Raw genomic sequence first — 56670 nt, 5'->3', positions numbered from 1 at the left:
AGAACTTCGCCAAGTACATCGAGCCGCTCGCCGACAAGCTCGGCGCCGGCGTCGGCGCCTCGCGCGCCGCGGTCGATGCCGGCTATGCGCCGAACGACTGGCAGGTCGGCCAGACCGGCAAGGTGGTGGCCCCGGAACTCTATGTCGCGGTCGGCATCTCCGGCGCGATCCAGCATCTGGCCGGCATGAAGGACTCCAAGGTGATCGTCGCCATCAACAAGGATGAGGACGCACCGATCTTCCAGGTCGCCGATTACGGCCTGGTCGCCGACCTCTACCAGGCGGTTCCGGAGCTGACCGAAGCGCTCGGCAAGCTCGGAAAGTAAGCGACAAGACACCGGCCGGGTGGGTAAGCTCCGGCCGGTGTTGTTATTCTTGGGGCAACGATCCGGAAACGGTTTTCCGGAAGGATCGTGTCCGGCAGGGAAGACGGATCGGGTGCGATTACGTTGTAATCACATCATGGTCCCGGGAAAGGTTTTCCGGCGGATTGGGCAACCCGGAAGGCTTCACTTCGGGTATCGTTGGAATTGGGCAGGCGCGACATGCGCGCCGTTCCGGTGGATGACAAGATGACGACGGTGGCAATCAAAAAGGTCGGCGTGATCGGTTCGGGCCAGATGGGCAATGGCATTGCTCATGTGGCGGCGCTGGCCGGTTTCGACGTGGTGCTCAATGACGTCTCCGCCGACCGGCTGAAGTCGGCGCTGGCGACCATCAACGGCAATCTGACCCGCCAGGTCGCCAAGAAGGCGATCGGCGAAAGCGAGCGCAAGCAGGCGCTCGACCGCATCGCCTCCGCCGAGACCCTCGATGCGCTGGCCGATTGCGATCTCGTCATCGAGACCGCTGTCGAGAAGGAAGAGACCAAGCGCAAGATCTTCCACGACGTCTGTGCGGTGCTGAAGCCGGAAGCGATCGTCGCGACCAACTCGTCGTCGATCTCGATCACACGGCTCGCGGCCTCGACCGACCGCCCGGAGAAATTCATCGGCATTCATTTCATGAATCCGGTGCCGGCGATGGAGCTGGTTGAGCTGATCCGCGGCATCGCCACCGACGACACGACCTTCGACACCGCCAAGGCGTTCGTCGCCAAGCTCGGCAAGCAGGTCGCGGTGTCGGAAGATTTCCCCGCCTTCATCGTCAACCGCATTCTGTTGCCGATGATCAACGAGGCGATCTACACCCTGTATGAGGGCGTCGGTAACGTCGAGGCGATCGATGCCGCGATGAAGCTCGGCGCGCACCATCCGATGGGCCCGCTCGAGCTCGCCGATTTCATCGGCCTCGACACCTGCCTGTCGATCATGCAGGTGCTGCACGAGGGGCTGGCCGATTCCAAGTACCGGCCGTGCCCGCTGCTGGTGAAATACGTCGAGGCCGGCTGGCTCGGACGCAAGTCCCAGCGCGGCTTCTACGACTACCGCGGCGACAAACCGGTCCCGACACGGTAATCACCGCTCTCGTCAGATCAGTGCCCGCAGCAGCGCCAGCGTCGCGGGCACGAGACCGACGATAACAGTCATCCCCGTTCCAAGTCCGAGCAGATGCGCTGTCAGCGCGAGGCGCTGACGCTGCCCGTGCGCCGTCATTGCAATGCCTCGCAGGCGCGCTTCAGCCGCGTTGCGGCTTGCTCGATGACTGGTGACGGATTGGCGAAGCTGAGGCGGATATAGGGCGATAGCCCGAGATCCTCGCCAGGGAACACCACCAGATCGGCTTGCTCAAGCAGGTAGGTCGCAAAATCGCGGTCGGTCGCGATCAGCTTGCCGTCGGGAGCGCGCTTGCCGATCACGCCGGCGCAACCGACCAGCAGATAGAACGTGCCTTCGGGCGGCGCGCAGGAGAGCCCGGCGCATCCGTTCACGAGTTCGAAAAAGCGGTCACGTCTCGCGTGAAGGATGGCGGCGCGCTCGGCCAGCACATCCTGCGCGCCATCGAGCGCGGCCACCGCGGCGGCCTGGCTGATCGACGAGGCGCCGGACGTGGTCTGCGACTGGGTCGTGATCATTGCGCGGATCAGCGCCGATGGTCCGGCGGCGTAGCCGATGCGCCAGCCCATCATGGCGTAGGTCTTGGCGAGGCCGCTGACGGTGAGCGTCCGCGGCTTCAGGCGCGGCTCGATCTGCGCAAGCGTCGGCGCAGGTCGGCCATCGAACACGATGTGCTCGTAGAGCCCGTCGGCAAGCACCCAGATGTCGGGATGCTGCAAGAGGACCGCCGCGAGCTCGGCCAGATCCTCCGGGGAATAGACTGCACCGGAAGGATTGACCGGATTGTTGATCACGATCCAGCGCGTCCGCGCCGATATCGCCACCTGCAAATCCTCCGCACGCAGCTTGAAGCCGTTGTTCTGCGCGCACGGCACGACAACCGGCGTCGCGCCCGCCAGCCGCACCTGATCGAGATAGGGCGCCCAATAGGGCGCGGGGATGATCACCTCGTCTTCAGGCGCAAGCGTCGCGAGCAGCGCGTTGAACAGCGCCTGCGTCGAGCCGTTGGTGATGACGATCTCGTCCAGCCGATAGTCGAGATGATGGTCGCGCAGCAGCGCGGCCCGCACCGCGCGCTTCAGCTCCGGCGTGCCGTCGACATCGGTGTAGCGGGTCTCGCCGCGCAATGCCGCGTCGTGCGCCGCCGCGATCACATGATCCGGCGTCGGGAAGTCGAGATTGCCCGACGACAATTCGATGATGTCGCGTCCGGCGGCGCGCAGTTCGCGGGCGCGACGGCGCAGCACCGATGCGGGCGAAGCCTTGATGCCGCTCATGCGCGGCGCGAGGATCGGTGTCGCAGTCATCGGACGTACTGCGCCTCACCGTTGCCGAACGACCAGTTTTCCGGAAGCACCTCGACGAGGTTGATGAAGATGTCTTCAGTGCGCAGGCCGGGACTCTCGGTTAGCAGTTCGGCGATGCGTCGATAGAGCTTCTGCTTCTGCACCACCGGGCGGGTGTTGCTGACCGTGATCTGGATGATGACCAGATCGTCGCCGCGCCTGATGCCGAGATAGTCCGCGCCATAGGCGAAATCGTCGCCGTCGTGCTCGGAGATCGTCATGAAGCGATCGCCCTCCGGTACATCGAAGGTTTCGCGCATGGCGCGATAGAGGCTCTCGAGAATGGCCTTGCGGTAGGCGGCGGGCTTGCCCCGCCGCAGTGAGACGCGGGTCAGCGGCATGATGTTGTCTCCTGGTGGCAATCGTTGACTGCGCCGATCCTAGGAGTTCGTTGATCATTGAAAAACGGTATGGTAATGTATTTCAATGATTTCATTTTTAAATGACTGATCATGAAAGCGCTCGACGTCGAGGCGGTGCAGGCGTTCGTCCTGGTCGCAGACCTCAGCAGCTTCACGCGGGCGGCGCAGGTCATGGAGACCACGCAGTCGGCGGTCAGCCTGAAGATCAGGCGGCTGGAAGACGGGCTCGGCCGGCGGCTGCTGGAGCGGACGCCGCGGCTGGTTCGGTTGTCGGCTGAAGGGGCCGCCTTCCTCGGCGCGGCGCGCAATCTGGTGGCCGCGCATCAATCGGCGATCGGGTCGTTTGCGGTCGAACACCGTCGGCTCGTCGTCGGCATCAGCCACCACATCGTCGGATCGGAGTTGGCCTCGCTGTTGAAGCGGATGTACGCCACCGATCCGGGCCTGGTGATCCAGCTGCACGTCGATACGTCGCGTTCGGTGCTCGGCGCATTCGACGACGGCAGGCTCGATGCCGCGATCGTGCTGCGCCACGATGCCAAGCGCCGCGACGGCGACGTGCTGTTCGAAGAACCTTTCGGCTGGATGGCCGCGCCGGATTTTCACCATCGGCCGGGTGAGCCGCTGCGCCTTGCGACGCAAGCCGAGCCTTGCAGCGTGCGCGCCATGGCGGTTGAAACGCTCGACGCTGCCGGCATCGCCTGGACCGAGGCGTTCGTCGGTGGCGGGCTTTCGACGATCGGGGCCGCGATATCCGCAGGGCTAGCCGTCGCCGCGCTGGCGCGCCGGGTGGCGCCGCCGGCCGACACCGTCGACCTCGGGCCGCGGCTTGGCCTGCCGCCATTGCCGTCGCGCGACGTCATGCTTCACTCAAAGCTGTCGGACGCGCGGACCCGGCAGGCGCTGCGCACCCTCGGCGCGGCGTTTGCCGCGAACGCCGCCTGACCTCGCAGGCATTGGCCGCTGCTCATTCTGTCAGGCGGCATCCCGCGCGCTTGAGCATGTCGCGGATGATCAGCGGCGTGGCCGGTGTCTCGGTCGCGGCCGTGGCGCTTGCGATCGCGTCGCGAGCCTGCTGCGCGTCGAGCGTCAGCCGCCGCGCGCAGGGCGACAGGCCCCGCGCGGCATCGAGCAGCCAGCCGGCGGTTTCGCCGGTACCGGCCAGATAGGCCGTCAGCGTCTGGCGCGCGGTCGGATTGGTCGCGGCCTGATCCAGCATGGCCCTGACCTGCGCGACCGAGATCTGTCCGCGCGAAGTCGAGGGCTGCGCGTGAGCTGTTGTCGTCAATAGAAGGACAGCACAGATGGCGTGAGCAGGGCGAACGAGCATAACTTCATCTCCTGGGGCATGTTGACTCGCAGATACTAATTATCGTAAAACAATAATATTAGATCAACAATCCCGAGGTTGAGCCATGTCCGCGTCCCTCTCGTCAGAGCTTTCTCCATCCGCGCAGCCGGCCCGCCTCGAACGCATCCGCGCGGTCAGTCGCGTGCTCGCCTTTGCGTGCACCGGCATATCGTTCGTGCTCGCCGTCGGATTGCTGGCCTATTGGCTGGCGAGCCCGGATGAGGCGATCCTGCGCGATGCAGGGCTGACCGGCATCGCGTTCCATCCGATCGGCTGGCTCGTCCGCCTGATGGGTCTCCTGGTCTCGGCGTTGCCGCTCGCTTGTCTGATCTGGGGCTTGTCGCGCGTGCGCCGCGCTTTCATGTCGTTCGCGGCAGGGCGCTTCTTCACGGCGGCAAACGTCGCGGGGCTGCGCGACCTTGCGATTGCGATGCTGCTCTCGACCTTGCTGAAGCCGGTGATCGGCGCGCTGCTCTCGATTCTGCTGAGCTGGCAGACCTACGCGCAGGGCAAGTCCGTCGTCATCGCGCTCGGCTCCGACACGCTGCTGGCGCTGCTGTTCGCGGGTCTGGTTGCGGTGACGGCCTGGGTGATGGCCGAAGCCAATGCGATCGCCGACGAACACGCGCAATTCGTCTGAGGCTGTTGCGATGCCGATCCGGGTCAGGCTCAACGTGATGCTCGCCGAGCGCAACGTGAAATCGAAGGAGCTCGCCGAATATGTCGGGATCACCGAGGCCAATCTGTCGCTGCTCAAGCAGGGCAAGGTCAAGGGCGTCAGGTTCGATACGCTGGAGCGGATCTGCACCTATCTGAAATGCCAGCCTGGCGACCTGCTGCGCCATGAGGACGACGATGCGTCAGCCTGACGCGGCCATCCGTTACCCAAGCATTAACTTTCGCGCGCTACGCAAGAGCAAGTTTGGGAGTGCCGCGTATGGACATGATGAGCATGGTGTCGAGCATCCTGTCGATGCAGCAGGGCAACCTGCAGGGTCAGATCGCGACCCGCGTGACCAAGCAGAACCTCGATGCGGAAAAGTTCGCGGTTCAGACCCTGCTCGGCACGCCATCGACCGCCAATCTCGGTCCCGGCGTCGGCGGCAACCTCAACGCCATCGCCTGACGTCATCCCTCTGCGATCCGCGTCATTGCGAGCGAAGCGAAGCAATCCATCGCGCCGCAAGCGGAGACATGGATTGCTTCGTCGCTACGCTCCTCGCAATGACGGAGTATTGCGCCTGACCGGTCCCAAGGGCTCAGAGATTCCTAGAATCCCGCCGCGGCGGGGGCTAGCGCCGCCTTCACCAGCTTGATCGCATCGTCGCTCGCCCATTCGGCGGGACCGGCGATATTGGCGATTTCGCAGCCCTTGCCGTCGACCAGCACCGAGGTCGGCATGCCCAGCGCCTTGCCTATGTTCTTAAGATCCTGAAAGACCTTGGCTTTCTGGTCGCTGAAATAGCCGAGATTGGTCAGATTGGCTTCCTTCAGGAAGTTCTTCGGCTTGTCCGGATCGCGGGTGTCGATGTTGATCGCGACCACCTCGAAATCCTTGCCGCCGAGCTTGGTCTGCAGGCTGTCGAGCGCCGGCATTTCCTTGCGGCAGGGCACGCACCAGGTCGCCCACAGATTGACCAGCACGGTCTTGCCGCGCCAATCCGAGAGTTTCTTCGGCTGGCCGTTGGCGTCCTCGAAGGTCAGGTCGGGAAGCCTCAAGGGGGTGGTCGCCATGGTCAGCGCCGCGACCTCGCCATGGGCGAGCGGGGCGATCTTCTTCGCCAGATCCACCGCGCTGTTGCAGGCGATGTCGCCGCCGGCGGGATGCCTGAGGCCGGAGACGCCGACATAGCCGATCACGGCCCCGACCAGCACGGCGCCGATCACCAGCGGGATGCGCCATTTGGCCGTCGGCTTGGCGGTCGGTTCGGATGGGGTCGTCTCGGGCATATCGTTTGTCATCCTGGGTCAGATATGGCTATGCAGTGCCGGGAATACGTCCGGAACCGCCATGCTGTTTCGCCGCTACGGCCAAAGAAACAGCAGGGCCTGAAATACAAATTCGTGAGCGAGATGTCATGAGCAACAAGATGTGGGGCGGCCGGTTCTCGGAGCGTCCCGACGCCATCATGGAGGAAATCAACGTCTCCATCGACGTCGACCGTCACCTTTACGCCCAGGACATTGCCGCGTCCAAGGCCCACGCCGCGATGCTCGCTGCGCAGGGCATCATCACCTCAGCTGATGCGAAAAATATCGGCAAAGGTCTAGACACGATTTTGTCAGAAATCGGCAAGGGCGATTTCGATTTCAAGCGCGCGCTCGAGGACATCCATATGAATGTCGAGTCGCGGCTGTCCGAATTGATCGGGCCCGCGGCGGGCCGGCTGCACACCGCGCGCTCGCGCAACGACCAGGTCGCGACCGATTTCCGGCTCTATGTCCGCGACACCATCGATGAGACCGAAGCGGCGCTGGCCGCGTTCCAGCAGGCGCTGGTCACCCGCGCGCTGGAGCATGCCGGAACCGTCATGCCGGGCTTCACCCATCTGCAGACCGCGCAGCCCGTGACCTTCGGCCATCATCTCCTGGCCTATGTCGAGATGGCCGGCCGCGACCGTGGCCGCTTTGCCGACGCGCGCAAGCGGCTGAACGAATCGCCGCTGGGCGCCGCCGCGCTGGCCGGCACCTCGTTTCCGATCGACCGCACTGCTACCGCCAGGGCGCTCGGCTTCGACCGGCCGATGGCCAATTCGCTCGACGCGGTGTCCGACCGCGATTTCGTGCTGGAAACGCTGTCGGCGGCCGCGATCTGCGCGGTGCACATGTCGCGCTTCGCCGAAGAGATCGTGATCTGGACCTCGCCGCTGGTCGGTCTCGTCAAGCTCAGCGACAAGTTCACGACCGGCTCGTCGATCATGCCGCAGAAGCGCAACCCGGACGCGGCGGAACTCGTGCGCGCCAAGACCGGCCGCGTGATCGGCGCGCTCACCGCGCTGCTGATCGTGATGAAGGGCCTGCCGCTCGCCTATCAAAAGGACATGCAGGAGGACAAGCAGGGCGCCATGGAGGCGTTCGAGGCGCTGTCGCTCGCGATCCGCGCCATGACCGGCATGGTCGAGGATCTGGTGCCGGACGAGGCGAAGATGAAGGCCGCGGCCGGCGAGGGCTATGCCACCGCGACCGACCTTGCCGACTGGCTGGTGCGCACCCTGAAAATGCCGTTCCGCGACGCCCACCACGTGACCGGGCGGATCGTCGGCCTGGCCTCGGCGCAGGGCGTGGCGCTGCACGAGCTGCCGCTGAAGGCTATGCAGGAGGTCGAGCCGAAGATTACGGCAGAGGCGCTGAAGGTGCTCAGCGTCGAATCCTCGGTCAAGAGCCGCACCTCGTTTGGCGGCACGGCGCCGAAGAATGTGATGGCGCAGGCCAAAGCCTGGGCCAAGCGGCTGGAAAAAGAGCGAAAATTGGGCTGATCAGGAAAATTTGGTCGTGATTTCATGGCGCTCCGCCTCTCGCCAGAGCACGCCAATGTTTGTATGGTGCCGCCCGAATTGGGGAATTCGTCGTGATTAGCAAGAACCGCCTGACCCCCTCGGGATGGGCCATCATTGTGCTGAGCGCTGCAACGCTTGCGCTCGGCGGCTGCGGCCGCAAGGGACCGCTCGACCTGCCGCCGACCGCGAACGCCGCGCCGGCCGCAGCACCGGGCGACACCGAGAGCGAGCGCGCGGCGCAGCCCAGCGTGTTCAATCCGACCTATGGCTCGGATGCCGCGCCGGCAGCGTCGAAAGGCAATAAACGGTCTTTCGTGCTCGATCCGCTGCTCGGCAACTAATATCTGGAGCATGATCCGGAAAAGTGGAAACCGGTTTTCCCTCGCGACAAACGCGGAACGCGTTTGCGCGGAGATCATCCTCAAACAATCAAGCGTGTCATGAACCATTTCGACTATCGCAACGGCGTGCTGCATGCCGAGGCGGTCAATCTCATTGAGCTGGCGGAGGCCGTCGGCACGCCGTTCTATTGCTATTCGACCGCGACACTGGAGCGCCACTACCGCGTCTTCACCGAGGCCTTTGCCGGCGAGAAGGCGCTGGTCTGCTACGCGATGAAGGCCAACTCCAACCAGTCGGTGCTGCGCACGCTGGCCAAGCTCGGCGCCGGCGCCGACGTGGTGTCCGGCGGTGAGTTGAAGCGGGCGCTCGCGGCCGGCATCCCGCCGTCGAAAATCCTGTTCTCCGGCGTCGGCAAGACCGAGGGCGAGCTGCGCGCCGCGCTCGCCGCCGACATCCTCTGCATCAATATCGAGTCCGAGCCGGAGCTCGAGATGCTGTCGCGCCTGGCGGTCGAGATGAAGACGACCGCGCGCATCTCGGTGCGGGTCAATCCCGACGTCGATGCCGGCACCCACGCCAAGATCTCGACCGGCAAGTCGGAGAACAAGTTCGGCATTCCGATCGCGCGCGCCCGCGAGGTCTATGCGCGCGCGGCGAAGCTGCCGGGCATCAAGGTCACCGGCACCGACGTGCATATCGGCAGCCAGATCACCGATCTCGGTCCGCTGGAGGCGGCGTTCCGGCTGCTCGCCGAATTCGTGCAGACGCTGCGCGCCGACGGCCATAACATCTCGCACATCGATTTCGGCGGCGGCCTCGGCATCCCCTATTACATGGATCGCGCCGCGCCGCCGGCGCCGGCCGCCTATGCCGCGATGGTCAAGCGCGTCACGCATAATCTCGGCTGCACGCTGATGTTCGAGCCAGGCCGCCTGATCGTCGGTAATGCCGGTATCCTCGTCACCCGCGTGATCCATGTGAAGCCGGGCGATGCCAAGAACTTCGTGATCATCGACGCCGCGATGAACGACCTGATCCGGCCGACGCTGTATGAAGCGCATCACGACATCTTAGCCGTGCGCCAGCCTGCGCAGGGCACGCCGACCATGGTCGCCGACGTGGTCGGCCCGGTCTGCGAGACCGGCGACTATCTCGCGCTCGACCGTTCGCTGCCGCAGCCGAAGGCCGGCGATCTCTTGGCGATCATGACCGCCGGCGCCTATGGCGCGGTGCAGGCCGGCACCTACAACACGCGGCCCTTGGTGCCGGAAGTGCTGGTCAAGGACGACCAGTACGCCGTGGTCCGCCCGCGCATCGACGTCGACGCCCTGATCGCGATGGACAAGCCCGCGCCCTGGCTGTGAGCCGCGCTGACGCCTCATTCTCGGTGTCGTCCCTGCGAAAGCAGGGACCCATAACCACCGCTTGTTGTTGTTGCGGCAAGCTGTGGCCCCAGCTCCTCGAACCACAAACGCCTATGGTTATGGGTCCCGGGTCGCGCGGAGCCTGTCATCGGGCGGCGCTTCGCGCCGACCCGTTGGCTTGACCGGGACGACAGCGCTATTTTGTCAACGGCGTTACTTCGCGGCGTGACTGCCGCCCTTGCCGCCGCCGACGATCACGCCCGCGGCCTTTTCGATCGGCTTGATCGCCGCGGTGAAATCCGACTCCGGTCCCTCGTCGCGAATGATGACTTCCCAGAGCCGGCCGACCGCTTCGGCGACTTCCATCGACAGCCCGAGCGAGCGCATCTCCTCGACCGCAAGCCGCACGTCCTTCACCATCAGCCCGGTGGCGAAGCCGAAGTCGAAGCTGCGCGGCAAGACCGAGCGCGGAAACTTGTCGCGGCTCGCGGTGTTCAGTCCGGAGCCTGCGTTGATCACGTCGATCATCACGGCCGGATCGAGCCCGGACTTGACGCCCATCACCACCGCTTCCGAGGTCGCGACCATCGCGGTCGCCGACAGGAAGTTGTTGGCGAGCTTCATGGTCTGGCCGGAGCCCGGCTTGGTGCCGATGAAGAACACCTTGCCGATCACATCGAGCGCGCTCTTCACCAGCTCGAAATCGGCGCGCGGGCCCGACACCATCACCGCCAGCGTGCCCTTCTCGGCGCCGGAGACGCCGCCGGAGACCGGGCTGTCGATCTGCACGATGTTCTTCTTGGCCAGCAGGTCGTGGATCTTCACCGCCATCTGCGAGCCGACGGTGGAGAGATCGATGAAGCGCTTGACGCGCGTGCCCTCGATCACGCCGCCGGTGCCGGTCGCGACCTCAAGCGAGGCCTGCAGCGAGGGCAGGCTCGCCATCACGGTCTCGACGCGGTCGGCGACATCCTTGGGCGACGTCGCAGCCGCAGCGCCGAGCGCAGCCAGCCTATCGAGCGCGTCCTTGCTGGTGTCGAACACGGTGAGCTTGTGGCCGGCCTCGATCAGCCGGCGCGCCATCGGGAAGCCCATCTTCCCGAGGCCGATGAATCCGATTTCCATGAGTCGTTTCCTTTATGTCGTTATGCGCCGAGCTGCGCGCCCCACATTCGGTGTCGTCCCTGCGAAAGCAGGGACCCATAACCACCGCGCTTGATTGCTGTGCTCAGCTGGAGCCCCAGCGTGTTCTCACCACGAAGGCCTGTGGCTATGGGTCCCGGCCTTCGCCGGGACGACGATGCGGAGGCGGCGTGCGCCTCACGCCTTGTTGTCGAGTTCGGCGAACACTTCGCGCGCGATGCGGAAGCTGTCGACGCCGGCGGGAATGCCGGCGTAGATCGAGACCTGCATGAAGATCTCGCGGATCTCGTCGCGCGACACGCCGTTGGTCAGCGCGCCCTTGATGTGCGCCTTCAGCTCGTGCGGCCGGTTCAGGATCGAGATCATGGCGAGGTTGAGCATGCTGCGCGTCTTGCGCGGCAGCTCCTCGCGGCCCCAGACCGCGCCCCAGCAATATTCCGTGACGAGTTCCTGGAACGGCTTGTTGAAGCTGTCCGAATTCTTCAGCGCATTGTTGACATAGGCCTCGCCGAGCACCGCCTTGCGGATATCGAGCCCCTTGTCGTGCGTCTTCTGGTCCATGTCGTTTCCTCATGCGTTAAGGCGTTGGTTCGGCCGGGACGTTACGGGGTCGAACCGCCGCAGTCACGCCTTCGTGTTATGCGTATTTCCCGGTGTGGGTTACGTCCCGGAACGGGTGCCTCAAAGCCGCCGCTGTGCTAGGCTGACCTGCCGGCTACCCCGGAGATTTTTTTGAGCGGAGCCAACATCGACCCGTCTGACACCCCGTCACGCGCCGCCCGCGACAGCGATACGGACGCGCGGCTGAAGCTGACGCAATTGAAGCTGACCGAGGCTCTGCACCGGGCGAAATTCGCGATTGCGTGGGAACGGGCCTGGCCGCATCTGGCGCGGGTCCTGACGGTCGCCGGTCTGTTCCTGGTCGCGTCGTGGGCCGGGCTGTGGCTGGTGCTGCCGTTTGCCGCACGCGTGGCCGGCGCCGGCCTGTTCGGCATAGCTGCGGTCGCGGCGCTGTTGCCGCTGCTGCGCTTCCGCTGGCCGAGCCGCGAGGAGGGGTTGAGTCGGCTCGACCGCGGCGCCGGCGTCCGCCATCGCCCGGCGACCACGCTCTCCGACACCCTCACCAACAAGGATCCGTTCGCGCTGGCGCTGTGGCAGGCGCAGCGCGAGCGCACGCTGGCCTCGCTCAAGCGCATCCGCGCCGGCCTGCCGCGGCCGCGCGTCTCGCTGCACGACCCCTGGGCGCTGCGCGCGCTGGTCATCGTGATGCTGGTCGCGACCTATGTCGCCGCCGGCGACGAGCGCGGCCTGCGGGTCGCCTCCGCGTTCGACTGGAACGGCATCATGGCGCCGGCCAATGTCCGGGTCGACGCCTGGGTGACGCCGCCGAACTACACCGGCAAGCCGCCGATCATCCTGTCCAACGCCAACAAGGACGCCAACGCGGCCGACGCCACCCCGCTCGCGGTTCCCTCGGGCAGCACGCTGCTGGTGCGCTCCAGCGGCGGCACCATCGACGTCGTGGTCGGCGGCGGCGTCGCCGAGGTCGCGCCGGAGGGGCAGGCGCCCAAGGGCACCAATGAGCGGCATTTCAAGATCACCGGCGACGGCACCGCGCATGTCCGCGCCCCGGCCGGGCAGCCGCAGTGGAAATTCACCGCGACGCCGGACCGGCCGCCGTCGATCGCGCTCGCCAAGGATCCGGAGCGGCAGGCGCGCGGCGCGTTGCAGATGTCCTACAGGCTCGAGGACGATTACGGCGTGACCGAAGCGCGCGCGCAGTTCGCGGCGCGGCCGGCCGATGCGCCGAAAGATGCCGACGGCAAGGCCGCGCAACCGCGACCGCTGTTCGAGCCGCCGCAATTTCCGCTGGTGCTGCCGAATGCGCGCACCCGCAACGGCGTCGGCCAGACCGTCAAGGACCTCAGCGAGGACCCTTACGCCGGCGCCGACGTGACGCTGACGCTGACCGCGAAGGACGAGGCCGGCAATGAGGGCAAGAGCGAGCCGTTCAACATGCGCCTGCCCGAGCGGCTGTTCACCAAGCCGCTGGCGCGGGCGCTGATCGAGCAGCGCCGCATCCTGGCGCTCGATGCCAACCAGAACGGCCAAGTCTACACCGCGCTCGACGCGCTGATGATCGCGCCGGAAATGTTCATGCCGGAGACCGGCTATTATCTCGGCCTCCACACCGTGAGCCGCCAGCTCGAGGCGGCGCGCACCGACGACCAGCTGCGCGAGGTCGTCGCCAGCCTGTGGGCGCTCGCCGTCACCATCGAGGACGGCAACATCAGTGACGTCGACAAGGCGCTGCGCGCGGCGCAGGACGCGCTCAAGCAGGCGCTGGAGCGCGGCGCGAGCGATGAGGAGATCAAGAAGCTCACCGACAATCTGCGCGCGGCGCTGGACAATTTCCTGCGCCAGATGGTCGAGCAGTTCCGCAACAATCCGCAGCAGCTCGCGCGCCCGCTCGATCCCAATGCCAAGGTGCTGAGCCAGCAGGATCTCAAGAACATGCTCGATCGCATGGAGCGGCTGTCGCGCTCCGGCGACAAGGATGCGGCGCGGCAGTTGCTGGAACAGATGCAGCAGATGCTGGAAAACCTGCAGATGGCGCAGCCCAATCAGGGCGACGACGACATGCAGCAGTCGCTCAACGAGCTCGGCGACATGATCCGCAAGCAGCAGCAGTTGCGCGACAAGACCTTCAAGCAGGGCCAGGATTCCCGGCGCGATCGCATGCGCGGCAAGCAGGGCGACCAGAGCATGGGCGACCTGCAGCAGGACCAGCAGGGTCTGCGCGACCGGCTCAAGAAGCTGCAGCAGGAACTGGCCAAGCGCGGCATGGGCCCGGGACAGCGTGGCGACAAGGGCCAGCAGGGGCAGGATGGCCAGCAGAGCGGCGAACAGGGTGACGGCCAGGGCGGCGATCAGGGTGATGACGACGGCGACGGGCTCGACCAGGCCGATTCCGCGATGGGCGATGCCTCCGGGCGGCTCGGCGAGGGCAATGCCGACGGCGCGGTGGATTCGCAAGGCCGCGCGCTGGATGCACTGCGCAAGGGCGCGCAGAGCCTTGCCGATGCGATGCAGCAGGGCGATGGCGACCAGCAGGGTGACGGCCCCGGCAACCGCGCCGGCCGCCAGCAGAGCGGCGGCAACCAGACCGATCCGCTCGGCCGCCCGCTGCATGGCCGCGAATTCGGCGACGACTACACGGTGAAGATCCCCGGCGAGATCGACGTCCAGCGCGTCCGCCGCATCCTCGAAGAGCTGCGCCGCCGCCTCGCCGATCCGTCACGGCCGCAGCTCGAGCTCGACTACATCGAGCGGCTGCTGAAGGACTACTGAGGCTCTTCGTCATTGCGAGGAGCGCAGCGACGAAGCAATCCATGCTTCCGCCCGCGTTGAACCATGGATTGCTTCGCTTCGCTCGCAATGACGGAGGCGAAGGCCCCGCGCCCTCTACTGTCATCGCCCGGCTCGACCGGGCGATCCAGTATTCCAGAGACGCCAGCGATGGAATCGAGAAGCCGCGGCGTACTGGATGCCCCGCTGGAGCCTGTCATCGGGCGCGCGTTCGCGCGACCCGGTGGCGGGGCATGACACCAAATGTGAAGCGAGTTGCTTCGCTTGCAATGACGACGCGGAAAGCACCGCGCACCACCCTCGTCATGCGCGGGCTTGACCCGCGCATCCATCGAGCTTCGCGAGAGTTGTTCTTCGGCCATGGATTGCCGGGTCAAGCCCGGCAATGACGAGCTATTGCGCCTTCCTTGCCGCCAGCGCATCCGCCACCGCAGTGCGGATATCGGCCACCGAGAACGGCTTGGTCACCACGTCATGCACGATCGCCTCGAGGCCGGAGGCGCGCTCGCGCTGGTGGGCGAAGCCGGTCATCAGCAGGATCTTCAGCGCCGGGAAATCGCGCGCCGCGGTCAGCGCCAGCGCGATGCCGTCCATGACAGGCATCTGGATGTCGGTGAGCAGCAGGTCGAACGCGCCTTCATCGCGCGTCAGCATCTCCAGCGCCTCGGCGCCGTCCTGCGCGGTCACGGTCTCGTGGCCGTCCATGGCGATGGCGCGCGCCACCAGCGAGCGCATCGAGTCTTCGTCGTCGGCGATCAGAACACGCGTCATGGTGATGGTCGGTTTCCGAAAGTGGTGGCCCCAGCCTCAGGCGCGGCCGCCGGTGAGATCATGCTTGTTGAAGAAGCGTACGTCGATATTGCGGCCTTCAGGCGGCGGCGAGGCGAGGCGCGACTTGAAGAAGGCGCGCTCGCCGGGATTGAGCACCGGCTGCTCCAGCACCGCGTTCCAGGCATAGATCTCCGCGCCCTGCGCGTCGCGGACCGAGAAGCGCAGCCGCGGCAATTCGACCGGCTTCCGGGTCTGGCCGACGATCATGCCTTCGATCACCAGCACCGGCTTGCCGTCCACGGTCTCGTTGGTGATCTTGAGGTCCTTGAAGGCAAGGCCGCGCAAATTCACGTCGAGCCCGACCATCTTGTAGAACAGCGCGGTCTGCGGCAGCAGCCGCACCACGTCGTTGCGCCAGACGAACAGCGCAATGATCAGCGCGCCCATCGCGGCGCAGGTGGTCGGCAGGGCGCCGATCACGGGCATGAAGGGAATCCGGGGGAGCGACGGCAGGCGGAACAGGCGGGGAAACTGCGGCAGACGGAAGCGGCGCTGTCCGGCCTCCCGGGGGCCGGCATGGGCCGCGGCATCCGCCTCGGCTACCGCCGGCCATTCCGTGGCGGCGTCCCCGTCGGCGGGTAAATCGGCCGAAATCGAGGGGCTCTCGACCATCGGGGTCGCGTCAGCCTCCTCGCGGCCCATCGCGTCCCATTCGGCGGCGAGATTGGAGCCCGCGGCCTCGTAGGCCAAAGTGGGTGCGGTCGCCCCGATTGCGTCTTCCGGCCGGGCCAGCCAGACCTCGCGGCAGCGGGAACAACGGACCGTGCGTCCGGCCTCACCCAGGGTGGCCGGATTGATGGCGTAGGATGTTGTACAATGCGGGCAAACGATATGCATATGGAGCCGAATCTCCACCGTGTGGTATGCCCGGATGCTACTGAACGACCGTTAACGAATCGGAAACCATAACCGACGCACAAGCGTTCTGTGCGGTTCGCGGCCGCTCGGCGGGGGTTCGGGCCGCGAAAGCGTTTTCGAGCGAAGTGGGTACCGGTTCGCGTGAAGAAAACGCGTCCAAACAAGAATCCAGAGCCCCGTTCCGATTTCATCGGAACGGAAAAGGCCCTGGAGCGGGGTATTGGGCCACAGGCCCTCTCGAACGGAGCTAGCGCATTGGTTCGGTTCGAAAATGTCGGTCTGCGCTACGGGCTCGGCCCGGAGATTTTGCGCGACCTCTCCTTCATGATCCCGGCGCATTCGTTCCAGTTCCTCACCGGGCCGTCCGGCGCCGGCAAGACCTCGCTGCTGCGGCTGCTGTTCCTGTCGCTGCGGCCGACCCGCGGGCTGGTCAATCTGTTCGGCAAGGACGTCTCCCTGCTGAGCAAGGACCAGGTCGCCGACCTGCGCAAGCGGATCGGCATCGTGCTGCAGGATTTCCGTCTGCTCGACCACATGACGACCTATGAGAACGTCGCGCTGCCGTTCCGCGTGATGGGCCGCGAGGAGTCGACCTATCGCCGCGAGGTGATCGACCTCTTGAAATGGGTCGGCCTCGGCGAGCGCATGGATGCGCTGCCGCCGATCCTGTCGGGCGGCGAGAAGCAGCGCGCAGCGATCGCGCGCGCGGTGATCTCGCGGCCGCAATTGCTGCTGGCGGACGAGCCGACCGGCAGCGTCGATCCGACGCTCGGGCGCCGCCTGTTGCGGCTGTTCATCGAGCTCAACAAATCGGGCACCGCGGTTATCATCGCGACCCACGACATTACATTGATGGATCAATACGAGGCGCGGCGGCTGGTGCTGCATCAGGGACGGCTGCACATCTATGAGTAGGAGCGGCGACGAGAAAGTGTCGTTGGTCGATCTCGGGCGCGAACGCCCGCAGGTCCCGGCCACCGCGCGCAACATGTCGCCGATCGTGCCGCGCGCCTCGATTTCCGGCCGCGCGCTGGTCGCAGTGGTCGCGATCATGACCTTCCTGGCCTCGCTGACCACAGGCACCGTGCTGCTGGTCAGCGCATCGGCGGCCGAGTGGCAATCGGAAGTGTCGAGCGAGATCACCATCCAGGTGCGCCCCTCGCCGGGGCGCGACCTTGACCGCGATGCGCAGGCCGCGGTGGAGGCGATGCGGGCGCAGTCCGGCATTCTCGAGGTGCGTCCGTTCAGCAAGGAGGAATCCGCCAAGCTGCTGGAGCCGTGGCTCGGCAGCGGGCTCTCGATCGACGAGTTGCCGGTGCCGCGCGTGATCGTGGCGCGGGTGCAGCCCGGCACCACGCTCGATCTCGCCGCGTTGCGCGCGCGGGTGACGCAGGCGGCGCCGACCGCGAGCGTCGACGATCACCGCGCCTGGATCGAGCGCATGCGTTCGATGACCGGCGCCACGGTGTTTGCCGGGGTCGGCATCCTGATCCTCGTGATCATCGCCACCATCATCTCGGTGTCGTTCGCGACCCGCGGCGCGATGGCGTCCAACCGTCCGATCGTCGAGGTGCTGCATTTCGTCGGCGCCGGTGACAGCTTCATTGCCAACCGCTTCCTGCGGCATTTCCTCCGGCTCGGCCTCGAGGGCGGGCTGATCGGCGGCGGCGCGGCGATGCTGGCGTTCGGCTTCTCCGAGTCGATCGCCAACTGGTTCTCCGGCACGCCGGTGGGCGACCAGTTCGCGGCGCTGCTCGGCACGTTCTCGCTGCGTCCGTCGGGTTACCTCGTCCTAGCGTTGCAGGCGGTGCTGATCGCGGCGATCACCGCATGGGCGTCGCGGCGCACCCTGTTCGCCACGCTCGACGACATCGACTGACGGCCCGCAGCGTCGCAATCATGGGGCCGGTTTCGTGATCGCGTTTCGCCGCCAGAGTGTGATTTCGCGAGCATCCGCGCGGCCCTGGCCAGGCAAAACCGGTTTCCACTTTTGCGGATCATGCTCTAAAATCCCCAAGGGGAAGGATATCCGCATCACATGAGTTTGCAGCCCGACGATACGTCGCCGAAAGGCCATGCCGCGCAGGCGCGCGGCTGGCTGCGCGTCGTCATCGTCGTGCCGCTGGCGCTTGCCTTCGTTGCCGCCGCGGTCGGCTTCATCGGCTTCCTGTCGCAATTGCGCGGCGTCGAGACCGATCCGCCGCATAATGCCGACGGCATCGTGGTGCTGACCGGCGGCTCGTCGCGGGTATCCGACGCGATGGAGCTGTTGGCCGCGGGCTACGGCAAGCGCCTGTTGATCTCCGGCGTGCATCCGACCAACGACGCCAGCGACATTTCGCGCTCGGTGCCGGACAGCCAGGGGCTGATGCGGTGCTGCGTCGATCTCGACCGCTCGGCGGTCAACACCCGCAGCAATGCGGCGGAGACCCGGCGCTGGGCGCACGAGCGCGGCTTCAAGTCGCTGATCGTGGTGACCTCGAATTACCACATGCCGCGGGCGATCGTGGAACTGTCACATGCGATGCCGGATATCACGCTGATCCCGTTCGCGGTCGTCGGCGACAAATGGCGCGACGAGCCGTGGTGGACGAGTGGCGGAACGTTCCGTCTCTTGCTATCGGAGTACGCCAAATACGTCGCCGCGGAGATGCGGGTGCGGCTGGCCGATATCGGCCTCGACCTGACCTCGGATCTCGCCGAGCAGCCGGCAGCTACGCCACGCCGCCCGGCAACGGCGCAGGCGGACAGGGACTAGCATGATCCTGAAAAATGCGGAGCGGCTTTCCTTCGCGACGAACGCAGCACGCGTTTGTGCGGAGATCATGCTCAAACAAGGACTGAAATGATCTTCCTGCGCTCGCTGATCTTCAACGTGCTGTTCTATCTGGTGCTGGTGCTGCTCTGCATCGTCGCGCTGCCGGCGCTACTGCTGCCGCGCGGCGTGATGATGGCGATCGAGGCCGCGTGGGCCAACACCAGCCTGTTCCTGATGCGCGTGATCTGCAACATCCGGATCGAGTTCCGCGGCGTCGAGAACATTCCGACGGGGCCGCTGATCGTCGCCTCCAAGCACCAGTCGTTCTGGGAGACGTTCGCGTTGGTGCGCTTCTTCGAGCATCCGCTGTTCATCCTCAAGCGCGAGCTGATGATGATCCCGGTGTTCGGCTGGTACCTGAAGAAGGTCGGCATGATCTCGGTCGAGCGCGGCGGCGGCCCGCGCTCGCTGATCAAGACGCTGAAGCGTGCGGCGGCCGAGGTGAAGCTCGGCCGGCAACTCGTGATCTTTCCGGAAGGCACCCGCACGGCGCCCGGCGCTGCGCCGAACTACAAGGCCGGCGTCGCGCAGATTTACGCCGAGAGCGGCGTGCCGTGCCTGCCGATCGCGCTCAATTCCGGGCTGTTCTGGCCGCGCCGCACCTTCATGCGCTATCCCGGCACGCTGGTGGTCGAATTCCTCGATCCATTGCCGCCGGGCCTGCCGCGCGACGAGTTCATGAGCCGCCTGCGCGAGGCGATCGAAACCGCCACCACCCGCATCGTCGACGCCGGCCGCGCCGAACAGGCGAAATTGTTCAGCGGCGTGCCGGGGGCGGCGAAGGTGTAGACGGAGAGTTACCGCATCACGAACGGATTGGCCGGCACGTCGGTCGCGGTCGATATCCAGACGCTCTTGGTCTCCTGATATTCGCGCACCGCGTCGATGCCGCTTTCGCGGCCGACGCCGGAGAACTTCATGCCGCCGAACGGCATCATGTAGCTGATGGCGCGGTAGGTGTTGACCCACACGGTGCCGGCGCGGAGCTGCTTCGGAACGCGGATGGCGCGCGCGAGATCCTTGGTCCAGATGCCGGCGGCAAGGCCGTAAATCGTGTCGTTGGCGATGCGGATGGCGTCTTCCTCGGTGTCGAAGGAGATGATCGACAGCACCGGGCCGAACACCTCCTCGCGGGCGATCCGCATGGTGTTGTCGACGTCGGTGAAGATGGTCGGCTCGACGAACTGGCCGCCCTTGATGCCGTCGCCTGTGGCCGGCTTGCCGCCGAGCAGGCAGCGCGCGCCTTCGGCTTTCGCGATATCGATGTAGTCGAGCACTTTCTTGTACTGCGCCGGCGTCGTGATCGGACCGACATTGGTGTCGGCTTGCATGGGATCGCCGATCTTGGCGGATTTCGCCAGCTCCAGCACGCGCGCGACGAACTTCTCCTTGATCGAGCTCTGCACCAGCAGGCGCGAACCGGCGATGCAGGTCTGGCCGGTGGCAGCGAAGATGCCGGAGATCGCGCCGGCCGCAGCCGCCGTGAGGTCGGCATCCTCGAACACGATGTTGGGCGACTTGCCGCCGAGCTCGAGCGAGACCCGCTTCAGGCTCTTGGCCGCGGTCTCGTAGACTTTTGCGCCCGTGGTATCCGATCCGGTGAAGGTGATTTTCGCGACGCCGGGATGGGCGATCAGCGCGGAGCCTGCCTCCGGCCCGAAGCCGGTCACCACGTTGAAGATGCCGTCGGGAATGCCGGCCTCTTTCGTCAGTGCCGCGAATTCCAGCGTGCTGGCCGAAGTGAATTCCGAGGGCTTGACGACCACGGCGCAACCGGCTGCCAGCGCGGCGGCGCATTTCCAGGCGACGAACAGCAGCGGCGAATTCCACGCGGTCAGCGCCGCGACGACGCCGACCGGCTCATGCGTCGTGTAGGCAAAGGTATCCGCCTTGTCGATCGGCACCAAGCCGCCCTCGAGCTTGTCGACGAGGCCGCCGAAATACCACCACCACTCCGGATGGTAGCGGAGCTGGCCCAGCATCTCGGCCATCAGCTTGCCGTTGTCGCGCACCTCGATCTCGGCGAGGCGCTCCGCGTTGGCTGCGACGAGATCGCCGAGCTTGCGCATCACCTTGCCGCGCGCGGAGGCCGTCATCTTCGCCCACGGGCCGCGCCACATCGCCTCATTGGCGGCCTTCACCGCTTTGTCGGCATCGGCGGCCGTGCCGCGCGGGATCTTGGCCCAGGCCTCACCGCGATAGGGATCGATCGTATCGAACCACTCGCCATTGGCGGGGTCGACATACTGGCCGTTGATGTAGAGCTGATAGGTCTTCATGAGATCCTCCCGCAAGGCGATGGGTCTGCTTGACGAGACGGTATCACGCATTGCGCCGCACCGTCATAACGCAACCGCGGGAATGGGTTGCAGGCAGTGTGGGCCGGCATCACCCGTGCGGCGCGGCCAGCTCGGCTGCAATGATGGCGCCGAGCGCCATGTCGCTCTGCTGCCCAAAGCCGTGATGCACGATGTTGCCGTCGCGGCCGATCAGGATGCTGGTCGGGGTTCCCTGCATGCCGTAGCGCTGCATGGTGACCGGGATCGGCGTGCCATCGCCGGCTTCGTCGACGCCGATCGGGAAGGTCAGCCGGTATTCGTGGATGAAGGCTTCCAACGCGACGTCCGTCATCGCCGCGTGGTGCTCGAACACGGTGTGCAGCCCGATCACCTGCAGGTCCGAATGCTTGAACAGCTCGAACGCGCGCTGCGTCTGCGGCGTGCCGTGGCTGACGCAGCCGGGACACAACATCTGGAACGCGTGCAGCAGAACCGGGCGGCCGCGCAGCGCGGCCAGCGTCAGGGGCTCGCCGCTGTTGAACCAGCGGGACACAGCGATTTCTGGTGCTGGAGTCACAGCCTGGTTCCTTGCGCCTGTCACGTTGCGGCAGGTTGGCAAGATCGGCGCGGGCCTGTCAACGGCGGGCGAAGCATGATCCGGAAAAATGCGAAGCGGTTTTCCCTCGCGACAAACGCAGACCGCACGTTTGCGCGGAGATCATGCTCAAACAGGAAGCTAAGGCGCGATGACGCTTCAACCTGATCGCATCGCACTTTCGGACGTGTACTCATAAATCCGGGACGTCCGCTTTTAGAGGTGAAGCGGACAGGTGGGCCCCGGCTGCGGAGATGCCTTCTTGTGACCCAAACCGGACTTCCTTCTCAATGCAGCTAGCCGCAATCAGTCCCTCGCGGTTTGAGTGTGAATAAGCTTCGAACATTGACCCCTCTATCGTTCGTGGGATCAATTCTTTAACGCGCAGATCGGCCTTGAGACCCCGCGTCGATCACCGTAGAGTTGAAGACCTTCAAACCAGCGACGAGTTGCGAGCTCAGCGTAGGGAAATTGCTCGCGTCGAAAACTGAGAATAGCTCTTCCTATTGGCCCCTTGAATGGGTGACATCATCATGAGCATGGGTTTAGACCGCAAACCGCAGGTACGCCGGACGACGCCGCCGTCGGAAAGTGTCGTTGCGAGCTGGTACGAGAACGCCAGTTTACTCGACAGCTACAGCATTGACTTGAGTGCATCGGAACAGTCGAGCATGCGCGAGCTGGCGAGGCGGACACTCGTCAATCCACCCGCGTGGCAAAAGGCGTTGATCGCGCTGCGCGACGCCATGGTTACGCCCTTTGGCATCAAAACCTCCGATACGGTCAGGACGTCCCCAGACAGCCATGAACGGGTGGACTTCTTCCCGGTGCACTGGGAGGGCAAGGACGAAATTGTGCTCGGTACGGATGATCGACACCTGGACTTCCGGCTATCTCTGCTCCGACGCCATTCTCCAACAGGCACGTTGCTCATCGCGACAACCGTTGTGCATACCCACAATGCCTTGGGCTTCACCTATCTCAACGCGATCAGGCCCTTTCATCATCTCGTGGTCAGGGCCAACCTGGCACGCTGTGCATAAACACAACTGCAGTAGAATCGCGGACTTCGCTACTCCGCACACGCGTTGCGGATTCGTGAGTGCACGGCCCAGTCAAGTTGCGCGTGCCGCTGCCCGGCGTGCGCGCCGCGCGGCGCGGCGCCGCTGGGTCCAGAGCCTGGCGCGGTCGAGATAGAGATAGACCACCGGCGTGGTGTAGAGCGTCAGGATCTGGCTCAGGATCAGCCCGCCGAAGATCGCGATGCCGAGCGGCTGGCGCAGCTCGCTGCCTTCGCCGAGGCCGATCATCAGCGGCACCGCGCCGAACAAAGCGGCGAGCGTCGTCATCATGATCGGGCGGAAGCGCATCAGGCAGGCCTGGTAGATCGCATCGCGCGACGACAGTCCGCGCTGGCGCTCGGCATCGAGCGCGAAGTCGATCATCATGATCGCGTTCTTCTTCACGATGCCGACCAGGAGGATCACCCCGATCATGCCGATGATGTCGAAATCGGTGTGCGACAGCATCAGCGCCGCCACCGCGCCGACGCCGGCCGACGGCAAAGTGGAGAGGATGGTCAGCGGGTGGATGTAACTCTCGTAGAGCATGCCGAGCGAGATGTAGATCGTCGCGAGTGCTGCGAGAATCAAAAACAGCTCGTTCGCCAGCGCCTGCTGGAAGATCTTTGCGGAGCCGGCGAACCCGCCGGAAATGCCCGCCGGCATGCCGAGCGCGTGCATCGCGCTCTCGATCGTGGTGGTCGCGGTGCTGAGCGAGACGCCGGGCGGCAGGTTGAACGAGATGGTGCTGGCGACCAGCAGATCCTGGTGGTTGACCGCAAGCGGCGTCTCGCCATGCTCGAAGCGGGCGACGCTCGACAGCGGGATCATCGTCTCGGCGCTGGTCGAGACCGCGGTCCCGGTCGATGCGACGCCCTTGCCGGTGGCGCCGATCGAGTTGGTGGCCTGATTGCGCACCACATTGGCGGCGACCGAACTGATCGAGCTCTTCTGCGACGACGAGGCCACCGTTCCGGCCACCGCATTGGTGCTCTGCGTGCCGGTCGCCGATCCGCCCGAGGTCGAGATATAGACCTCCTTCAGGGTCTGCGGGTCCTGCGAGAAGCGCGGCGCGACCTCCATGATCACGTGATACTGGTTGCGCGCGACGAAGATGGTCGAGACCTGGCGCTGCCCGAACGCGTCATAGAGCGTGTTGTCGAGCTGGCTGACGCTGATCCCGAGCCGCGAGGCGGCATCGCGATCGATGACCAGATTGGCTTGCAGCGCCTTGTTCTGTTGGTCGGTGTTGACGTCGGCGAGCGTCGGCTCCTTCTGCAGCGCCGCGACGAGCTTGGGCGTCCACTCGTTCAGCTCCTCGAAGGTCGAGCCCTTCAGCGTGTATTGATAGGCCGCATTGCCCGAGCGCCCGCCGGCGCCGAGATCGCCGATCGATTGCAGGAACAGGGTGGCGCCCGCCACCTTAGCCAGCGGATCACGCAGCCGCTCGATCACCTTGTCGGCGCGCAGCTTGCGTTCGTTCATCGGCTTCAGCGAGGCGAACACGGTGCCGGTGTTGGTGCCGCCCGGGCCGACGCCGCCGCCGCCGGTGAAGCCGACCGCGGTATCGACCGCCGGATCCGATTTCACGATGTCGATGAATTGCGTCAGCTTCTGCTGCATCAGCTGGAACGAGGTGCTCTGGTCGGCCTGGATCGAGCCGATCAGCAGCCCGGTGTCCTGCTGCGGGACGAAGCCCTTGGGCACCACCGTGTAGAGATGGACGTTCAGATAGAGCGTGCAGCCGAGGATCAGCATCACCAGCAGCGGATGGCGCAGCGCGAGGCCGAGCGTCGCGCGGTAGCCACTCAGCATCAGCTCGAAGACGCGCTCGTTGATCCGGTAAATCCAGCCGTGCGGCTGGCCTTCCTCCTTGCGCAGCAGCACCGCGCACATCATCGGCGTCGTCGTTAGCGAGACCACCAGCGAGATCACGATCGCGATCGTGATCGTCATGGCGAATTCGCGGAACAGGCGGCCGACCAGTCCGCCCATCAGCAGGATCGGCACGAACACCGCGATCAGCGACACGCTCATCGACAGCACGGTGAAGCCGACCTCGCGGGTGCCGACCAGCGTCGCCTCCAACCGCGACATCCCGGCATCCATGTGGCGCGCAATGTTCTCCAGCACGACGATGGCGTCGTCGACCACGAAGCCGGTCGCCACCGTCAGCGCCATCAGCGAGAAGATGTCGAGCGTGTAGCCGAGCAAATACATCACGGCGAAGGTCGCGATCAGCGACACGCCGACCGCGACCACAGGCACCAGCGTGGCGCGCGCATTGCGCAGGAAGGCGAACACCACCAGGATCACCAGCGCGACCGCGATCAGGAGCGTGATCTCGACGTCGTGCAGCGAGGCCCGGATCGTCTTCGAGCGGTCCATCGCCAGCGTGATGTCGATCGCGGGCGAGACCGAGGCCCTGAGCTGCGGCATCAGCCCCTTCACGCTGTCGACCATCTTGATGATGTTGGCGCCCGACTGCCGGTACACGATCATCACGACGGCCGGCTTGCCGTTGGAAAGGCCGAGCGTGCGCACATTCTCCACGGAGTCGATGACGTCGCCGACATCGGTCAGGCGCACCGCCGCGCCGTTGCGGTAGGCGACGACCAGCGGCTTGTAGTCGGCCGCCTTGCGGGCCTGGTCGTTGGCATAAATCTGGTAGCGCTGGTCGCCGACGTCGATGCCGCCCTTCGGGCTGTGTGCGTTGGCGCTCGAGAGCGCGGCGCGGACGTCCTCGAGTCCGATGCCGTATTTGTAGAGCGCCGGCGGGATCAGCTCGACGCGCACCGCGGGCAGCGAGCCGCCGCCCACCGAGACCTCGCCGACGCCCTCGACCTGCGACAGCTTTTGCGCCAGCACGGTCGAGGCGGCGTCATAGAGCTCGGCCGGCGTCAGCGTGTCCGAGGTCAGGGTGTAGATCAGGATCGGCGCCGAGGCCGGGTTGAACTTGCGGTAGGTGGGGTTGGCGCGGAGGTTGGTCGGCAGGTCGGCGCGCGCCGCGTTGATCGCCGCCTGCACGTCGCGCGCGGCGCCGTTGATGTCGCGGTCGATGTCGAATTGCAGCGTGATGCGGGCGGAGCCGAGCGAGGACGTCGACGTCATTTCGGTGACGCTGGCGATCTGGCCGAGGTGGCGCTCCAGCGGGCTCGCCACGGTGGAGGCGACATCGGCCGGGCTGGCGCCGGGCAGGGTCGCCTGCACCATGATGGTCGGGATGTCGACGTCGGGCAGCGGCGACACCGGCAGCTTGAAGAACGCAATGATGCCCGCCACCACCAGTCCAAGAGACAGCAGCGTGGTGCCGACCGGCCGGCGGATGAAGGGGGCGGAAAGGTTCATTGCATCAGTGTCGATGTTCGCGGATGAGCTTCTATCCGTCTGCGCCGCGATGCAAAAGCCTAAATGTCACAGGCCGCTGTCATACACCCGCCGCGATTTGTCGGATGGCAACAGACGCCCGACGATGGCCGTATTCTCGATCGCATCGTTCTCGACCACGCGGGCACGGATTACTTCGCCGCATTCTGGCTGGCGCCGACGAAGTAGAAATCCTCGCTTCCTGGCACCGAACCGTAGCTGAAGGGCTGTTGGCGCCGATCCGTCGCCGCCATGACATCGTCGCGCACCAGGTCGAACAGCTTGCGGAGCTCGATCCGCGGGGTCTGCATGCGCTTGATCAGGGCCGTCACGAACGGGCTGTGCCCGCCGTCGCCGTCGAGCGCGACCTGGCCGTGCTTGGCGGCGTAGACGACCAGCGTGCCGCTGTCGGGTTCGACCTGGGCCAGTCCCCTGCCGATCGAGCGTGACGCGACGGTGCGCTTGATCTGGTTGGCAAACGGATTGTCGCGGCAGGCATCGAGAATGACGAGATGCAGCTTGCGCGCCCCTTCGGTGGCACCCATCACCTGGGTCAGGGCGACGGCCTCGAACGATACGTCGCGGTCGGTGGCGAGTTTGGCGTCGACCGGCACCAGATAGTTCTCGCCCGCCATCTCCATGCCGTGCCCGGCATAGTAGATTACGGCCCAGTCGGCGCCGTCGGCGGCGTTGGCGAATGATTTGAGGGCTTCGACCAGGCTGTCCCGCGTGGCATCGGTGACGAGGCGGACATCCTGAAAGCCGACCGCGCGCAGCGTGTCGGCAATCGCCGCGGCGTCCTGGCCGGGGTTCGGCAGGGCCGGGACGGAGCGGTATTTCGAGTTGCCCACAACGAGGGCGATGCGCCGTTCGGTCGTTGTCGCCTTTGGGCCCGCGCCGAGCGGCGCGACCGGAACGGCCGCGGCGAGCACGGGCGCGGGATTGGCCGCGCCAGGCTTGGCTGCGCCGTGATCCGCGCCGACGCTCTTGTCCGTTGTGGCGACCTGATCCAGCCGGCGCAAACCGTCCCTGGCGACGCGCTGGCCCTGCGTGCGGTCGAGCTGATCGAGGCCGACGACGTCGAGCGCGTGCCGGAAGTCGGCGCGCGCGCCTTCGATATCGCCCTTCTTCTCGTCGGCGAGGCCCCGCCGCGCGTAATTCAGCGCGCCCTGCGCGTTCAGTTGCGTGGCGTGGTCGTAGTCGCGCATCGCCTGGTCGAGCTCGCCTTTGCTGGCGAGCGTCAGGCCGCGCAGCGAGTAGAACTCGGCTTGCCCATCCTGGATGCCGATCGCGCGCTCGATATCGCGCGCGGCATTGTCGAGATCGCCGGCGCTGATCTCGACCACGGCCCGGCAATAATAGGGGCCGGCTGCGCGCGGCGCGAGCTTGATCGCATCCTGGCAATGCAGGGCCGCGAGCCGGTCCTTGCCGCTGAAATCATAGACCAGCGCGCGATTGACATAGGCGTACCAGGAGTTGGGATCGAGCTCGATGGACTTGCCGTAATCGGCCAGCGCGCGATCATAGTCCCCGGTGGCGACGAACAGCTCGGCGCGATTGTTGAACCAGCCGGCGCTGAACGGACCGGTGGGCTTGAGCCAGATCGCCTGATCGAAGTCGCTCAGCGCGCGGTCGTAGTCCTGGTTCTGCAGATAGACCTTCGCCCGCTGGCCATAGGAGGGCGCAAACGACGGATTGTTCGCGATCGATTGATCATAGTCCGCCCTGGCTTTTGCCAGATCGCCCTTGTTATGCCAGGCGAGCGCCCGGTTGTAATAGGTGATCGAAAGGTCGCGCCCTCTTGGATTGGCCGCGATCAGGCGGGTGCAGGCGGGGATCGCGAGCTCCGGGTGCGGCTCCTTGGCGTCGCACGCCGCGCCATCCTCTCTCAAACCGGCATGAGATGGTGAGTTCAGCAGCAACAGCAGGCCGATTGCGGCGAGCTTGGGCAATGAGGGGCGCATTCCGGTCATTCCATTCCAGCGACCGGAAATTGAGACCACAATATTGTTCGCGCCGTGGCAAAATTCCGCGAACCGGTTCCTCAATGTATGTGATCGACGCCAATGGCGCGGCCGCACTCAGGCCGGATCAGGTCCGCCCGCCGCGCGCGCATCCCGATGCAGCGTCGTGCCCGCGTCATGCAGCATCGCCGCAAGCTGATGCAGCGGCGCATCACGAAAGCCCTGCTTCTCGATCGCCACGACGGTCGAGAGCACATAGTCGCGGTTGTTGCCGGAGCGGCCATGGCCCTGCTGCACCAGGCGCAGCTGCTCGGAGAGCGACAGCCGCCCGGCATATTGCACATGGCCGCGATCCACCACATAGGCCAGCGCGGAGACGCGATCGCGCGCCGCATTCTCCAGCCATACCGAGCGCATCACCTCGCGATAGACGTTGGTGGTCTGCTCGCGCGCCCGCAAATAGGCGATGGTGTCGTGGCGCAGGCGGGCGGCGACGCGGAACGCGATGCCGCGGCAGGCGCCGCCGCGGTCGAGCCCGAGTACCAAGCCCGGCTTCTCCGGCGTGCCGCGGTGGTCGAACGAATAGACGCAGAGCGCGCGATGCTCGCCGATCAGCCGCGCCGGCACCTGCTCCAGGAACTCGAAGCCCGGCTTCCACATCAGCGAGCCGTAGCCGAACACCCAGAGGTCGCCGTCGGTTTCGGAATCGGGAGGATTTGCTGACATCGCGCAGATGGGCTAGCAGAACAGGCCGTCGAAGCGAAGCAGATTCCGTGATGTTTCCAAGGGTTACCTAAGGGTTACGCAAAGGTTGCGCGAGGGTTGCGCAACAGGTGCGTCGGGGTTGCCCGTGGATTGCTGCCGCTTCGATTTTGACAAATTCGACCGCCAAAGGACGCCGCATGTCCGATTTGACCTCCACCCCCCGCCGTCGCTCGCGCTTCGGCCTCTATGCTGTCCCTGTCGTGGTCCTGATCGCTGCGGTGCTGTGGAGCGGCTTCTGGTTCTTCGCCGCCTCGCAAGTCGGGGTGCAGGCCGACGCCTGGCGCGCGCAGGAGGCGACGGCCGGCCGGGTCTATGACTGCGACAAGCGCTCGGTGGCGGGTTACCCGTTCCGGCTCGAAATCCGCTGCGAGCAGCCCAGCGTGATGCTGGTGTCGCAGACCGCCTCGCCGCAAATGTCGTTCGTGGCGCGGCTGGTCGAGATCCTGGTCGTGGCGCAGATCTATGATCCCAAGCTCGTGATCGCAGAGTTCAAGGGCCCGGCCACGCTCGCCGAGCGCAACGCGCAGCCGACGCTGTCGGTGAACTGGAGCCTTGGACGCTCTAGCGTGGTCGGCCTGCCGGCGGTGCCGCAGCGCGCTTCGCTGGTGTTCGACAATCTCGCCATCGATCGCACCGGCGGTCCCGCGCCGATGCCAGTCGCGCGCGTCAATCACATCGAGCTGCACGGCCGGCAGGTCGACGGCTCGGCCCCGGACAGTCCCGCGATCGAGACCGTGCTGCAGATTGCCGGCGGCACCCTGCAAGACGTGCATCCGCTGCTCACCCAGCCGTTCAACGCCGACATCCATGCGCGGCTGAACGGCCTGAAGGATTTCTCGCCGAAGCCGTGGCCCGATCGGTTCCGCGAGATCCAGGCGGCCGGCGGCAGCGTCGAGATCCAGCAGTCGCGGATCGAGCAGGGCGATGTGCTGTCGGTCGCGGCCGGCACGCTCCGCCTCAACGCGCAAGGGCGCATCGAGGGCGAACTGCAGATGACGGTCGCCGGCTTAGAGCGGGTCATCCCCGCGCTCGGCATCGACAAGATGCTGGAGGACGGCGTGCCGCAGGCGACGCTCGATCGCGTCGCCCCTGGCGTGAAGAGCCAGGACCTCAGCAATCTGTTCGGCGCGCTGGACCGCGCGATCCCCGGTCTCGGCAAGGTGATCAAGCAGAACGCCAATGCCGGCATTTCGGCCGGCATCAATTCGCTCGGCACGGAGGCGACGCTCGAAGGCAAGAAGGCGCGCAGCTTCCCGCTGCGCTTCGCCGACGGCGCGGTGTTTTTGGGCCCGCTGAAGGTCGCGCAGATTCCGCCGCTGTTCTGAGCGGTGTTTCGTAGGGTGGGTTAGGCGAAGCCGTAACCCGCCGAGCAAGCCAACCAAACATGGCGGATTACGCTACACTAATCCGCCCTAGGCACCTGCGCATCGTCAGGAATGCTCAAACGGGCCGACTTCGCGGATCACCTTGCAGATCTGCAGGAAGCCGCTGGCGTAGAATTCGGCATGTCCGCGCCGCATGGTTTCGACATGGTCCGGATGATGGCGCCAGGTCTCAAGCGCCTCCTCCGAGGCAAAGCGAAACAGCGTAATCTCCTCGCCATCCGCCGCCTTGAACGATTTCACCGAGAGGAATCCCGGAAGGCGGCTCACGATGTCGTACATGCGTTCGCCCAGCCGGTTGTATTCGTCGAGCGAGGCGCCATCCCGCAACTTCAGGTCACCGACCACAATCACTTCACCGATCATGTTGCTGTCCTTCGTTCATCGAATGTCCATGGCAGCCTGAAGCGGGCGCCGAACGACAATTCGGTCTCGCGACCGGTGTTGTTACACGTCCGCCTTTGATCGCCGCGGGCTGAGAGGCGGATTGTGCTGCGCAAAATCCACCCTCCGCACTGCGCGGACTCCTTAACTCCTCGCGCGCGATATCGCTGATCGCGGCAAACTATTCCCGCGGCCGCGATGAGAAAAACGTGACCGCAATATTGTGGGCTGCCGCGAATATCATTCCCCGAATACCGCTCTCTCTCGCCTGAGGAAACAACCTCGTGTGGAGGAAGCAATGCGAATTCTCGGGGGGATTCTGCTCGGCAGCATGCTGTTGTCGGCAGGTCCAGCGTTGGCGGACGACGATGCGTCGGAGCTGAAGGCGCTGAAGGCACGTCTAAGGCAGCTCGAACAGAAAATGGAAGTGCAGGCGCGCAAGGAGGAGGCGCTGGCGGCAAGACAGAGCGCAATGCAGAACACGCGGATGGCGGCCAAGGCGCCGGTGCCGTTCGATCCCTGCGCCTCGGGCAAGCTCTGCTACAAGGGCGTCACTTTCACCTTCGGCGGCTGGGTCGATCTCACCGGCATCTATCGGACCCGCAATCTCGCCTCCGACACCGGCTCGGTCTACGCCTTCATTCCGTTCCCCCAGAGCAAGAACTTCAACACCGGCGAGTCGCGCTTCTCGGCGCGGCAGACCCGCTTCTCGGTGCTTGCGGAGGCCGAAGTCTTCGCCAACACCCGTGTCGCCGGCTACGGCGAAATGGATTTCGAAGGCGCGGCGCAGACCGCGAACTCGGTCGCCACCAACTCGTTCAACCCGCGGCTACGGCAGGCCAGCGTCGAGGTCAGTCGCACCGATCTCGGTCTGCACGTCCTGGCCGGTCAGAGCTGGTCGTTGAATGCGCCGAGCAAGGCCGGCATCGATCCGCGCTCGGTCGACGCGCCCGGCGTGATCGATTTCGAATCGGTGCCCGGCTTCCTCGCGGCGCGGCAGCCCGGCATTCGCGTCTGGCAGGATATCGGTCCCGAATTCAAGCTCGCGGTCTCGGCGGAAAATCCGCAGACATCGTTCTTCGGCGGCAACGCGCCGCTGGTCGGTACGCCCGCGGCCGGCCCGCAGGGCGTGCTCAATCCGAACCTTCTGGTCAACCTCACCGGGCCGGGCGGCAGCTTCTTCAACAACGCCAACAATGTCAGCCTCAATCACGTGCCTGACTTCACCGTGAAGGGCGCGTGGGACCCGCGGCTCGGGCCCTACAAGCTGCATGTCGAGGGCTGGGCGATGTATCGCGACTTCTACGATCGCTTCAACTTCGCCAATCACGACGTCAATACGGTGAGCTTCGGCGGGCATTTCTCGGCGGAGATCGTGCCGAAGCTGCTGGAGCTGCAAGGCTCCGGGTCGCACGGCGCGCTCGGCCGCTTCACCGCGGCGCCGTTCCCGGATGCGACGGTGCGGCAGGACGGCTCGATCCAACCGCTCCCGATCACGGCGTTCCTGCTCGGCGCGGTCTGGCACACGACGCCGTCGCTCGATCTCTATGCCTATGCCGGCCTCGAGAAGACCAAGGCGACGTTCTCCAATGTCGGCACCGTGCCGTTCGGCTACGGCAATCCGCTCTACAACAATCTCGGCTGCAACATCGAGAACTCCCCGGCGGCGACCTGCAACGGCAACACCTCGGAAGTGCGGCAGTACACCGCCGGATTCTACGACACGATCTTCAAGGGCGACTACGGGGCGATCAAGGCCGGCATCCAGTACTCCTACAACCAGCGCTTCGCCTTCGCAGGTGTCGGCGGCGCGCCGAAGACCGACGACCACATCGTCATGACCCAGATCAGGTACTACCCGTTCTAGGGCGTCGGTTACCTCGCCCCGCGTGCGGGGAGAGGCATAGGCCGCCTTCGGCGGCCGTCCTTAAGAACGCCGAAGCAAAGCTTCGGCTACGTCGCATCGAAGATGCGATCCGGGTGAGGGGGAGTCTCCGCAGACGCTGCTATCTCCGAGTACGCGGAGACAGCCCCTCACCCCGACCCTCTAAGAGCAAGCTTCGCTTGTCTCGCCCCCGAGAGAACGGGGAGAGGGAGCGTAGAGCTGGAAAGGAATATGCAGATGAGGATCGTGAGCAGAAAGGAGAGGGCCGTGATCGCCCGCGAACTGATGATGGTCAGCCGCGCCGCGCATGTGCTGCAACGAACCGGTCTCGCGATGGCCGGCGCCATGGCCGGCACCTTCGTTGCGGCCCAGCTCGCGAAAGGGCACATCGCTTTCTTCGGTACACTCGCCTTCATCGCGACGGCGATCGTGATCGGCGCCGTCGGCTTTTATCTCGGCATCGATATTCCGAGGCCCGCCTTGCGCGCCACGGGGCGCATCGATGCCGTCGAGCTGTTGAGCGCGGGCGGCATCTTCCTCGCCGCGCTGTCGGCATTGGTGTCGGTCTACGGCATTGTGTTCGACGAGATTCCGCCGCGTGTCTGGGAGTTCGTGATCGGCTCGTGGTGGTTCGGCGGCGACGTCATGCTGGCAACCGCCGGCCTCGTCGGCCGCCAGCGGCTGACCCAGAAGGTTGCACCGATATCGGCGGCGGGGCCGATCCGGGATCAACGGTTGCGACGGTGAGCGTCGCCGCTGACCTGCTGCGCCTGGCGCGGAGCCGTTAGCTCCACCCATCCTGCGAGCTGGCTGGCCGCCTTGGTGTCCGCTTGGCGAGAGCCGATGCAAAAGGCCTGGCCAGCAGTCTCAGGCGTCCCGCTGGACCAACTCGAAGGTGATGCCCTCGGGACCCTCGAAGAGCCGGAGCTTTCGGCCGATGTAGTCCATCTCGTCGCTCAGCATGGTTACGCCATTGGCGGTCAGGTGCACGGTGGTCGCCTCAATGTCGTCGACGCGGAACGCGAGGTGATTGAAGCCGAGTTTTCGCAGGTTCGTCGGGTGCACGCCCGGATCGGTCCCTGGGGGTGGGTCGAACTGAAGCAGCTGGATCTCAAAATCCGCTCCTTCGAGTGCGAGGGTGATGTGCTGCGCTCTCATGGCCGGCATGCCCATGTACTGAGCGGGAACGCCGCCGTCGATGGTCGCAACGTGAGTCTTCTTGAAGCCAAGCAGTGCGAAGAATGCGATCGCCGGGCCAGCATCTGCCACTGCGATCGTCACATGATCCGGACTGAGCGCCATCTGGTCGCTCCCTGTCATGGGTGTCGTGTCAGCTTACAGCCCTTGGGTGCGGTTGGCACCCGGCTTTCTCTGCGCCCTCTGTTCGAAGAGCGGCGTGAAAGGGCAAAACATTTCGCGAGAATGCGGATGTTTGACTCACAGACCGTGCAATATACCCGCTGTCGTCCGTGCGAAAGCAGGGGCCCATAACCACGAATGCCAGTTGCCACGGCGATGCTGGGATGACGTGTCCCGTCAATAACTCGGGCCGCGGAGTATGGGTCCCTGCTTTCGCAGGGACGACGGAGAATATGCGGCCCCGGCCCGACTACTTCTTCAAATTCGCATGCGGGCGGCCGAAGTCGGGCGCAGCCGAATCCTGGCCGATCTCGACGATGCCGCGACGGATGGCGCGGGTGCGGGTGAAGTGATCGAACAGCGCTTCGCCATCGCCGCGCCGGATCGCGCGGGTGAGCTTCGACAGATCCTCGGTGAAGGTGCCGAGCATCTCGAGCACGGCGTCCTTGTTGGCAAGGAACACGTCGCGCCACATCGTCGGGTCCGACGCCGCGATGCGGGTGAAGTCGCGGAAGCCGCCGGCGGAGAACTTGATGACCTCGGATTCCGTCACCTGCGCCAGCTCGTCGGCGGTGCCGACGATGGTGTAGGCGATCAGATGCGGCAGATGGCTGGTGATCGCGAGCACGAGGTCATGATGATCCGGCGTCATGACCTCGACCTTGGCGCCGAGCGCGGCCCAGAATGCGCGCAGCCGGTCGGTCGCCGCGGGATCGGTGCCTTCGGGCGGCGTCAGGATGCACCAGCGGTTGATGAAGAGCTCGGCGAAGCCGGAATCCGGCCCCGAATGCTCGGTGCCGGCCACCGGATGCGCCGGCACGAAGTGCACGCCGCCAGGCAGATGCGGCGCCATGTCCTTGACGACGGCGCCCTTCACCGAGCCGACGTCGGAGATGATCGTGCCGGGCTTGAGATGGCTTGCAATCTCGGCCGCGACCGGACCGCAGGCGCCGACCGGGATGCAGAGGATGACGAGATCGGCATCCTTCACCGCCTCGATATTGGTCTCGACGACGCGATCGACGATGCCGAGTTCGGCGACGCGGGCGCGCGTCTTCGAAGAGCGCGCGGTGGTGACGATCTCGCCGACCAGGCCTTGCGCGCGCGCGCCGCGCGCGATCGAGCCGCCGATCAGGCCGAAGCCGATCAGGGCGATGCGGTTGAAGAGCGGAGCCGTGGTCACGTCGGTGTTCACTTTCCGGCCAGGAAGTCGCGCAGGCCCTCGACCACGAGGCGGTTGGCTTCCTCGGTGCCAATGGTCATGCGCAGCGCATGCGGCAGCTTGTAGTTGTTGAGCGCGCGCAGCACGAGGCCGCGCCGCGTGAGATAGGCATCGGCTTCCGCCGCGGTCTTGCCCTTGTCGGCCGGGAAGTGGATCAGCACGAAATTGGCGACGCTCGGCGTCACCTTGAGTCCGAGCTTGCCGATCTCCTCGGTCAGCCAGTTGCGCCACTGTTCGGTGTGCGCCCGCGACATCTGCACATGCGCAGTGTCCTCGATCGCCGCCACCGCGGCCAGCATCGCCGGCGTCGTGACGTTGAACGGCCCGCGGATTCGGTTGCAGGCATCGACGATATGCGCCGGGCCGAACATCCAGCCGACCCGCAGCGCGGCAAGGCCGTGGATCTTCGAGAAGGTGTGCGTCACCACCGTGTTGTCGGTCGTTGCGACCAGCTCGATGCCGAGCTCGTAGTCATTGCGCGAGACGTAGTCGGCATAGGCGGCGTCGAGCACCAGCAGCACATGCGAGGGGAGTTCGGCGCGCAGCCGCTTGACCTCGTCGAACGGGATGTAAGTGCCGGTCGGATTGTTCGGGTTGGCGAGCCAGACCAGCTTCGTGCGCGGCGTCACCACCTTGAGGATGGCGTCGACATCGGCCGTGAAGTTGGTCTCGGCCGCGATCACGTTCCTGGCGCCGTTCGCCATGGTGGCGATCGGGTAGACCAGGAAGCCATGGGTGGTCGAGATCGCCTCGTCGCCGGGGGCGAGATAGGTGTGCGCCAAGAGATTGAGGATCTCGTCGGAGCCGGCGCCGCAGATGATGCGGTCGGGATCGAGCCCATAGGCGCGGCCGATCGCCTCGCGCAGCACCCGCGAGGTGCCTTCCGGATAGTCCTCGAGATGGTCAGCCGCGCCCTTGTAGGCCGCGATCGCCTTCGGCGACGGACCGAATGGCGTCTCGTTGGCGGACAGCTTGAACACCTTGCGGCCCGGTTCCGGCACCGGGCTCTTGCCGGGCGTGTAGGGCGCAATATCGAGGATGCCGGGATTCGGCACGGGGCGGGACATCATCAACTCCGGATATACAGACGGCTAGCTCTTGGCCGATCCGTTAGAGGGCACCGTATAGCGCGTTGCGTGGCTGCCGACGAGGGCCGAAGAGCGCACCGAGGCGCCGGCCTCGATCAAGGCAAGCTTGATCTTCTCGAAATCGTGCCCGGTGACCGAGACCAGCAAGGCCGCGCCGTCGAACGCGGTGTCGGGGACCGCGACGATCTCGGCGAGCGGGGCCAGCGCCCTTGCGACATCGGCGTTCCAGCCGGAGACGCGCACGCTCCAGATCTGCACTTCGGTCACCATGGCGTCATCGGCGACCCGCGAGATCAGGAACACCGGCAGCGCGGCGGGATGGTCGGCGCGTTCGAGGAACGGCAGCCGCGCGATGATCTTCGGCGCACCATCGGCCTCGAGCGCACTCCACCACGGCGTGCGGCTCGCGATCGCGGAGACCAGCGCGAGGTCGCCCTTCGATTTCGCCACCGCGTCGACCGCGGCCTGGGCGCTGAAATGCGAGACGTAAGGCACCACGAAGCCGAAGTGAAACCGCGCCGAGTCGCGCATCGCGGACTCGCCCACGGAAACATCGGCATGCACCGCGAACGGCGCCTGCACGTAAGTGAAGGTCGAGATGATGACGCGCCAGATACTCTCGATGGTGTCGAGCGGCAGGATGCCGCGATGGCGCCGCACCAGCTCGCGCATCATGCTGGCTTCGCGCGCCGGGCGGAATGCCGAGCCGACCTCCTGGGTCTTCTTGACCTGGATCAGGCGGTCGATGATGTCGCCGCGCGCCATCAGCAGGCGGTGAACCTGCTCGTCGATCGCATCGATCTCCTTGCGCAGCTCCTGCAGCGAGGGCGGCGACGGGGGTGGGTTGGACATGCTCTCAAACCTTGTCGTCCGGGCGGCCCGATGCCGTGCCAGACAGGGTCCCTGATTAGGAAAGACGGGCAGCGAAAGCAAAGAGAAACGTCGCAGCCGTGCCTTGCGCATTCGGTTAACCATCGGGGCCCGGCAAGGGGGCGTTCGCTGGCCGCCTTGACGACGGGGGGCCCGAGGACTAGGTTCGCTCCACTCCGTGGTCATTTGAGCCGGCCGGCTTGCAGCCACGTTAAACAACTCGCTAAACAGGCCGGGGACAGATCAGCTCCCGGCCGAACCTTGTTCAGGCCGGGTTTTTTATGGCCTGATTTTCTGTTCGAGCCCTCCCGCGCGAGGGCAGGGTCGCCTAGATGAGCAACGTGCGTCCGATACCGAGCCCGCAAACCCCAAGCGATGATCGCGCCCATGAGGCCGATCACCCGTCGTCATTGGTCGCGAAGTTCGGCATGGATCAGCCGCTGAAGCTGGATTGCGGCGTCGATCTCGCGCCGTTCCAGATCGCCTATCAGACCTATGGCCAACTCAATGCTGACCGCTCCAATGCGATCCTGATCTGCCACGCGCTGACCGGCGATCAGCACGTCAACAATACCCATCCCGTCACCGGCAAGCCCGGCTGGTGGGACACCATGGTCGGCGCCGGCAAGCCGATCGATCCCGAAGAATACTTTATCATCTGCGCCAACGTGATCGGCGGCTGCATGGGCTCGACCGGGCCCGCGTCGCTGAACCCGGCGACCGGCAAGGTGTGGGGGCTCGATTTCCCGATCATCACGATCCCCGACATGGTGCGCGCGCAGGCGATGCTGATCGATCGCCTCGGGATTGCGACGCTGTTCTGCGTGGTCGGCGGCTCGATGGGCGGCATGCAGGTGCTGCAATGGACCGCGGCCTATCCCGAGCGCGTGTTCTCGACGCTCGCGATCGCCTGCTCGACGCGGCACTCGGCGCAGAACATCGCGTTCCACGAGCTCGGCCGCCAGGCGGTGATGGCCGATCCGGATTGGCGCGGCGGCCGCTATGTCGACGAGGACACCCATCCGCATCGCGGACTGGCGGTGGCGCGGATGGCCGCGCACATCACCTATCTGTCGGACGCCGCGCTGCACCGCAAGTTCGGACGGCGGATGCAGGATCGCGAGCTGCCGACCTTCTCGTTCGATGCGGATTTCCAGGTCGAGAGCTATTTGCGCTACCAGGGCTCGTCCTTTGTCGAGCGCTTCGACGCCAACTCCTATCTCTATCTGACCCGCGCGATGGACTATTTCGACATCGCGGCCGATCACAATGGCGCGTTGGCGAATGCGTTCGCCGGCATCAAGACGCGGTTCTGCGTGGTGTCGTTCACCAGCGACTGGCTGTTTCCGACCTCGGAATCGCGCGCGCTGGTGCATGCGCTGAACGCGTCAAGCGCGCGGGTGTCGTTCGCCGAAATCGAGACCGATCGCGGCCATGACGCGTTCCTGCTCGACGTGCCGGAATTCCTCGAAATCTCCCGCGCCTTCCTGCAGGCCGCAGGCAAGGCGCGCGGACTGAAGGATAACGGCCAGTCATGAGCATGCAGCAGACACTGCCCTTGCCGGGCGTCGCGCCGGAGCGGACCGGCGGCTATCGTACCGATCACTTGCTGGTCGCCGACATGGTGCGGCCCGGCTCGCGCGTGCTCGACGTCGGCTGCGGCGACGGCGAGCTGTTGCAGCTCCTGGAGAGCCGCGGCATCGACGGCCGCGGCATCGAATTGTCGCGCGAGGGCGTCAATGGCTGCGTCGCCAAGGGCCTCGCGGTGGTGCAGGGCGACGCCGACACCGACCTCGTCAATTATCCCGATGACGCCTTCGACTATGTGATCCTGTCGCAGACCCTGCAGGCGACGCGGCAGCCCAAGGTGGTGCTGGAGAACCTGCTGCGGATCGGTCAGCGCGCCATCGTCTCGTTCCCGAATTTCGGGTTCTGGAAGATGCGGCTGCAGCTCCTGATCGGCGGCCACATGCCGCGGACGGAGAATCTGCCGGCGAGCTGGTACGACACCTCCAACATCCATTTCTGCACCATCAAGGATTTCGTGCAGCTCTGCGAGGAGATCAACGTCAAGATGGAGCGTGCGGTGGCGCTCGATCTCTACGGCCGCCCGGTGCCGCTCAATCTCCCCTGGTGGGTGTGGAACATGTTCGGCGAGCAGGGCGTGTTCCTCCTCAGCCGGGGTGGCAAGGCGAAGTAATCAATGCGCGGCGCGCACGGTCCCGTTGCATCGCGCCGGATACTCGCCGTCTAGCTTTTCAGATCGCCATTGCCGTGCGACAATGCAGTTGGCTGCCCCAGGGACGATGCAAATCAAACACGGGCTGACGGCGGTCGATACAGGCTGACGCCGAACGGTCAATTGCTGGGGAAGGTAATGCGAACAGGTTTCTCGATTGCGCTCGCTGTCGTAGCGGCAGTGTCCGCAGCCGTCTGGGCTGTCGGTATTATCGAACCCGCTGGACATCAGCATCATCTCGCGCGATCGCAAGGCGCCTGCGACCCGAACGCGTCCGAACATGCTGCGGGTCACGCGTCCAATCTGGCGCGCCATCGCGAGCATGCCGCGGCACTCGAACTTGTGGCCTTGTGCTCGGAGACCGATGTCGCCGTGAAGTCGGGTGACTGGAGCGCCCCCGCCACCTGGGCTGAAGGCAAGCCGCCCGCCGCCGGCGCAAGGGTCCGCATTCCATTCGGAGTGACCGTCAAGGTCGATCAGGACGTTCCTGCCAAGATCGACCGGATTCGCGTCGATGGAGCCCTGGTCTGGAGCACCGATCATGCAGCCTCCGTCAATGCCGGGACGATTGTCGTCACGCCTGAAGGGGCGCTCGAGATAGGGACCGAAGATCATCCTGTGCCGAAGTCCGTCGTCGCAAAGCTGACCTTCGCCGCGCGAACGTTCCGAGACCGAAAGCATGATCCGTTCGACATGGCGGGCGGGCTGATTTCGATGGGCGCCATCCGGATTCACGGCGCCGAAAAGACCGCCTGGAAGATACCGCAGAGCCAGCTCCTGTCCGGAGCGAGAGAATTCAAGTTCGATCAGCCGCCGTCGAACTGGGCCGTCGGGGATGAATTGATCGTGCCCGGGACCAGCGACACGAGCAATGAGGACGAGACGCTGACCATTGCCAGCGTCGATGGCGACCAGATCCGGCTCGATCGGCCGCTCAGATATGCGCATCTGACGCCGGACGGCAGCTCCGTTCCGATGGGCAACCTCACGAGGAACGTCCGTATTGCCTCCGAGGCTGCTGCGCCCTTATCGGCGCGCGGCCATATCACGTTCCTGCATCAGCAGACCGGTGTGAACATCGACGGCGCCGAGTTCCGGGATCTCGGCCGTACCGACGCGAAGCGGGCCCAGACCGCACCCGATCTCGACGAGACCGGAAAACTGGTCCCCGGATCGGACGGCAACACTGTCGGTCGGTACGCGCTTCATTTCCACGTCGTCTCGGGCGCGCGACGCGATATTCCGCCTCACGTGGTGCGCAACAGCGTCGTGTGGGGAAGTCCGAAGCATGGCATCGTCAACCATGGCGGTCATCTCCTGGCAGAAAACAATGTGACATTCGCGATCGCTGGCTCGCATTTCTTTGCGGAGAACGGCACGGAGATCGGATCATTTCGCGGGAATCTTGCCGTCCGATCGACCGGATCAGGCGATGATCTCGTCAGCCGAATGGGGATCTTCGACAATGGTCATCAGGGGCACGGCTTCTGGATGCAAAGCGCCGGCGTCCGGGTAACGGACAATTGGGCTTTTGGACACGCCGCGGGTGCGTATGTCGTGTTCGGTTATGCGTTTGCGGAAGGAGGCAACAACCGCACCTATTTCGATGCGCGCAACACCGACAATCGCGTCAACGCCGATGCGCAAGGGCGCATTTCGACATCGGACGTCGATTTGTACTTCGCACGCAACCACGCCGCCGGTTCGACCGACGGGGTCGAGATCTGGAATCACAAGCTGCTTGCGCCGCATCCTTCCCAGAGCCTCATCGAGGATATCACGGTTTGGAATGTCAGCCGGCACGCACTCTTCATCCCCTATGTCCGGGACACGCTGATCCGCAATGTCCACGCCTATGGCGGCGAACATCACATGGATACCGATTTTGCGATCGGTGGAAATTCCCAGACCGAGAACATTACCTTCCAGAATGTGACGGCCGAGCGGTTTCCCACCGGACTGCTGCTGCCCCGGCGCGGTATCAATACCGTCGATGGCGCGTTCCTCCGCAACCCAACAAACATCATGATCGAATCGGCGAATCGTCCGTTCCGCATGGTTGCGCTCAGGAATATTCACGCTCTATCCGAGGGAGCGACAACGATCCTCGATCTGAAGGATATGGCCGTGCCGGCGAACGGCGACGTCGCCATGCTCTTCGAGAACGACCGGATTTTCTGGAGCGATGTCGCCGGCAAGACTTTCCGGCTGTATTTCGGATCGCAGAACGAAAACTTCGTCCCCTTTGCGGACAACGGGCCACCTGATCTCAAGGGGCTGACCAGCGGGGAAATCAAGGAGCGGTTTGGCGTCGCGTTTGGCGGCCAGCTGGCGCCGGTCGATGCGAAGCCGCTGCCGGGCAGCAACGCGACAATGGCGTTGGTCGATGCGGACGATCTGGCGCCGACGTCGAAGGAATTGGAGTTTGCGCAAAATCCCTCGAACGAGCTCTATCCTTTGGCGGGACAGCATATCGTCAACACGGAGGACCAGGCCGCAAAAAGCCGCTGGACGTTCGCAGGCGTGGCTTCCGGTTCCGAGCCCCCGAACTTTGTCTTCGTCAAGAAGACCAGCCCAAAGCTGATCGTGCATCCCTTGCTGCGCAAGCTGGTCATTCACCCTGACGACGTGCGCTACGGCTATCGGCTGGAGGGAATCGTCGCCGATATCGTCGACAACCGCATCACCAAGATGGCGTTCATCCAGGACTTCCCGGCATTACAGCCCGACGGGCAAGGCCATATCGCGCTCGATGTGAAGTTTCCCGATCCGGCCGGGGACATGACATCGCTGCCGTTGTCGCTCACCGTGACAAAACAGGCGGTCAGGCGTGGCAGGAACTACGAATACTACAAGCAGGCGCAGTATTGCGGGAAGTGCAATTTCGAACAGGAGATGGAAAGGGACATCCGCGCCACGTTCGCTCAGGCGGCAGGCGGCGAATGATATCGGCGGGCGCGAGCGAATCGTTCGCGCCCTCGACGATCGCTACTCGCTTGCGAAGAAAGGCCGGCGCTACTCGAGGGAATAGCGCCACATAGTCAGGCGCTGGTTGTAGTTGAGTTGCGCCGGGTTGTACGTATTGCCCGCGTTGAAGAACTGAAGCTTGCCCACCGAATGCATGCCGTTCTTGTCAGGTTGCGCGACAAATATGCCGTATCCGGGACCGTAGGACGTCGGCAGATAGACCGGCTCGGAGAAGGTCTGGAGATCTTTCGACCAGATCACGCCGATCTTTGAGTAGGTCGACGCGGCGTCATCGTCGCGGGCGTTGGCGAAGATGACGAATGCTCCATTGTCGAGACGGGTCATCGTCATGGCGTGGATGTGACACGCGCTCTGCGGGCTGTAGCAGGGATGCTCGGGGTCGGCAAAATATTGCGAGAAATAGACTGCAAGGTCGGGCACGATCAGGTTGCCATCCCGATAGAGCTTGAACGTCCGTGAGAAGCGGACGTTCGAGGCCACCTTGTGCGTGGCATCGACCTCGTCGAGGTCGGCGCTGCGTACCATCGAATAGATCGCGCGTGACTGCCTGTCCCAGAAGTGGGCCAGCGGATAACGGTCGGCTCCGAACAGGCAGCTGTCGCCGTGGTTTGCCGGATCGGTTACGGTATCCGGCGTAGCGTCGCTCCATCTCGCGACGAACGATCCGGCATACTGTCCCTCGAACGCGATGACGTTCTTGTAGACGGAATACGTCAATTCACTCTCCGAGCAGGGCGTGTAGTTGGCGAGCACGGTCAAGATGCTGATGCTGCCGTCGTCGCGAATGGCGACATGCGGATATTCCGGTGCGTAGGCCGGCGAGGGATATTCGGCGATGAGCTGTTTCGGCATCCAGGGCCCGGTGTATGGCGGAAGTATTTTTGTTATTTCGAGCCGTTGGCTTCGCGCAGGTCCTCCGGTGCCATATCCGGCGATCACGATTTCGCCGGCAGGGCCCATCGCTCCTCCGAGGTAGCTTAGAAGCTCGTCACCTTGGTTCTCGAACCTCGATAGCAAGGTCCATCGAGCCGGAACCGATGCTTTCGGATCGAGCGAGAGCAGTTGGATGATGGAACGGTGATCCTTGGCGCGGGCCCAATAAGCGACGAGCAGCCTGGTTCCGTCGGTAAACAACAGTGGGGGATGATAGGCGAGCTCGGCCTGAAAGCCGTCCGGCGCGAAGGCGTGCCCCATATCCAGCGGTTCCGAGAACGTTACGCCGTTTCTCAGGATTTCAACGCAGTACAGACCCGGGTTGGCCGGATCGCAAGGAGCGAAAATGGGCGCGTACTGATCGTCGCCGATGACGACGATCATTGGGCTCATCACGGCCCAGCCGATCGGGATCGAAGGCTGTAGCTTCCCATCCAGGAGATAGGACGTGTTCGCTGCGGCGCCCGCGGCCTCCAGTTTCATTTCCTCAACGAGGCCTTCCGCGTGAACCGTCCTGGAGATCGCCGCAAGCCCGATTGAAACAACGCAGAGCAGAAGAAGGTAACCTGCTCTCATCGTTCGCCCGGCGCCGCGGGAACGTCGATGGACTTCTCTTGCCCAAATTCCGAACGCAGACAGCGCGCGCTGCCTGCCTCTACGGCGCACCCCGGCTGCGTCCTGCACCCCGCGACGACACGGGACAATCACGCCGCCACCAGCGACCGCGGATCGCGCACGGGCCAACGGCCGGCCTCGACCAGTGCGATGAAGCGCTCGACCGTCTCGTTGAACAACGCCGGCTCCTCGAGGTTGAGCACATGGCCCGACTTCGGAAAGAAGGCGAGGCCGGCGGCCGGCAGATGCTGTTTCAGGAACATGCTCGGCGCGATGCAATTGTCGTCCTCGTCGCCGCACAGGATCAGCGCCGGTGTCGCCGCGCGCCTGATGGCGTCGGTCATGGTGTAGATCGAGGGCCGGCCGCCCTGGAAGCTCCGCATCGTGTTGGCCGAGCCTTTGGCGTCGTGGCGGGCGAGCCCGGCGTAGAAATCGGCGTGGCCGCGCGGGTCCTTGACCAGGAACGGAATTCGGCTCGGCGCCTCGCGCGTCACCTTGGCGACCTCGGCCGAGCCGATGGTCTCGAGCTGCTCGGCATTGGTGCGGCACTGCGCGCGGAACGCATCGAGATTCTCGAGGCTCGAGCCGGAGCCGACGGCGGCCAGCGTCATCGACAGCGCGCGCTCCGGCGCGTTCAGCGCGACCTGAAGCGACGAATAGGAGCCCATCGAGAGCCCAATGAAATGCGCCTTGGCGATGCCGAGGTGGTCGAGAACCGCGAGCGCGTCGGTGTAGAAGTGCGTGTAGGTGTAGACGTCGGCACTCGCAGGCACGTCCGACGGCGTGTAGCCGCGCGCGGAATAGGCGATGCAGCGGTGTCCGCGCGAGAAGTAGCGCATCTGCGGTTCCCAATTGGTGTGATCAGCTGCGAATTCGTGCAGGAAGATGATCGGGGTCCCGCTGCCTGCCTCCTCGAAATGCAGGCGGACATGATCTTTCGTGACGGCGTGGGGCATTGAAATTCTCCTCTCGTTGGCCGGCCCCAGATTTGCAATTAATTTCCGCGGCTGCAATGCGGCAGTTCTGGCTATTTTCGTCATGGAATCTGCGCGGAATGACCCAGAAATCGTTTCCTGAGCGCCGCATGAAATCTCCCTCGCGCCACATCCCGATTTTCAAAACCGCCGCCGCATTCCCTTGGGAACGCGACGGGGAATCGGGGGGCGTTTCAGAGGATCTCGTGAAGTATGGTTCAGTTGCTTGCGTATCGCCGGTCGCTTCGAGTTTTGGCGCTGGCCCTGTGTTCGCTCACGCTCGCCGTGATCTCCGCCGCTCCGGCGTCCGCCCGTCCGCACCATTCGCGTCACGCGCATTCGGCCCACGCCGGCCATCACGCGCGGCATGCCGCTCATCATCACTACCGGCACACCGCGCGGCTGTCGCGCGCCGAGCGTCGCGCCCGGATGCAGGCGGGCGGCTTTGGCGAGGCCAATGCGGCCGTAATGCCCGGCGCTGAGGCCGCGTCGAACACCGACGCGAGCGCGACCGGTGGCTTCGGCTCGTCCGGCATCGTCGCTACGGCGCGCCGCTATCTCGGTGGCGGCAACCCGACCGACCGCTCCAGCCTGTGGTGCGCGCGTTTCATGAACATGGTACTGCAGCAGACCGGCCATCGCGGCACCGGCTCCGACATGGCGAGCTCGTTCGCCAAATACGGCACGCGCGTTTCGGGGCCGCAGGTCGGCGCCATTGCCGTGATGGGCCGCCGTGGCGGCGGTCATGTCGGGATCATCACCGGCGTCGATGCCAAGGGCAATCCGATCATGATCTCGGGCAACAGCGGCCATCGCGTCCGCGAGACGCCGGTCTCGCGCGGCCGAATCTACGCCTATGTGATGCCGACGAACTGAGGCGCGACCAACCACCTCTGCCTCGGACTGCCGGGGAGAGGTGGCACGCGCGGCGCAACGGTCAGCTGGTGCCGTCGGCCAGCTTACTTCTCGTGCTCCTTCGCCTCGATCGTGTCGACGTTGGTGGTCTCGAGGTTGCTCAGGGGGACTTCGACCGCAGCGGGTTGATACCAGGCGAATTGCGAGAAGTAGTTCGCGAGCACCTGATCCTTGAAGAACCGGCCATGCCGCGCGAAAATCTCGTTTCGTGCGATGCGCAGCTCGATCGCCGACATGTCCTTGAGATCGGCCTCACTCAGAAATCGTCGATCGGAATCAGGAAAGAGAAAGCCGTCATGCGTCTTGGCGCGCTGCGTGACGGAGGCCGGAACGGCGGGCGGCGTCGCGCGTCCGACGGTGGTCTGATCGTCCTGTCCGCCTGACTTCACCACGGTATGTTCGAACGCGGGCCCGACGGTCCAGACGGCCAGCGCCAATGCCGCGGCGGCGAGGCCTGCGCCGTACTTCCAGTAGCGCTTGATCGGCGAAACTTCACGCAGCGGCGATCGTCCGGCCTCACTCAGGACCTCGTTGATCGTATCGATCAGGCGGGTCATGTGCATGCGAAAATCCTGACCCGAGTCGACCCGGGCGGCGTTGCAGAGGTGCAGGAAGCGAAGCGATTCCGGCAGCTCGGCGGCCTCCGGCATGGTTGCGCCGTTCACCAGCAGCGGCAGCAGCGTCTTGTTGTGCTTCAGCGCCGTTTCGATCTCGAAGCGCACGGAATCTGCGGGATCCTCCAGACGCGCAGGTTTCCCATCGTCGGTCTTGCCGATCCAATGCGGACCGATCACCGCGATGACGATGTCGCAGGCGACGATGGCCTTGGCGATCCGGTCGACGAAGTTGGCGCCGGTGCGAATGCTGTTGACGTCGAAGAAGACGGATTTCTCACCGTACTTCTCGATCAGATGGTCGGCGATGCGGCCCGCTGTGTCCTGATCGACTCGCCGGTACGAAACCATGATCATGCTCATGGCAACCCCGTGCAATCAATTTCGACAAATTTGCTGCAATTCAAAATGTCGAGTGAAGTCTATTGCACGCAACCGAACATTGCAATGCGATGCACGTATATGCCGTCTTCAAGGAATACGGAACCTGGCGTGACCTAGTGCGGTTCCGCTGCAATCGTGTCGCCCACAGCCGCACCGCCGTCGCTGATGATCTCGGCATAGATGCCGCATTCGTTGTTGCCGAAGCGCTGCATCAGCGTGTTCGGGACCGAGAGGTCGCGCGCGCCGGTTTCGGGATCGACATTGACCGCGGCGCAGCGGGTGATGCGCTTCACCACCTTGGCCCGTGCGCTGCCGATCGCAATGGTCTGGTCGAGCAGGCCGGCCTCATGCCAGGCCGGCCAGCCCTCGACATAGAGGTTGGCGCGGAAGCGCAGCGGATGGACCGGCGCCTGCACCATGTCCTCGATCGCCCGCAGGCTGGCCAGATTGATGATCGAGACCACCTTGCGCGGCACGTCGGAAAAACTGTGCCCGGGGCTCACGAGCACCTTGGGTGGGCCCTTGATCTGGCCGACATGGCGATCGGCGAAATAGCGCTCGATTGCCGCGCGCCCGGCTTTCGTCTCGAGATCGCCCTGGGCCACCATCGCGCCATCCCGGCGCAAGGTCAGCACGTGGCTGTCATCGTCGAAATGGGCGCGCAGCGGCGCCAGCCACTCGTCCCGTTGCAGCATCAGGAAATGCGGCTTCGGCAGCCATTTCGGCGCCGACGGATCGAAACCGCTCGGGCCGTTCTCGATTGCGTAGCGGCGATCCGACCGGAGCGTCTCGCCGACCTTGAGCTCGGCGCGGGGCAGCGGCTCGGGCGTCAGACCCTTGACGGGATAGCGGTAGATGCCGGTGATCCGGGCGGAGGAGATGTGCGTTGTGTCCATCCGCCCGCTCTAGCCTGTTTGGTGCGCGAGGAGAACCGCCGCCAACAGTGAGGCAGCTAGTCGGGCCGCGCCGCGCCCGCGGCGTCCAGCATGCGCTGCATGAACACGAGTTCGAGCCAGCGCCCGAACTTGCGCCCGACCTCCGGCATCCGCGCGACCTCGACAAAGCCAGCCTGCGCGTGCAGCCGAAGCGAGGCGGGATTGCCGCCGTCGATGCCGGCGATCATCACGTGCTTGCCGAGCGCCGTCGCAGCGGCCACCAGCTCGTCGACGATGACGCGGCCAAGCCCGCGGCCGCGATGATCGGCGTGGATGTAGACGCTGTGCTCGACGCTGTAGCGGTAACCCGGGAAGGCGCGGAAATCGCCGAACGTGCCGTATCCGAGCACCACAGGCCCATCGGCCGCGACCAGCACCGGGTAGCCCAGCGCCAGCCGGGCCTGCATCCAGGTCAGCCGCTCGGCGTCGGAATCCTGCTTCTCGGTCCAGATCGCGTTCGAGTTGACGACTGCCTCGTTGAAGATCGCGGTAATCGCAGGAATGTCCTGCTCGGTGGCGGGGCGGATAATCATCGGTCGTTCCTCGACAGGCCTCTTGAATGATCCCTACCGTCCACTATATAAGACAACATGTCAATTATAGAAGACAATGCCGATCAGGCTCTCGGGCGGCGGGTTCGCGCCGAACGGGAAGGCCGCGGCTGGTCGCTGGCGGAACTCGCCGGGCGGGCAGGCGTGTCCAAGGCCATGCTCAGCAAGATCGAGCGGGCCGAGGCCAGCCCGACGGCGGCGACGCTGTCGCGGATTGCCACCGCCTACGGCCTGACCATGGCCGCGCTGTTCGAGGTTGCCTCACACAGTTCCCGCCTGCAGCGGGTCAAGGATCAGCCGGTATGGCGCGATCCGAAGGCAGCCTATCTGCGGCGGCAGGTGTTCCTGCACCCGGCCAATCCGTTGGAACTGGTGGAAGTCGAGCTGCCTGCCAGACAGGAGGCCGGTTTCCCTGCCAGCGCCTATCACCTGGTCCGCCAGGTGGTCTGGGTCATCAGCGGCCGCCTCACCTTGATGGAGGGGGCGGAGCGCCACGAGCTCGCTGCGGGTGACCGCGTCGAGCTCGGGCCGCCGTCGGACATCGTGTTCCGTAACGAAACTGCTCAGCCCTGCCGCTACCTTGTCGCCATCGTGCGGCGCTGAGCTCCATCGGGTGAAATCGCAGACCGTGGCTCTTCCGTTTCGGAACCAAGTGCCCACATCTGCGGCAAGCCTGAAAAATGATGGCGACGACCAGAGGCTGGTTGAGGAACGTCAACGCGGCCCGCGGAAAACCCAATGAAGATGCCGTTGTCATGCCTGAATGGGTGACGATGGCAGGCCGAGGGAAAACGAATGAACATTGAGAAGTACACCGAGCGCTCGCGCGGATTCATCCAGTCTGCTCAATCGCTCGCAATGCGCGACGGTCACCAGCAGTTCTCGCCACTGCATCTGTTGAAGGTGCTGCTGGACGACAATGAGGGGCTCGCCGGCGGTCTGATCGACCGTGCAGGCGGCAATTCCAGAGCGATCCTGAAAGCGACCGAAGAGGCGCTCAACAAGCTGCCGAAGGTTTCGGGCAACGGTGCCGGACAGGTCTACCTGTCGCCGGAGCTGGCGCGCGCCTTCGATGCGGCCGAAAAGGCTGCCGACAAGACCGGCGACAGCTATGTCACCGTGGAGCGGCTGCTGCTCGGGCTGACGCTCGAGAAGGGTAGCGAGGCGGCTTCCATCCTGAGCAAGGGCGGCGTCACGGCGCAGAACCTGAATGCGGCGATCGAAGCGCTGCGCAAGGGCCGCACCGCCGATAGCGCGACCGCCGAGAACGCCTATGACGCGCTGAAGAAATATGCCCGCGACCTGACCCAGGCTGCGCGCGACGGCAAGCTCGACCCGGTGATCGGCCGTGACGAGGAGATTCGCCGTACCATCCAAGTGCTGTCGCGGCGGACCAAGAACAATCCCGTCCTGATCGGTGAACCCGGCGTCGGCAAGACCGCGATCGTCGAGGGCCTGGCGCTGCGCATCCTCAACGGCGACGTGCCCGAGAGCCTGAAGGACAAGAAGCTGCTGTCGCTCGACATGGGCGCCTTGATCGCCGGCGCGAAATATCGCGGCGAGTTCGAGGAGCGGCTCAAGTCCGTCCTGCAGGAGGTCTCGTCCGCCGAGGGCGGCATCATCCTGTTCATCGACGAGATGCACACCCTGATCGGCGCCGGCAAGACCGATGGCGCGATGGACGCGTCCAATCTCCTGAAGCCTGCGCTCGCACGCGGTGAGCTGCACTGTATCGGTGCGACCACGCTCGACGAGTACCGCAAGCATGTCGAGAAAGATGCCGCGCTGGCCCGCCGGTTCCAGCCGATCTATGTCAGCGAGCCGACGGTCGAGGACACCATCTCGATCCTGCGCGGCCTGAAGGACAAATACGAGCAGCATCACGGCGTGCGCATCACCGACTCTGCGTTGGTGGCCGCGACCACGCTGTCGAACCGCTACATCACCGACCGCTTTCTGCCCGACAAGGCCATCGATCTGATGGACGAGGCGGCGGCGCGGTTGAAAATGCAGGTCGATTCGAAGCCGGAAGAGCTCGATTCGCTGGATCGCGACATCATCCGGCTGAAGATCGAGCAGGAGGCGCTGAAGAAGGAGACCGACGCCGGCTCGAAGAGCCGCTTGCAGACCCTGGAGAAGGAACTCGCCGATCTCGAGGAGAGGTCGGCCGCGCTGACGGCGCGCTGGAGCGCGGAGAAGAACAAGCTCTCCAACGCCCAGAAGCTGAAGAGCGAACTCGATGCGCTCCGCGTCGAGCTTGCCAATGCGCAGCGTCGCGGCGAATTCCAGAAGGCGGGCGAACTGGCCTACGGCCGGATCCCCGAGCTGGAAAGGAAGCTCGCGGATATCGAGGCCCAGCAAAGCGGCAAGCCGAACGGCGGCGAGATGATGGAGGAGGCGGTCACCGCCAACCACATCGCGCAGGTCGTCTCGCGCTGGACCGGCGTGCCGGTCGACAAGATGCTCGAGGGCGAAAAGGACAAGCTCCTGAAAATGGAGGATGCACTCGCCAAGCGCGTCGTCGGCCAGGCCGAAGCCGTGCGTGCGGTGGCAACCGCCGTGCGCCGTGCCCGCGCGGGCCTGCAGGATCCGAACCGGCCGACCGGCTCGTTCATGTTCTTGGGCCCCACCGGTGTCGGCAAGACCGAACTGACCAAGGCGCTCGCCGCTGACCTGTTCAACGACGAGACAGCGATGGTCCGCCTCGACATGTCCGAGTTCATGGAGAAGCACTCGGTCTCGCGGCTGATCGGCGCGCCTCCCGGCTATGTCGGCTACGACGAGGGTGGTGCACTGACCGAAGCCGTTCGGCGCCGGCCCTACCAGGTCGTGCTGTTCGACGAGATCGAGAAGGCGCATCCCGACGTCTTCAACGTACTGTTGCAGGTGCTCGATGACGGCCGCCTGACCGATGGTCAGGGCCGCACCGTCGATTTCCGCAACACGCTGATCATCATGACCTCGAACCTCGGTTCGGAATTCCTGGTGAATCAGCCGGAAGGCGAGGACACCGCGGCGGTCCGCGATCAGGTGATGGGCGTCGTGCGGGCGCATTTCAGGCCGGAATTCCTGAACCGCATCGACGAGATCATCCTGTTCCACCGGCTGCAGCGGAACGAGATGGGCCGCATCGTCGAGATCCAGTTCGCGCGGCTGACCAAGCTGCTCGAGGATCGCAAGATCGAGCTCACGCTCGATCCGAAAGCGCGGAATTGGCTCGCGGAAAAGGGCTGGGATCCGGCTTACGGCGCCCGCCCGCTGAAGCGGGTGATCCAGCGCAGCGTGCAGGACCCGCTGGCCGAGATGATCCTCGCCGGCGAGGTCAAGGACGGCGATCGCGTGGTGATCTCGGAGAAGGGCAACGTGCTGACCTTCAACGGTCAGGTGCCCAACACCGCCGAGATCGTGCAGTTCGATGCCCCGGTCTCGAAGCGCAAGCTGAACTGACACGCATGCAAAAGCCCTCCCCGCGGTCGCGGGGAGGGCTTCGTCGTCCAGGCTATTCCTGCGGGACGGTCGGTGGACTGAGCTGACCAGGCTCGTCGTCATCGGCGGGTTCGAGTTCGGACAGGATATCGACCAGCTCGCGGGCGCGGCCTGTGGCCAGCGGCCTGCCGGCGTTCATCAGCGGCTCGTCATTGGCAAGCCAGGCCTGGGCTTCGGCAAGTTCGGTGATCGTGGCGCCGGATGCGATGATCCTGGCGATGGTGACATCGTCGGCGTGGCCGACGGCCTTCAGCACATCGTCGCGGGTGAGCCGAGTCATGGCGCAAATCCTTGTGCACATGTTCGTTGAGCACGACCAAACCCCCGCCCGCCGGCGATCCGCGCCAGCGGGTAGGGATGCGTCAGTTCAAGGCCTTAGCTGTGCGTTGTGAGCCGGGGCGGATGTTGGGACATCGCCCAGAGCTCAATCGCAGCAAGGACTGCAACGGCGATGCCGATCACCACGTGCACGGTCGTCGCGGTGGTCATTGCCTGGAACCCGAGGACCCAGGGCGAGACCAGCGCCCAAAGCCCGACGATGAGGTTCAGCCACTCCTCCCAGACCGCGAATGCCGCGAGCGCGGCGATCGCAAGGACCGCCATCACGAGGCCGACGATGTGGGCGTTGGTGGAAACCGTTCCGGCGTCGAACTTGAACAGCCACGGCGACAGGAAGAGAATCGCGCCGAGGATCAGGTTTGCGACGTCGCACAGTTTTGCGTTCGTCCAGTTCTCCATGACACCCTCCATTGGAGGTTTCACTGACGAATCAACTGGATGATGGCCGTTCGGGTTCCCACCTTGCGGCGCGAAATTTATTGAAACTGGCGGCGTGACGGCCCGGAAACGGCATCGCATCTGATCTGCGCCTGCAGCGTTTCGCAGGATCTGCGCGGCCGGACAGGCCGGCCTCTTGCATCATCAGCGGTTGCTGATGGACCGCGTCATCGGCGCGCTGCCGGTGGCATCCGAGACGATGCGCGAGCTGCCGCGGCTGGACATCTGGGCTTCGATCCGGTCGCGCTCCTTCTCGAAATTCGCCAGCATTGGGCCTTCGAGTGAGCGGCCGCGCGGCAGCTTCACGCGCATCGGGTCGACGAATCGGCCGTTGACCAGGATTTCGTAGTGGACGTGCGGGCCGGTCGACTGGCCGGTCGAGCCGACAAAGCCGATCACCTGGCCCTGCCGCACCTTCTTGCCGATCTCCATGCCCTTGGCGAAGGCCGACATGTGGCCGTAGGCCGTCTCATAGCCGTTCGAATGCTTCATGCGGATATATTTGCCGTACCCGCCCTCGTATCCGACCTTCTCGAGCACGCCATTGCCGGAAGCGAAGATCGGCGTGCCGTAGGCGGTGGCCCAGTCGACGCCGGTGTGCATCTTCACATAGCCGAGGATCGGGTGGCGGCGGCCGCCGAAGCCCGAACGCATGATCGCGTTGTTGACCGGCTTGCGCACCAGGAACTTCTTCGCGCTCTTGCCGGTCTCGTCGTAGTAGTCGACGAGGCCATCGTCCGAGCTCTGGAATCGGTAGTATTTCTTGGTTTCGCCGCCCACGGTCAGCGCGGCGTAGAGCACTTCGGTCTTTTCGGTGCTGGTGACGCCCTCGTCCTCGCCGGCAAAGAACACGTCGAACGAGTCGCCGGGCTGGACCTTGCGCTGGAAATCGACGTCGTAGGAGTAGATCTTGACCATGTCTTCGATGACGGTCGGCGGCACCTTGTTGCGCAGCGCGGTCTCATAAATGCTCTGATAGAGCCGCACGCCGCTGCCATCATCCTCGTCATCGTCGCTGGAATTGTCGGCGGTGTCGGTTGTGGTGTTCATGCTCTGCACGTCGACGGCGACGTATTTGCCGAGATCGGACAGGGCGGCGACGGCCTCGACGACGGATTCGTTGGCGACGATCACGCGATAGGGCTGCAGCCGGGCACCTGGCGCTGCCGGCGCCATCAGGATTCGCACCTTCTGGCCTTCCTTCAGCCCGCCGTCGCGGCCGCGCGGGCCGAGCGTTGCGGCGATCGCTTTCGCCTCGTCAGGGGTTGCGCCCTGATCGCGCAGGATCGAGGTGATGCTGTCGCCCTTCTTGACGAGGTGAACCCGTTCGCCGACCGGATTGCCGCCGGTGACCTGCTCTTTGGTCTTCGGCAGCAGCGTGACATTCTCCGGCACCACGCGGGTCTCGAAGCCCGCATACGGGTCGGAGGTGTTGCCCTCGGTGGCGTAGGCCATCCTGATATCAGGGCCGGCGCCGGTGGCATCGGCCGCGGCACTGGCAAGTGACGCGTAGCGTACCGAGCCGCCAGAGCCGCGCCAGTTTGCGGCGTCGCGGACCCGCATCAGCACGTCGTCGAGTGCGACAACGGCGGCGAGCTTGGCTTTCGGCAGCACGGATCCGAGATCCTTGGTGACGAAAGAGACCTCGGCGTCGGGCTCGGCGGCGTCGGCCGCATTCGGATCCTCGGCCGCCGCCGGCGTGTCGGAGCCGACATCGGTCAACAGACGCTGCGCGTTGAATGCCGGAATCTTGGACGACAGATCGCTCGTGGTCATCGAGAGATTGCCGGAAATGCGGATGAAGGGCCGCACCCGCATCACGTCGCGATTGCCGACGCGCGTCACGGTCGACACGCGCACCAGGCTGCGGGAGGCGGAGGATTCGCTCGGCGGCGGCAGGCGGTCGCCCTTGTGCAGGCTGACGACGCGATCATTGCCGGTGAAGGCGCCGCGCAGCGCGCCTTCGACGCGCTCCGGCACCTTGGCGAAGGTCATCTCGCCATCGAGCGACGCAAAAACGGCGCCGCCGATCAGGGCCGCGCCACATAATCCAGTCAGAATGGTGCCACTGAACCATTGGACGGAGACACGGCGGCGATCGATCACCGCAGCCTCGGTGCCGTCGACTGAAAGCGGCGGTTCGTGACCGAGATCGATCATCCCGGTCTCGCGCCCATTACCGCTTCCGCGTGACGCCCGTTGGCTCAACCCGATATCCCCCCAAATTCCAGCAACTGCGATCGACCTCTGCTCGTCCTCGTCCCCACCTCAATCCTCCGAAAAGGAATCTCGGCAGTGTGGCGAGCCACACGCATCGAAATCGAGAAGCCGATGGCCATTAGCTAGCCGCGATCTCGAACGTCAATGGTGTGCAGATCTCTCGATGTTGCTCGGCCGCGTAGGGAAGAGGCGACGGGTTCTTGGAGAAAATCGCCTGGTCCCCCAGAAAAACCACCCGTGCCCCCACAGGTTACGAGCGGTTCAATGCATGTCTTATAGCCAGAACGTCGCAGGATTGTGGCTCAAGTGCGGCGTTTGAGGCGGAAAACCTTCCTGAAGGAGATCGATGCCGCCGCCCGGTCTGGGGCGTCGGGGAACCCGTTCCGGAGGGCCTCTCGAGCCCCTCGCCGACAAACTTTTTTTAAAGTTTTTTGCCGCGCGCGCTGGGTTGCGAATTTTTACCGCCGACTTAAGTCATGGAAAATACGAGGACTTTTTCGCACTGCACACACGATTTTGGCGTGCGACGATTTGTTGACAATGGTCGTTGACAATCCCGAGGGGTGGGGACTATAAACCAACCACTGAGCGCGGCGCCGCCGGGTCACTGACCAAGGCGAGCGAACGCGCCACTGATGCTCCTCACTTCGATGATGAGTGACACAACAGCCGACATAAATCGGTTGAGGTTCACCGTCCGTCGCTGAAGGGTAGAACCACCCTCTAAGGGTGTGGGATCGTAAGATCCCGGGCTGTTTGACAAGTGAAGATGAAGAAAGAGAAACGTGGACGGCGGAGTCCTTGCGTCCCTCGGAATACTTGAAGGCTTCGGCTTTTGACTTTCTGAGGGTGGACGAAAGACTTCGGCGGTACACGTTTTAAAGGTTACACCATCGTTGCCAGCGATGTGAATCGTAGGCAGCTCGCAGACTTCGGTCGGCGAAGAATGGTGGGACCTCGTCAAACGTTGTGATCAGCCGGTTCAAAAGTTCAAGTCCAACTTGAGAGTTTGATCCTGGCTCAGAGCGAACGCTGGCGGCAGGCTTAACACATGCAAGTCGAGCGGGCATAGCAATATGTCAGCGGCAGACGGGTGAGTAACGCGTGGGAACGTACCTTTTGGTTCGGAACAACACAGGGAAACTTGTGCTAATACCGGATAAGCCCTTACGGGGAAAGATTTATCGCCGAAAGATCGGCCCGCGTCTGATTAGCTAGTTGGTGAGGTAACGGCTCACCAAGGCGACGATCAGTAGCTGGTCTGAGAGGATGATCAGCCACATTGGGACTGAGACACGGCCCAAACTCCTACGGGAGGCAGCAGTGGGGAATATTGGACAATGGGCGCAAGCCTGATCCAGCCATGCCGCGTGAGTGATGAAGGCCCTAGGGTTGTAAAGCTCTTTTGTGCGGGAAGATAATGACGGTACCGCAAGAATAAGCCCCGGCTAACTTCGTGCCAGCAGCCGCGGTAATACGAAGGGGGCTAGCGTTGTTCGGATTTACTGGGCGTAAAGCGCACGTAGGCGGATTTTTAAGTCAGGGGTGAAATCCCGAGGCTCAACCTCGGAACTGCCTTTGATACTGGGGATCTTGAGTTCGGGAGAGGTGAGTGGAACTGCGAGTGTAGAGGTGAAATTCGTAGATATTCGCAAGAACACCAGTGGCGAAGGCGGCTCACTGGCCCGATACTGACGCTGAGGCACGAAAGCGTGGGGAGCAAACAGGATTAGATACCCTGGTAGTCCACGCCGTAAACGATGAATGCCAGCCGTTAGTGGGTTTACTCACTAGTGGCGCAGCTAACGCTTTAAGCATTCCGCCTGGGGAGTACGGTCGCAAGATTAAAACTCAAAGGAATTGACGGGGGCCCGCACAAGCGGTGGAGCATGTGGTTTAATTCGACGCAACGCGCAGAACCTTACCAGCCCTTGACATCCCGGTCGCGGACTCCAGAGACGGAGTTCTTCAGTTCGGCTGGACCGGAGACAGGTGCTGCATGGCTGTCGTCAGCTCGTGTCGTGAGATGTTGGGTTAAGTCC

General features: G+C 64.6%; 51 protein-coding genes, 1 rRNA gene, 1 pseudogene and 1 riboswitch (1 of these 54 only partly in view). Of the genes and pseudogenes, 26 read left to right on the top strand and 27 right to left on the bottom strand.

The window, feature by feature from the left end:
• A protein-coding gene (locus Q0030_RS35345; RefSeq protein WP_298378098.1) for an FAD-binding protein crosses the window boundary here: on the top strand, positions 1–326 show its end. It extends 625 nt beyond the left edge of the window; 326 of the gene's 951 nt are visible here — the last part of the coding sequence; its start codon lies beyond the left edge, outside the window; it ends in the stop codon at positions 324–326.
• A gap of 219 nt (positions 327–545) precedes the next feature.
• A complete protein-coding gene (locus Q0030_RS35340) occupies positions 546–1457 on the top strand; it encodes a 3-hydroxybutyryl-CoA dehydrogenase (protein ID WP_298378097.1) in 912 nt (303 codons plus the stop codon).
• 12 nt (positions 1458–1469) lie between these two features.
• Here the strand turns inward: Q0030_RS35340 and Q0030_RS35335 are convergent, their stop codons facing one another.
• Genes Q0030_RS35335 through Q0030_RS35325 form a run of 3 tightly spaced genes read right to left on the bottom strand, consistent with a single transcriptional unit; the run spans position 1470 to position 3183 of the window.
• Complete coding sequence (locus Q0030_RS35335) at positions 1470–1595, bottom strand: hypothetical protein (RefSeq protein ID WP_298378094.1); 126 nt, start codon at positions 1593–1595, stop codon at positions 1470–1472.
• A complete protein-coding gene (locus Q0030_RS35330; protein ID WP_298378092.1) occupies positions 1592–2803 on the bottom strand; it encodes a pyridoxal phosphate-dependent aminotransferase in 1212 nt (403 codons plus the stop codon). The genes Q0030_RS35335 and Q0030_RS35330 overlap by 4 nt, the downstream gene beginning before the upstream one ends.
• The gene (locus tag Q0030_RS35325; protein ID WP_298378091.1) at positions 2800–3183 is read right to left on the bottom strand and encodes a tautomerase family protein; all 384 of its coding nucleotides are present in this window, start codon (positions 3181–3183) and stop codon (positions 2800–2802) included. Before Q0030_RS35325 ends, Q0030_RS35330 begins: the two co-directional genes overlap by 4 nt.
• Positions 3184–3294: 111 nt before the next feature.
• On the opposite strand from Q0030_RS35325, the gene Q0030_RS35320 reads away from it, so the two are divergent.
• Positions 3295–4149 (top strand): LysR substrate-binding domain-containing protein, encoded by an 855-nt coding sequence (locus tag Q0030_RS35320; RefSeq protein ID WP_298378089.1) that lies wholly within the window; start codon positions 3295–3297, stop codon positions 4147–4149.
• A 22-nt stretch (positions 4150–4171) separates the two neighbouring features.
• Here Q0030_RS35320 and Q0030_RS35315 read toward each other — a convergent pair whose 3' ends face one another.
• Positions 4172–4423, bottom strand: a complete 252-nt coding sequence (locus Q0030_RS35315; protein WP_298378087.1) for a hypothetical protein — start codon at positions 4421–4423, stop codon at positions 4172–4174.
• A 196-nt stretch (positions 4424–4619) separates the two neighbouring features.
• On the opposite strand from Q0030_RS35315, the gene Q0030_RS35310 reads away from it, so the two are divergent.
• The 3 genes from Q0030_RS35310 (at position 4620) to Q0030_RS35300 (ending at position 5681) form a co-directional block, all read left to right on the top strand.
• Entirely contained in the window at positions 4620–5195 is a 576-nt protein-coding gene (locus tag Q0030_RS35310) for a DUF2975 domain-containing protein (protein ID WP_298378084.1), read from the top strand.
• A 10-nt stretch (positions 5196–5205) separates the two neighbouring features.
• The gene (locus Q0030_RS35305) at positions 5206–5424 is read left to right on the top strand and encodes a helix-turn-helix transcriptional regulator (RefSeq protein WP_021079458.1); all 219 of its coding nucleotides are present in this window, start codon (positions 5206–5208) and stop codon (positions 5422–5424) included.
• 68 nt (positions 5425–5492) lie between these two features.
• Positions 5493–5681 carry a putative motility protein gene (locus tag Q0030_RS35300; protein WP_298378082.1) on the top strand — a complete coding sequence of 63 codons (189 nt, stop codon included), beginning with the start codon at positions 5493–5495 and terminating at the stop codon, positions 5679–5681.
• Positions 5682–5824: 143 nt separating this feature from the next.
• Here Q0030_RS35300 and Q0030_RS35295 read toward each other — a convergent pair whose 3' ends face one another.
• Positions 5825–6505: a TlpA disulfide reductase family protein gene (locus Q0030_RS35295; protein WP_298378080.1), complete on the bottom strand. Its 681-nt coding sequence runs from the start codon at positions 6503–6505 to the stop codon at positions 5825–5827.
• Positions 6506–6633: 128 nt separating this feature from the next.
• On the opposite strand from Q0030_RS35295, the gene argH reads away from it, so the two are divergent.
• The 3 genes from argH to lysA all read left to right on the top strand — a co-directional run bounded on the left by argH (position 6634) and on the right by lysA (position 9758).
• Entirely contained in the window at positions 6634–8031 is a 1398-nt protein-coding gene (argH, locus tag Q0030_RS35290) for an argininosuccinate lyase (RefSeq protein ID WP_298378078.1), read from the top strand.
• A 92-nt stretch (positions 8032–8123) separates the two neighbouring features.
• Complete coding sequence (locus Q0030_RS35285; protein ID WP_298378076.1) at positions 8124–8393, top strand: lipoprotein; 270 nt, start codon at positions 8124–8126, stop codon at positions 8391–8393.
• A gap of 99 nt (positions 8394–8492) precedes the next feature.
• Positions 8493–9758 carry a diaminopimelate decarboxylase gene (gene lysA, locus Q0030_RS35280; protein WP_298378074.1) on the top strand — a complete coding sequence of 422 codons (1266 nt, stop codon included), beginning with the start codon at positions 8493–8495 and terminating at the stop codon, positions 9756–9758.
• A gap of 213 nt (positions 9759–9971) precedes the next feature.
• Here lysA and Q0030_RS35275 read toward each other — a convergent pair whose 3' ends face one another.
• Complete coding sequence (locus tag Q0030_RS35275) at positions 9972–10883, bottom strand: NAD(P)-dependent oxidoreductase (RefSeq protein WP_298378071.1); 912 nt, start codon at positions 10881–10883, stop codon at positions 9972–9974.
• A gap of 195 nt (positions 10884–11078) precedes the next feature.
• Entirely contained in the window at positions 11079–11462 is a 384-nt protein-coding gene (locus tag Q0030_RS35270) for a carboxymuconolactone decarboxylase family protein (protein ID WP_298378068.1), read from the bottom strand.
• A gap of 171 nt (positions 11463–11633) precedes the next feature.
• Between Q0030_RS35270 and Q0030_RS35265 the strand changes: the two genes are divergently transcribed.
• Positions 11634–14252 carry a TIGR02302 family protein gene (locus tag Q0030_RS35265; protein WP_298378065.1) on the top strand — a complete coding sequence of 873 codons (2619 nt, stop codon included), beginning with the start codon at positions 11634–11636 and terminating at the stop codon, positions 14250–14252.
• A gap of 411 nt (positions 14253–14663) precedes the next feature.
• On the opposite strand, the gene Q0030_RS35260 is transcribed toward Q0030_RS35265, so the two are convergent.
• Positions 14664–15041 carry a response regulator gene (locus tag Q0030_RS35260; RefSeq protein ID WP_298378063.1) on the bottom strand — a complete coding sequence of 126 codons (378 nt, stop codon included), beginning with the start codon at positions 15039–15041 and terminating at the stop codon, positions 14664–14666.
• Positions 15042–15077: 36 nt separating this feature from the next.
• A complete protein-coding gene (locus tag Q0030_RS35255; RefSeq protein ID WP_298378060.1) occupies positions 15078–15938 on the bottom strand; it encodes an MJ0042-type zinc finger domain-containing protein in 861 nt (286 codons plus the stop codon).
• Between the two features lie 276 nt (positions 15939–16214).
• On the opposite strand from Q0030_RS35255, the gene ftsE reads away from it, so the two are divergent.
• The 4 genes from ftsE to Q0030_RS35235 all read left to right on the top strand — a co-directional run bounded on the left by ftsE (position 16215) and on the right by Q0030_RS35235 (position 19566).
• Positions 16215–16874 (top strand): cell division ATP-binding protein FtsE, encoded by a 660-nt coding sequence (ftsE, locus tag Q0030_RS35250; protein ID WP_021079468.1) that lies wholly within the window; start codon positions 16215–16217, stop codon positions 16872–16874.
• Complete coding sequence (locus Q0030_RS35245) at positions 16867–17838, top strand: ABC transporter permease (RefSeq protein ID WP_298378056.1); 972 nt, start codon at positions 16867–16869, stop codon at positions 17836–17838. Before ftsE ends, Q0030_RS35245 begins: the two co-directional genes overlap by 8 nt.
• 159 nt (positions 17839–17997) lie before the next feature.
• A complete protein-coding gene (locus Q0030_RS35240; protein ID WP_298378053.1) occupies positions 17998–18717 on the top strand; it encodes a YdcF family protein in 720 nt (239 codons plus the stop codon).
• 87 nt (positions 18718–18804) lie between these two features.
• Positions 18805–19566: a lysophospholipid acyltransferase family protein gene (locus Q0030_RS35235; RefSeq protein WP_298378050.1), complete on the top strand. Its 762-nt coding sequence runs from the start codon at positions 18805–18807 to the stop codon at positions 19564–19566.
• Positions 19567–19574: 8 nt separating this feature from the next.
• Here Q0030_RS35235 and Q0030_RS35230 read toward each other — a convergent pair whose 3' ends face one another.
• On the bottom strand, positions 19575–21056 hold the full coding sequence (locus tag Q0030_RS35230) for an aldehyde dehydrogenase (RefSeq protein ID WP_298378047.1): 1482 nt from the start codon (positions 21054–21056) through the stop codon (positions 19575–19577).
• 109 nt (positions 21057–21165) lie between these two features.
• Positions 21166–21633, bottom strand: a complete 468-nt coding sequence (locus Q0030_RS35225; protein WP_298378044.1) for a TlpA disulfide reductase family protein — start codon at positions 21631–21633, stop codon at positions 21166–21168.
• Between the two features lie 536 nt (positions 21634–22169).
• Between Q0030_RS35225 and Q0030_RS35220 the strand changes: the two genes are divergently transcribed.
• A complete protein-coding gene (locus Q0030_RS35220) occupies positions 22170–22694 on the top strand; it encodes a DUF2867 domain-containing protein (protein ID WP_298378042.1) in 525 nt (174 codons plus the stop codon).
• A gap of 72 nt (positions 22695–22766) precedes the next feature.
• Here Q0030_RS35220 and Q0030_RS35215 read toward each other — a convergent pair whose 3' ends face one another.
• From Q0030_RS35215 to Q0030_RS35205, 3 genes are all read right to left on the bottom strand, one after another.
• Complete coding sequence (locus Q0030_RS35215) at positions 22767–26060, bottom strand: efflux RND transporter permease subunit (RefSeq protein WP_298378040.1); 3294 nt, start codon at positions 26058–26060, stop codon at positions 22767–22769.
• Positions 26061–26230: 170 nt separating this feature from the next.
• Complete coding sequence (locus tag Q0030_RS35210) at positions 26231–28042, bottom strand: caspase family protein (RefSeq protein WP_298378038.1); 1812 nt, start codon at positions 28040–28042, stop codon at positions 26231–26233.
• A gap of 117 nt (positions 28043–28159) precedes the next feature.
• Positions 28160–28768 (bottom strand): gamma-glutamylcyclotransferase, encoded by a 609-nt coding sequence (locus tag Q0030_RS35205; RefSeq protein WP_298378036.1) that lies wholly within the window; start codon positions 28766–28768, stop codon positions 28160–28162.
• Between the two features lie 176 nt (positions 28769–28944).
• Here Q0030_RS35205 and Q0030_RS35200 point away from each other — a divergent pair, with 176 nt between their 5' ends.
• Complete coding sequence (locus Q0030_RS35200; protein ID WP_298378033.1) at positions 28945–30132, top strand: DUF2125 domain-containing protein; 1188 nt, start codon at positions 28945–28947, stop codon at positions 30130–30132.
• 105 nt (positions 30133–30237) lie between these two features.
• Here the strand turns inward: Q0030_RS35200 and Q0030_RS35195 are convergent, their stop codons facing one another.
• Entirely contained in the window at positions 30238–30555 is a 318-nt protein-coding gene (locus Q0030_RS35195; protein ID WP_298378030.1) for an antibiotic biosynthesis monooxygenase, read from the bottom strand.
• A 316-nt stretch (positions 30556–30871) separates the two neighbouring features.
• Here Q0030_RS35195 and Q0030_RS35190 point away from each other — a divergent pair, with 316 nt between their 5' ends.
• Positions 30872–32440 carry a hypothetical protein gene (locus Q0030_RS35190; protein ID WP_298378027.1) on the top strand — a complete coding sequence of 523 codons (1569 nt, stop codon included), beginning with the start codon at positions 30872–30874 and terminating at the stop codon, positions 32438–32440.
• A 285-nt stretch (positions 32441–32725) separates the two neighbouring features.
• A complete protein-coding gene (locus Q0030_RS35185) occupies positions 32726–33205 on the top strand; it encodes a hypothetical protein (protein ID WP_298378024.1) in 480 nt (159 codons plus the stop codon).
• Positions 33206–33325: 120 nt separating this feature from the next.
• Here Q0030_RS35185 and Q0030_RS35180 read toward each other — a convergent pair whose 3' ends face one another.
• The 4 genes from Q0030_RS35180 to Q0030_RS35165 form a co-directional block, all read right to left on the bottom strand.
• Positions 33326–33760: a VOC family protein gene (locus Q0030_RS35180; RefSeq protein ID WP_298378022.1), complete on the bottom strand. Its 435-nt coding sequence runs from the start codon at positions 33758–33760 to the stop codon at positions 33326–33328.
• A 307-nt stretch (positions 33761–34067) separates the two neighbouring features.
• Entirely contained in the window at positions 34068–35000 is a 933-nt protein-coding gene (locus Q0030_RS35175; RefSeq protein ID WP_298378019.1) for a prephenate/arogenate dehydrogenase family protein, read from the bottom strand.
• Between the two features lie 8 nt (positions 35001–35008).
• A complete protein-coding gene (gene hisC / locus Q0030_RS35170) occupies positions 35009–36106 on the bottom strand; it encodes a histidinol-phosphate transaminase (RefSeq protein ID WP_298378015.1) in 1098 nt (365 codons plus the stop codon).
• 24 nt (positions 36107–36130) lie between these two features.
• Complete coding sequence (locus Q0030_RS35165; RefSeq protein WP_298378012.1) at positions 36131–36979, bottom strand: chorismate mutase; 849 nt, start codon at positions 36977–36979, stop codon at positions 36131–36133.
• A gap of 186 nt (positions 36980–37165) precedes the next feature.
• Positions 37166–37245: riboswitch (SAM riboswitch) on the top strand.
• 84 nt (positions 37246–37329) lie between these two features.
• On the opposite strand from Q0030_RS35165, the gene Q0030_RS35160 reads away from it, so the two are divergent.
• The 4 genes and pseudogenes from Q0030_RS35160 to Q0030_RS35145 all read left to right on the top strand — a co-directional run bounded on the left by Q0030_RS35160 (position 37330) and on the right by Q0030_RS35145 (position 42182).
• Entirely contained in the window at positions 37330–38535 is a 1206-nt protein-coding gene (locus tag Q0030_RS35160) for a homoserine O-acetyltransferase (protein WP_298378009.1), read from the top strand.
• Positions 38532–39197: a methionine biosynthesis protein MetW gene (gene metW / locus Q0030_RS35155; RefSeq protein ID WP_097673922.1), complete on the top strand. Its 666-nt coding sequence runs from the start codon at positions 38532–38534 to the stop codon at positions 39195–39197. Before Q0030_RS35160 ends, metW begins: the two co-directional genes overlap by 4 nt.
• A gap of 177 nt (positions 39198–39374) precedes the next feature.
• Positions 39375–39932: pseudogene (locus Q0030_RS40640) on the top strand (G8 domain-containing protein); the annotation flags it as partial.
• A gap of 279 nt (positions 39933–40211) precedes the next feature.
• Entirely contained in the window at positions 40212–42182 is a 1971-nt protein-coding gene (locus Q0030_RS35145; RefSeq protein ID WP_298378000.1) for a hypothetical protein, read from the top strand.
• 69 nt (positions 42183–42251) lie between these two features.
• Here Q0030_RS35145 and Q0030_RS35140 read toward each other — a convergent pair whose 3' ends face one another.
• Both Q0030_RS35140 and Q0030_RS35135 read right to left on the bottom strand, forming a co-directional pair.
• Complete coding sequence (locus Q0030_RS35140) at positions 42252–43541, bottom strand: hypothetical protein (protein ID WP_298377997.1); 1290 nt, start codon at positions 43539–43541, stop codon at positions 42252–42254.
• Positions 43542–43861: 320 nt separating this feature from the next.
• Positions 43862–44728, bottom strand: a complete 867-nt coding sequence (locus Q0030_RS35135) for an alpha/beta hydrolase (RefSeq protein WP_298377994.1) — start codon at positions 44726–44728, stop codon at positions 43862–43864.
• 231 nt (positions 44729–44959) lie between these two features.
• Between Q0030_RS35135 and Q0030_RS35130 the strand changes: the two genes are divergently transcribed.
• Positions 44960–45622 (top strand): TIGR02594 family protein, encoded by a 663-nt coding sequence (locus Q0030_RS35130; RefSeq protein ID WP_298377991.1) that lies wholly within the window; start codon positions 44960–44962, stop codon positions 45620–45622.
• Between the two features lie 83 nt (positions 45623–45705).
• Here Q0030_RS35130 and Q0030_RS35125 read toward each other — a convergent pair whose 3' ends face one another.
• The 3 genes from Q0030_RS35125 to Q0030_RS35115 form a co-directional block, all read right to left on the bottom strand.
• Positions 45706–46638, bottom strand: a complete 933-nt coding sequence (locus tag Q0030_RS35125) for a YARHG domain-containing protein (protein WP_298377989.1) — start codon at positions 46636–46638, stop codon at positions 45706–45708.
• 134 nt (positions 46639–46772) lie between these two features.
• The gene (locus tag Q0030_RS35120) at positions 46773–47555 is read right to left on the bottom strand and encodes an MOSC domain-containing protein (protein ID WP_298377986.1); all 783 of its coding nucleotides are present in this window, start codon (positions 47553–47555) and stop codon (positions 46773–46775) included.
• A 56-nt stretch (positions 47556–47611) separates the two neighbouring features.
• The gene (locus tag Q0030_RS35115; RefSeq protein ID WP_298377983.1) at positions 47612–48127 is read right to left on the bottom strand and encodes a GNAT family N-acetyltransferase; all 516 of its coding nucleotides are present in this window, start codon (positions 48125–48127) and stop codon (positions 47612–47614) included.
• A 57-nt stretch (positions 48128–48184) separates the two neighbouring features.
• Here Q0030_RS35115 and Q0030_RS35110 point away from each other — a divergent pair, with 57 nt between their 5' ends.
• Together Q0030_RS35110 and clpB are read left to right on the top strand one after the other, a co-directional pair.
• A complete protein-coding gene (locus tag Q0030_RS35110) occupies positions 48185–48748 on the top strand; it encodes an XRE family transcriptional regulator (protein WP_298377979.1) in 564 nt (187 codons plus the stop codon).
• 192 nt (positions 48749–48940) lie between these two features.
• Positions 48941–51592 (top strand): ATP-dependent chaperone ClpB, encoded by a 2652-nt coding sequence (clpB, locus tag Q0030_RS35105; protein ID WP_298377977.1) that lies wholly within the window; start codon positions 48941–48943, stop codon positions 51590–51592.
• 52 nt (positions 51593–51644) lie between these two features.
• Here clpB and Q0030_RS35100 read toward each other — a convergent pair whose 3' ends face one another.
• The 3 genes from Q0030_RS35100 to Q0030_RS35090 all read right to left on the bottom strand — a co-directional run bounded on the left by Q0030_RS35100 (position 51645) and on the right by Q0030_RS35090 (position 54616).
• The gene (locus tag Q0030_RS35100; protein ID WP_298377975.1) at positions 51645–51911 is read right to left on the bottom strand and encodes a hypothetical protein; all 267 of its coding nucleotides are present in this window, start codon (positions 51909–51911) and stop codon (positions 51645–51647) included.
• 95 nt (positions 51912–52006) lie between these two features.
• Positions 52007–52369, bottom strand: a complete 363-nt coding sequence (locus tag Q0030_RS35095; RefSeq protein WP_207840399.1) for an SPW repeat protein — start codon at positions 52367–52369, stop codon at positions 52007–52009.
• Positions 52370–52552: 183 nt separating this feature from the next.
• Positions 52553–54616: a M23 family metallopeptidase gene (locus Q0030_RS35090; protein ID WP_298377968.1), complete on the bottom strand. Its 2064-nt coding sequence runs from the start codon at positions 54614–54616 to the stop codon at positions 52553–52555.
• 1009 nt (positions 54617–55625) lie between these two features.
• Between Q0030_RS35090 and Q0030_RS35085 the strand changes: the two genes are divergently transcribed.
• Positions 55626–56670: ribosomal RNA gene (locus tag Q0030_RS35085) — 16S ribosomal RNA — on the top strand; the annotation flags it as partial.

It is taken from the genome of uncultured Bradyrhizobium sp. (genome assembly GCF_947648125.1).
Lineage (GTDB): Bacteria > Pseudomonadota > Alphaproteobacteria > Rhizobiales > Xanthobacteraceae > Bradyrhizobium.
Note: the sequence above shows the minus strand (reverse complement) of the source record. Positions and strands in the feature narration are given on the sequence as shown.

Excerpts from the sequence above, each read along its gene's own strand:
- Q0030_RS35210 (WP_298378038.1), bottom strand. The coding sequence starts at position 28,042 with ATGCGCCCCTCATTGCCCAAGCTCGCCGCAATCGGCCTGCTGTTGCTG.
- Q0030_RS35130 (WP_298377991.1), top strand. The coding sequence starts at position 44,960 with ATGGTTCAGTTGCTTGCGTATCGCCGGTCGCTTCGAGTTTTGGCGCTG.
- Q0030_RS35140 (WP_298377997.1), bottom strand. The coding sequence starts at position 43,541 with ATGATCGTCGTCATCGGCGACGATCAGTACGCGCCCATTTTCGCTCCT.
- Q0030_RS35110 (WP_298377979.1), top strand. The coding sequence starts at position 48,185 with ATGTCAATTATAGAAGACAATGCCGATCAGGCTCTCGGGCGGCGGGTT.
- Q0030_RS35135 (WP_298377994.1), bottom strand. The coding sequence starts at position 44,728 with ATGCCCCACGCCGTCACGAAAGATCATGTCCGCCTGCATTTCGAGGAG.
- Q0030_RS35255 (WP_298378060.1), bottom strand. The coding sequence starts at position 15,938 with ATGCATATCGTTTGCCCGCATTGTACAACATCCTACGCCATCAATCCG.
- Q0030_RS35335 (WP_298378094.1), bottom strand. The coding sequence starts at position 1,595 with ATGACGGCGCACGGGCAGCGTCAGCGCCTCGCGCTGACAGCGCATCTG.
- Q0030_RS35240 (WP_298378053.1), top strand. The coding sequence starts at position 17,998 with ATGAGTTTGCAGCCCGACGATACGTCGCCGAAAGGCCATGCCGCGCAG.
- Q0030_RS35325 (WP_298378091.1), bottom strand. The coding sequence starts at position 3,183 with ATGCCGCTGACCCGCGTCTCACTGCGGCGGGGCAAGCCCGCCGCCTAC.
- Q0030_RS35145 (WP_298378000.1), top strand. The coding sequence starts at position 40,212 with ATGGGCAACCTCACGAGGAACGTCCGTATTGCCTCCGAGGCTGCTGCG.
- Q0030_RS35180 (WP_298378022.1), bottom strand. The coding sequence starts at position 33,760 with ATGGCGCTCAGTCCGGATCATGTGACGATCGCAGTGGCAGATGCTGGC.
- Q0030_RS35245 (WP_298378056.1), top strand. The coding sequence starts at position 16,867 with ATGAGTAGGAGCGGCGACGAGAAAGTGTCGTTGGTCGATCTCGGGCGC.
- Q0030_RS35315 (WP_298378087.1), bottom strand. The coding sequence starts at position 4,423 with ATGCTGGATCAGGCCGCGACCAATCCGACCGCGCGCCAGACGCTGACG.
- Q0030_RS35190 (WP_298378027.1), top strand. The coding sequence starts at position 30,872 with ATGCGAATTCTCGGGGGGATTCTGCTCGGCAGCATGCTGTTGTCGGCA.
- Q0030_RS35300 (WP_298378082.1), top strand. The coding sequence starts at position 5,493 with ATGGACATGATGAGCATGGTGTCGAGCATCCTGTCGATGCAGCAGGGC.
- clpB (WP_298377977.1), top strand. The coding sequence starts at position 48,941 with ATGAACATTGAGAAGTACACCGAGCGCTCGCGCGGATTCATCCAGTCT.
- Q0030_RS35260 (WP_298378063.1), bottom strand. The coding sequence starts at position 15,041 with ATGACGCGTGTTCTGATCGCCGACGACGAAGACTCGATGCGCTCGCTG.
- Q0030_RS35195 (WP_298378030.1), bottom strand. The coding sequence starts at position 30,555 with ATGATCGGTGAAGTGATTGTGGTCGGTGACCTGAAGTTGCGGGATGGC.
- Q0030_RS35160 (WP_298378009.1), top strand. The coding sequence starts at position 37,330 with ATGAGCAACGTGCGTCCGATACCGAGCCCGCAAACCCCAAGCGATGAT.
- Q0030_RS35165 (WP_298378012.1), bottom strand. The coding sequence starts at position 36,979 with ATGTCCAACCCACCCCCGTCGCCGCCCTCGCTGCAGGAGCTGCGCAAG.
- Q0030_RS35220 (WP_298378042.1), top strand. The coding sequence starts at position 22,170 with ATGGGTGACATCATCATGAGCATGGGTTTAGACCGCAAACCGCAGGTA.
- Q0030_RS35305 (WP_021079458.1), top strand. The coding sequence starts at position 5,206 with ATGCCGATCCGGGTCAGGCTCAACGTGATGCTCGCCGAGCGCAACGTG.
- hisC (WP_298378015.1), bottom strand. The coding sequence starts at position 36,106 with ATGTCCCGCCCCGTGCCGAATCCCGGCATCCTCGATATTGCGCCCTAC.
- Q0030_RS35125 (WP_298377989.1), bottom strand. The coding sequence starts at position 46,638 with ATGAGCATGATCATGGTTTCGTACCGGCGAGTCGATCAGGACACAGCG.
- Q0030_RS35215 (WP_298378040.1), bottom strand. The coding sequence starts at position 26,060 with ATGAACCTTTCCGCCCCCTTCATCCGCCGGCCGGTCGGCACCACGCTG.
- Q0030_RS35205 (WP_298378036.1), bottom strand. The coding sequence starts at position 28,768 with ATGTCAGCAAATCCTCCCGATTCCGAAACCGACGGCGACCTCTGGGTG.
- Q0030_RS35235 (WP_298378050.1), top strand. The coding sequence starts at position 18,805 with ATGATCTTCCTGCGCTCGCTGATCTTCAACGTGCTGTTCTATCTGGTG.
- Q0030_RS35275 (WP_298378071.1), bottom strand. The coding sequence starts at position 10,883 with ATGGAAATCGGATTCATCGGCCTCGGGAAGATGGGCTTCCCGATGGCG.
- Q0030_RS35320 (WP_298378089.1), top strand. The coding sequence starts at position 3,295 with ATGAAAGCGCTCGACGTCGAGGCGGTGCAGGCGTTCGTCCTGGTCGCA.
- Q0030_RS35095 (WP_207840399.1), bottom strand. The coding sequence starts at position 52,369 with ATGGAGAACTGGACGAACGCAAAACTGTGCGACGTCGCAAACCTGATC.
- Q0030_RS35200 (WP_298378033.1), top strand. The coding sequence starts at position 28,945 with ATGTCCGATTTGACCTCCACCCCCCGCCGTCGCTCGCGCTTCGGCCTC.
- argH (WP_298378078.1), top strand. The coding sequence starts at position 6,634 with ATGAGCAACAAGATGTGGGGCGGCCGGTTCTCGGAGCGTCCCGACGCC.
- lysA (WP_298378074.1), top strand. The coding sequence starts at position 8,493 with ATGAACCATTTCGACTATCGCAACGGCGTGCTGCATGCCGAGGCGGTC.
- Q0030_RS35340 (WP_298378097.1), top strand. The coding sequence starts at position 546 with ATGCGCGCCGTTCCGGTGGATGACAAGATGACGACGGTGGCAATCAAA.
- Q0030_RS35230 (WP_298378047.1), bottom strand. The coding sequence starts at position 21,056 with ATGAAGACCTATCAGCTCTACATCAACGGCCAGTATGTCGACCCCGCC.
- Q0030_RS35310 (WP_298378084.1), top strand. The coding sequence starts at position 4,620 with ATGTCCGCGTCCCTCTCGTCAGAGCTTTCTCCATCCGCGCAGCCGGCC.
- metW (WP_097673922.1), top strand. The coding sequence starts at position 38,532 with ATGAGCATGCAGCAGACACTGCCCTTGCCGGGCGTCGCGCCGGAGCGG.
- Q0030_RS35115 (WP_298377983.1), bottom strand. The coding sequence starts at position 48,127 with ATGATTATCCGCCCCGCCACCGAGCAGGACATTCCTGCGATTACCGCG.
- Q0030_RS35120 (WP_298377986.1), bottom strand. The coding sequence starts at position 47,555 with ATGGACACAACGCACATCTCCTCCGCCCGGATCACCGGCATCTACCGC.
- Q0030_RS35270 (WP_298378068.1), bottom strand. The coding sequence starts at position 11,462 with ATGGACCAGAAGACGCACGACAAGGGGCTCGATATCCGCAAGGCGGTG.
- Q0030_RS35330 (WP_298378092.1), bottom strand. The coding sequence starts at position 2,803 with ATGACTGCGACACCGATCCTCGCGCCGCGCATGAGCGGCATCAAGGCT.
- Q0030_RS35100 (WP_298377975.1), bottom strand. The coding sequence starts at position 51,911 with ATGACTCGGCTCACCCGCGACGATGTGCTGAAGGCCGTCGGCCACGCC.
- Q0030_RS35295 (WP_298378080.1), bottom strand. The coding sequence starts at position 6,505 with ATGCCCGAGACGACCCCATCCGAACCGACCGCCAAGCCGACGGCCAAA.